This is a genomic window from Anabaena lutea FACHB-196, assembly GCF_014698305.1.
Lineage (GTDB): Bacteria > Cyanobacteriota > Cyanobacteriia > Cyanobacteriales > Nostocaceae > Anabaena > Anabaena lutea.
Genome location: NZ_JACJST010000002.1, coordinates 57,672 through 115,342, shown reverse-complemented (window position 1 = coordinate 115,342; position 57,671 = coordinate 57,672). Strand labels below are relative to the sequence as shown.

54 protein-coding genes, 1 tRNA gene, 2 pseudogenes and 1 riboswitch (2 of these 58 cut by a window edge) are annotated in these 57,671 nt (G+C 39.1%); of the genes and pseudogenes, 27 read left to right on the top strand and 30 right to left on the bottom strand.

Annotated features, from left to right (window positions below):
• The 3 genes from H6G59_RS02790 to H6G59_RS02780 all read right to left on the bottom strand — a co-directional run.
• Positions 1-250, bottom strand: the beginning of a protein-coding gene (locus H6G59_RS02790; RefSeq protein WP_190711651.1) for a retron system putative HNH endonuclease. The gene continues 410 nt to the left of window position 1, outside the view; 250 of the gene's 660 nt are visible here — the first part of the coding sequence; the start codon lies at positions 248-250; the stop codon falls past the left edge of the window.
• On the bottom strand, positions 247-1,506 hold the full coding sequence (locus H6G59_RS02785; protein ID WP_190711650.1) for an AAA family ATPase: 1,260 nt from the start codon (positions 1,504-1,506) through the stop codon (positions 247-249). Before H6G59_RS02785 ends, H6G59_RS02790 begins: the two co-directional genes overlap by 4 nt.
• A gap of 89 nt (positions 1,507-1,595) precedes the next feature.
• Positions 1,596-2,504 carry a metallophosphoesterase family protein gene (locus tag H6G59_RS02780; protein WP_190711649.1) on the bottom strand — a complete coding sequence of 303 codons (909 nt, stop codon included), beginning with the start codon at positions 2,502-2,504 and terminating at the stop codon, positions 1,596-1,598.
• A 90-nt stretch (positions 2,505-2,594) separates the two neighbouring features.
• Between H6G59_RS02780 and H6G59_RS02775 the strand changes: the two genes are divergently transcribed.
• Together H6G59_RS02775 and H6G59_RS02770 are read left to right on the top strand one after the other, a co-directional pair.
• Positions 2,595-3,476 (top strand): hypothetical protein, encoded by an 882-nt coding sequence (locus H6G59_RS02775; RefSeq protein ID WP_190711648.1) that lies wholly within the window; start codon positions 2,595-2,597, stop codon positions 3,474-3,476.
• Positions 3,477-3,583: 107 nt separating this feature from the next.
• A pseudogene (locus tag H6G59_RS02770) lies at positions 3,584-3,733 on the top strand (ATP-binding protein); the annotation flags it as partial.
• Here H6G59_RS02770 and H6G59_RS02765 read toward each other — a convergent pair.
• From H6G59_RS02765 to H6G59_RS02750, 4 genes are all read right to left on the bottom strand, one after another.
• Positions 3,693-4,994, bottom strand: coding sequence for a hypothetical protein (locus H6G59_RS02765; protein WP_190711647.1), 1,302 nt, complete (start codon positions 4,992-4,994; stop codon positions 3,693-3,695). The pseudogene H6G59_RS02770 and the gene H6G59_RS02765 sit on opposite strands and share 41 nt — an antisense overlap.
• Complete coding sequence (locus H6G59_RS27205) at positions 4,991-5,158, bottom strand: hypothetical protein (RefSeq protein ID WP_242038761.1); 168 nt, start codon at positions 5,156-5,158, stop codon at positions 4,991-4,993. The genes H6G59_RS02765 and H6G59_RS27205 overlap by 4 nt, the downstream gene beginning before the upstream one ends.
• Before the next feature lie 409 nt (positions 5,159-5,567).
• The gene (locus tag H6G59_RS02755; RefSeq protein ID WP_190711646.1) at positions 5,568-6,230 is read right to left on the bottom strand and encodes an N-acetylmannosamine-6-phosphate 2-epimerase; all 663 of its coding nucleotides are present in this window, start codon (positions 6,228-6,230) and stop codon (positions 5,568-5,570) included.
• A 96-nt stretch (positions 6,231-6,326) separates the two neighbouring features.
• A complete protein-coding gene (locus tag H6G59_RS02750) occupies positions 6,327-8,249 on the bottom strand; it encodes a GAF domain-containing sensor histidine kinase (protein ID WP_190711645.1) in 1,923 nt (640 codons plus the stop codon).
• A 93-nt stretch (positions 8,250-8,342) separates the two neighbouring features.
• Between H6G59_RS02750 and cobN the strand changes: the two genes are divergently transcribed.
• On the top strand, positions 8,343-12,338 hold the full coding sequence (gene cobN, locus H6G59_RS02745) for a cobaltochelatase subunit CobN (RefSeq protein ID WP_190711644.1): 3,996 nt from the start codon (positions 8,343-8,345) through the stop codon (positions 12,336-12,338).
• A 19-nt stretch (positions 12,339-12,357) separates the two neighbouring features.
• Complete coding sequence (locus tag H6G59_RS02740) at positions 12,358-13,467, top strand: peptidoglycan-binding domain-containing protein (protein WP_190711643.1); 1,110 nt, start codon at positions 12,358-12,360, stop codon at positions 13,465-13,467.
• A gap of 219 nt (positions 13,468-13,686) precedes the next feature.
• Here H6G59_RS02740 and H6G59_RS02735 read toward each other — a convergent pair whose 3' ends face one another.
• The 4 genes from H6G59_RS02735 to lipA form a co-directional block, all read right to left on the bottom strand.
• The gene (locus H6G59_RS02735; protein WP_127054657.1) at positions 13,687-14,142 is read right to left on the bottom strand and encodes a Fur family transcriptional regulator; all 456 of its coding nucleotides are present in this window, start codon (positions 14,140-14,142) and stop codon (positions 13,687-13,689) included.
• 326 nt (positions 14,143-14,468) lie between these two features.
• The gene (gene sigC / locus H6G59_RS02730; protein WP_190711642.1) at positions 14,469-15,716 is read right to left on the bottom strand and encodes an RNA polymerase sigma factor SigC; all 1,248 of its coding nucleotides are present in this window, start codon (positions 15,714-15,716) and stop codon (positions 14,469-14,471) included.
• A gap of 557 nt (positions 15,717-16,273) precedes the next feature.
• The gene (locus tag H6G59_RS02725; protein WP_190711641.1) at positions 16,274-17,224 is read right to left on the bottom strand and encodes an NAD(P)H-dependent glycerol-3-phosphate dehydrogenase; all 951 of its coding nucleotides are present in this window, start codon (positions 17,222-17,224) and stop codon (positions 16,274-16,276) included.
• Between the two features lie 72 nt (positions 17,225-17,296).
• Positions 17,297-18,166, bottom strand: a complete 870-nt coding sequence (gene lipA, locus H6G59_RS02720) for a lipoyl synthase (RefSeq protein ID WP_190711640.1) — start codon at positions 18,164-18,166, stop codon at positions 17,297-17,299.
• A gap of 125 nt (positions 18,167-18,291) precedes the next feature.
• On the opposite strand from lipA, the gene H6G59_RS02715 reads away from it, so the two are divergent.
• Positions 18,292-18,365 (top strand) — tRNA-Pro (locus H6G59_RS02715).
• A gap of 122 nt (positions 18,366-18,487) precedes the next feature.
• On the opposite strand, the gene H6G59_RS02710 is transcribed toward H6G59_RS02715, so the two are convergent.
• Together H6G59_RS02710 and ctpB are read right to left on the bottom strand one after the other, a co-directional pair.
• Complete coding sequence (locus H6G59_RS02710; protein ID WP_190711639.1) at positions 18,488-19,471, bottom strand: glycosyltransferase family 2 protein; 984 nt, start codon at positions 19,469-19,471, stop codon at positions 18,488-18,490.
• A 249-nt stretch (positions 19,472-19,720) separates the two neighbouring features.
• Entirely contained in the window at positions 19,721-21,058 is a 1,338-nt protein-coding gene (ctpB, locus tag H6G59_RS02705) for a carboxyl-terminal processing protease CtpB (RefSeq protein ID WP_190711638.1), read from the bottom strand.
• 313 nt (positions 21,059-21,371) lie between these two features.
• Here ctpB and H6G59_RS02700 point away from each other — a divergent pair, with 313 nt between their 5' ends.
• Together H6G59_RS02700 and H6G59_RS02695 are read left to right on the top strand one after the other, a co-directional pair.
• On the top strand, positions 21,372-22,082 hold the full coding sequence (locus H6G59_RS02700) for a YdcF family protein (protein ID WP_190711637.1): 711 nt from the start codon (positions 21,372-21,374) through the stop codon (positions 22,080-22,082).
• 210 nt (positions 22,083-22,292) lie between these two features.
• Positions 22,293-22,481: pseudogene (locus H6G59_RS02695) on the top strand (cytochrome ubiquinol oxidase subunit I); the annotation flags it as partial.
• A 295-nt stretch (positions 22,482-22,776) separates the two neighbouring features.
• Here the strand turns inward: H6G59_RS02695 and H6G59_RS02690 are convergent.
• The 7 genes from H6G59_RS02690 to H6G59_RS02660 form a co-directional block, all read right to left on the bottom strand.
• Complete coding sequence (locus tag H6G59_RS02690; protein ID WP_190711636.1) at positions 22,777-23,805, bottom strand: serine hydrolase; 1,029 nt, start codon at positions 23,803-23,805, stop codon at positions 22,777-22,779.
• A gap of 58 nt (positions 23,806-23,863) precedes the next feature.
• Entirely contained in the window at positions 23,864-24,046 is a 183-nt protein-coding gene (locus tag H6G59_RS02685) for a hypothetical protein (RefSeq protein WP_190711635.1), read from the bottom strand.
• 46 nt (positions 24,047-24,092) lie between these two features.
• A complete protein-coding gene (locus H6G59_RS02680; protein ID WP_190711634.1) occupies positions 24,093-24,503 on the bottom strand; it encodes a DUF1636 family protein in 411 nt (136 codons plus the stop codon).
• A gap of 495 nt (positions 24,504-24,998) precedes the next feature.
• A riboswitch (cobalamin riboswitch) is annotated at positions 24,999-25,141 on the bottom strand.
• A gap of 274 nt (positions 25,142-25,415) precedes the next feature.
• The gene (gene nth, locus H6G59_RS02675) at positions 25,416-26,063 is read right to left on the bottom strand and encodes an endonuclease III (RefSeq protein ID WP_190711633.1); all 648 of its coding nucleotides are present in this window, start codon (positions 26,061-26,063) and stop codon (positions 25,416-25,418) included.
• Between the two features lie 133 nt (positions 26,064-26,196).
• A complete protein-coding gene (gene rseP / locus H6G59_RS02670; RefSeq protein ID WP_190711632.1) occupies positions 26,197-27,297 on the bottom strand; it encodes an RIP metalloprotease RseP in 1,101 nt (366 codons plus the stop codon).
• Between the two features lie 348 nt (positions 27,298-27,645).
• The gene (locus H6G59_RS02665; RefSeq protein ID WP_190711631.1) at positions 27,646-27,921 is read right to left on the bottom strand and encodes a type II toxin-antitoxin system RelE family toxin; all 276 of its coding nucleotides are present in this window, start codon (positions 27,919-27,921) and stop codon (positions 27,646-27,648) included.
• Positions 27,914-28,165 carry a type II toxin-antitoxin system Phd/YefM family antitoxin gene (locus H6G59_RS02660; RefSeq protein ID WP_190711630.1) on the bottom strand — a complete coding sequence of 84 codons (252 nt, stop codon included), beginning with the start codon at positions 28,163-28,165 and terminating at the stop codon, positions 27,914-27,916. The genes H6G59_RS02665 and H6G59_RS02660 overlap by 8 nt, the downstream gene beginning before the upstream one ends.
• Positions 28,166-28,381: 216 nt before the next feature.
• On the opposite strand from H6G59_RS02660, the gene H6G59_RS02655 reads away from it, so the two are divergent.
• The 6 genes from H6G59_RS02655 (at position 28,382) to H6G59_RS02630 (ending at position 32,063) form a co-directional block, all read left to right on the top strand.
• Complete coding sequence (locus H6G59_RS02655; protein WP_190711629.1) at positions 28,382-28,582, top strand: type II toxin-antitoxin system HicB family antitoxin; 201 nt, start codon at positions 28,382-28,384, stop codon at positions 28,580-28,582.
• Positions 28,583-28,685: 103 nt separating this feature from the next.
• Entirely contained in the window at positions 28,686-28,928 is a 243-nt protein-coding gene (locus H6G59_RS02650) for a hypothetical protein (RefSeq protein ID WP_190711628.1), read from the top strand.
• Between the two features lie 17 nt (positions 28,929-28,945).
• On the top strand, positions 28,946-29,239 hold the full coding sequence (locus tag H6G59_RS02645) for a type II toxin-antitoxin system PemK/MazF family toxin (protein WP_190711627.1): 294 nt from the start codon (positions 28,946-28,948) through the stop codon (positions 29,237-29,239).
• A gap of 155 nt (positions 29,240-29,394) precedes the next feature.
• Positions 29,395-29,595, top strand: a complete 201-nt coding sequence (locus H6G59_RS02640) for a type II toxin-antitoxin system HicB family antitoxin (protein WP_190711626.1) — start codon at positions 29,395-29,397, stop codon at positions 29,593-29,595.
• Positions 29,592-29,801 carry a type II toxin-antitoxin system HicA family toxin gene (locus tag H6G59_RS02635; protein ID WP_190711625.1) on the top strand — a complete coding sequence of 70 codons (210 nt, stop codon included), beginning with the start codon at positions 29,592-29,594 and terminating at the stop codon, positions 29,799-29,801. Before H6G59_RS02640 ends, H6G59_RS02635 begins: the two co-directional genes overlap by 4 nt.
• A gap of 453 nt (positions 29,802-30,254) precedes the next feature.
• Positions 30,255-32,063, top strand: a complete 1,809-nt coding sequence (locus H6G59_RS02630) for an ATP-dependent nuclease (RefSeq protein WP_190711624.1) — start codon at positions 30,255-30,257, stop codon at positions 32,061-32,063.
• Positions 32,064-32,135: 72 nt separating this feature from the next.
• On the opposite strand, the gene H6G59_RS02625 is transcribed toward H6G59_RS02630, so the two are convergent.
• The 3 genes from H6G59_RS02625 to H6G59_RS02615 all read right to left on the bottom strand — a co-directional run bounded on the left by H6G59_RS02625 (position 32,136) and on the right by H6G59_RS02615 (position 35,119).
• On the bottom strand, positions 32,136-33,539 hold the full coding sequence (locus H6G59_RS02625; RefSeq protein ID WP_190711623.1) for an NAD(P)(+) transhydrogenase (Re/Si-specific) subunit beta: 1,404 nt from the start codon (positions 33,537-33,539) through the stop codon (positions 32,136-32,138).
• Positions 33,536-33,829: an NAD(P) transhydrogenase subunit alpha part 2 gene (locus H6G59_RS02620; protein ID WP_190711622.1), complete on the bottom strand. Its 294-nt coding sequence runs from the start codon at positions 33,827-33,829 to the stop codon at positions 33,536-33,538. Before H6G59_RS02620 ends, H6G59_RS02625 begins: the two co-directional genes overlap by 4 nt.
• A gap of 135 nt (positions 33,830-33,964) precedes the next feature.
• On the bottom strand, positions 33,965-35,119 hold the full coding sequence (locus H6G59_RS02615; protein ID WP_190711621.1) for a Re/Si-specific NAD(P)(+) transhydrogenase subunit alpha: 1,155 nt from the start codon (positions 35,117-35,119) through the stop codon (positions 33,965-33,967).
• Positions 35,120-35,989: 870 nt separating this feature from the next.
• Between H6G59_RS02615 and H6G59_RS02610 the strand changes: the two genes are divergently transcribed.
• From H6G59_RS02610 to H6G59_RS02580, 7 genes are all read left to right on the top strand, one after another.
• Complete coding sequence (locus tag H6G59_RS02610; protein WP_190711620.1) at positions 35,990-36,502, top strand: DUF2808 domain-containing protein; 513 nt, start codon at positions 35,990-35,992, stop codon at positions 36,500-36,502.
• A gap of 169 nt (positions 36,503-36,671) precedes the next feature.
• Positions 36,672-36,806 carry a 50S ribosomal protein L34 gene (gene rpmH / locus H6G59_RS02605; protein ID WP_015081067.1) on the top strand — a complete coding sequence of 45 codons (135 nt, stop codon included), beginning with the start codon at positions 36,672-36,674 and terminating at the stop codon, positions 36,804-36,806.
• 25 nt (positions 36,807-36,831) lie between these two features.
• Entirely contained in the window at positions 36,832-37,254 is a 423-nt protein-coding gene (rnpA, locus tag H6G59_RS02600) for a ribonuclease P protein component (RefSeq protein ID WP_127054625.1), read from the top strand.
• Entirely contained in the window at positions 37,241-37,627 is a 387-nt protein-coding gene (locus H6G59_RS02595; RefSeq protein WP_190711619.1) for a PH domain-containing protein, read from the top strand. Before rnpA ends, H6G59_RS02595 begins: the two co-directional genes overlap by 14 nt.
• A 226-nt stretch (positions 37,628-37,853) precedes the next feature.
• Positions 37,854-39,005 (top strand): membrane protein insertase YidC, encoded by a 1,152-nt coding sequence (gene yidC, locus H6G59_RS02590; protein WP_190711618.1) that lies wholly within the window; start codon positions 37,854-37,856, stop codon positions 39,003-39,005.
• Between the two features lie 2 nt (positions 39,006-39,007).
• Positions 39,008-39,547 carry a Jag family protein gene (locus H6G59_RS02585; RefSeq protein WP_190711617.1) on the top strand — a complete coding sequence of 180 codons (540 nt, stop codon included), beginning with the start codon at positions 39,008-39,010 and terminating at the stop codon, positions 39,545-39,547.
• A gap of 73 nt (positions 39,548-39,620) precedes the next feature.
• A complete protein-coding gene (locus tag H6G59_RS02580; protein WP_190711616.1) occupies positions 39,621-40,127 on the top strand; it encodes a YceD family protein in 507 nt (168 codons plus the stop codon).
• Between the two features lie 115 nt (positions 40,128-40,242).
• On the opposite strand, the gene H6G59_RS02575 is transcribed toward H6G59_RS02580, so the two are convergent.
• On the bottom strand, positions 40,243-40,455 hold the full coding sequence (locus H6G59_RS02575) for a glycosyl hydrolase family 31 (RefSeq protein WP_190711615.1): 213 nt from the start codon (positions 40,453-40,455) through the stop codon (positions 40,243-40,245).
• A 184-nt stretch (positions 40,456-40,639) separates the two neighbouring features.
• Between H6G59_RS02575 and H6G59_RS02570 the strand changes: the two genes are divergently transcribed.
• The gene (locus tag H6G59_RS02570; protein ID WP_190711614.1) at positions 40,640-42,625 is read left to right on the top strand and encodes an AAA family ATPase; all 1,986 of its coding nucleotides are present in this window, start codon (positions 40,640-40,642) and stop codon (positions 42,623-42,625) included.
• Positions 42,626-42,753: 128 nt separating this feature from the next.
• Here H6G59_RS02570 and H6G59_RS02565 read toward each other — a convergent pair whose 3' ends face one another.
• Entirely contained in the window at positions 42,754-42,891 is a 138-nt protein-coding gene (locus tag H6G59_RS02565) for a hypothetical protein (protein ID WP_190711613.1), read from the bottom strand.
• 44 nt (positions 42,892-42,935) lie between these two features.
• On the opposite strand from H6G59_RS02565, the gene H6G59_RS02560 reads away from it, so the two are divergent.
• Positions 42,936-44,447 carry an AAA family ATPase gene (locus tag H6G59_RS02560; protein WP_190711612.1) on the top strand — a complete coding sequence of 504 codons (1,512 nt, stop codon included), beginning with the start codon at positions 42,936-42,938 and terminating at the stop codon, positions 44,445-44,447.
• A gap of 395 nt (positions 44,448-44,842) precedes the next feature.
• A complete protein-coding gene (locus H6G59_RS02555) occupies positions 44,843-45,334 on the top strand; it encodes an SH3 domain-containing protein (RefSeq protein ID WP_190711611.1) in 492 nt (163 codons plus the stop codon).
• Positions 45,335-45,348: 14 nt separating this feature from the next.
• Here H6G59_RS02555 and H6G59_RS02550 read toward each other — a convergent pair whose 3' ends face one another.
• Complete coding sequence (locus H6G59_RS02550; protein WP_190711610.1) at positions 45,349-47,250, bottom strand: putative bifunctional diguanylate cyclase/phosphodiesterase; 1,902 nt, start codon at positions 47,248-47,250, stop codon at positions 45,349-45,351.
• A gap of 766 nt (positions 47,251-48,016) precedes the next feature.
• On the bottom strand, positions 48,017-51,040 hold the full coding sequence (gene sbcC, locus H6G59_RS02545; protein WP_190711609.1) for an exonuclease subunit SbcC: 3,024 nt from the start codon (positions 51,038-51,040) through the stop codon (positions 48,017-48,019).
• A gap of 782 nt (positions 51,041-51,822) precedes the next feature.
• On the opposite strand from sbcC, the gene H6G59_RS02540 reads away from it, so the two are divergent.
• Positions 51,823-52,512, top strand: coding sequence for a conjugal transfer protein TrbI (locus tag H6G59_RS02540; protein ID WP_190711608.1), 690 nt, complete (start codon positions 51,823-51,825; stop codon positions 52,510-52,512).
• Between the two features lie 350 nt (positions 52,513-52,862).
• Entirely contained in the window at positions 52,863-54,104 is a 1,242-nt protein-coding gene (locus H6G59_RS02535) for an S-layer homology domain-containing protein (protein ID WP_190711607.1), read from the top strand.
• A gap of 146 nt (positions 54,105-54,250) precedes the next feature.
• Here the strand turns inward: H6G59_RS02535 and H6G59_RS02530 are convergent, their stop codons facing one another.
• A complete protein-coding gene (locus H6G59_RS02530; protein ID WP_190711606.1) occupies positions 54,251-55,603 on the bottom strand; it encodes a GAF domain-containing sensor histidine kinase in 1,353 nt (450 codons plus the stop codon).
• Positions 55,604-55,903: 300 nt separating this feature from the next.
• On the bottom strand, positions 55,904-56,065 hold the full coding sequence (locus tag H6G59_RS02525) for a hypothetical protein (RefSeq protein ID WP_190711605.1): 162 nt from the start codon (positions 56,063-56,065) through the stop codon (positions 55,904-55,906).
• 121 nt (positions 56,066-56,186) lie between these two features.
• Here H6G59_RS02525 and H6G59_RS02520 point away from each other — a divergent pair, with 121 nt between their 5' ends.
• Entirely contained in the window at positions 56,187-56,504 is a 318-nt protein-coding gene (locus tag H6G59_RS02520) for a DUF3155 domain-containing protein (RefSeq protein ID WP_071188373.1), read from the top strand.
• A 456-nt stretch (positions 56,505-56,960) separates the two neighbouring features.
• Here the strand turns inward: H6G59_RS02520 and H6G59_RS02515 are convergent, their stop codons facing one another.
• Positions 56,961-57,491, bottom strand: coding sequence for a cofactor assembly of complex C subunit B (locus H6G59_RS02515; protein ID WP_190711604.1), 531 nt, complete (start codon positions 57,489-57,491; stop codon positions 56,961-56,963).
• 145 nt (positions 57,492-57,636) lie between these two features.
• On the opposite strand from H6G59_RS02515, the gene H6G59_RS02510 reads away from it, so the two are divergent.
• A protein-coding gene (locus H6G59_RS02510) for a DUF3611 family protein (protein ID WP_190711603.1) crosses the window boundary here: on the top strand, positions 57,637-57,671 show its 5' portion. Its footprint extends 538 nt past the window's final position; the window shows 35 of its 573 coding nt (coding positions 1-35); it begins with the start codon at positions 57,637-57,639; the stop codon falls past the right edge of the window.

Below are 57,671 nucleotides of genomic sequence, written 5' to 3'. Positions count from 1 at the left end.
CTAGTGCCAAATCTGGATACTTACTACGCGATTGTAGGTGTTCTATATGACTAGTTTCTTTAAAAATACGTATTCCACAATAACAACATATATAACCTTGTTCTTTTAGTAGAGCATCATGAACTACAGGTTTTTCTGGTGCTTGAAAATTAGTATATTTAGTATTCCAGTAAGGTTCCCAATCATCATTTTTTTGAGCCTTCCAAATGGTGAATATTTCTGGTTCCTTACCCTTTTCAATATATTTCATCGCTTAAGAATTTCCTTTCTACGGATAAGTACATCTGCTTTTACAAAATCTGGTTCGCTTTCACCAATTTTTTTAGCTAATTGTTGACGTAATTGTCTAGCACCTTCTATATTTCCAGCATCAATTAACCGAAAAAGTGCTAATAGCTCGTCCTTAATTTTCTGTGGACGTTCTGGAACATCCATTAAGTCTTCTAAAATTCGATTACTATCTCTTCCAAAGGAACTTTCTGGACGTTTAATACTAACACCTGAATTTGTTTTTTCTAAAATATAAATTCTCTCAGGTTTTACTTCACTAATTACTTGAGGTGAATGGGTAGTAAAAATAAATTGACAATTTGGAAATGTTTTTATTAAAGCGGGAATAATATCTCTTTGCCATTTTGGGTGTAAATGTAGTTCAATTTCATCAATTAAAACAACACCATAACCTTGAAGTGGATCTTCTAAACCTGGATTAGCAATTGCTAAACGTCTGGCTAAATCTCCTACCATTGCAAGTAGGCATTTTTCACCATCTGATAGTTGATTAACTATAAGTTCTTCACCATACTTTTGTAAAGTCATTCTTAGAGTTGGAGAACGACGCACACGCAAATTAGAAAAACTTGCTATTAATGAAGATATAGCTTGTCTTACTGCTTCTAATTGTCGATCTCGATAAGCAGTATTATTTTCTAGCCGTAATTCATTCTCCAAATCTTCTTGTTTTCTAAACCATTCAAAGAAAATTCTAAAGTCACTTCTTTCTCCCATCAGTGCATTTTCATATGTATCTATAGGTTCAAATGAATGCTTTGTGCGAATCTTTAAAGGAATATCCAGTACTGCACGATTAGTAGAATAATAAACTACAGTAGGTAGATTATATTCATCAGATGATGATAATTTATTTTTTATATTTTCACTAATCTTGATTAGTGCTGATAGATTACTACTTGTATCTTTAATCCGTCCTTTTTTTACCTTTGTTAAAGACCAAGTAACTTCTTCTGACTCGAAAGAAATAATTATCTGATTATGAGTTTCATTTTTTCCATTTTGAACTTCTTCTTCTTTAAATAACCTTCCAGAAGATGTAGAATGTTGAATAGCACTGGTAAAACGAGATAAAAGAATAGCAAGACAATCCAGAATACTCGATTTACCTACCCCATTAATACCAACAAGCACCGTTGGCTCTTTTTCATCAAAATCCAACGTCAAATCACCAATACCACGAAAAGATTGCATTTTAAGCTGCTTGACTCTCATAACTCCAACCCAATTAATTTCCTAAACACATCTCAATCATTCCTCCTCTCCGCGCCTCTGCGTCTCTGCGTGAGAAAAAACCTCTATATCTAAACACTCCTCAACTTAATCACACCCTGATCAAAAACACGATTATCAACACCAATACCACTCACCTCAATTCTATCTGCATACACATCATAAGCCGCAAAACTCAAATTACTAGTCGAATATTCAGTGAACTCAGAACGACCAACAGGACGATTACCCGCACCAGCACCACAAATTAAATAACTTGTCCCATTAATAGAACGAGTGCGTTCATAATTATGTTCATGACCATTGATATAAAGTTGAACATTGTATTTTTCAAACAGAGGAGTAAAAGTTTTAATGAAATTTGAATTACTCCCATACTGACCAGATGAATAAATCGGATGATGACCAAATACAACTTTCCAATCAGCTTTACTTAAACTTAATTCTTTCTCTAACCAAACCAGCTGATTTTTCCAATCAGCATTACCATTAGTATCTAAAGCAAAAAACTGAACTTTATCTTGACTAAATGTGTAATAACGTCCCTTCATATTAAAGCCAGCATATTTGACTTGAGGAACACCATTATCAGTGCGAATATCATGATTACCTAAACAAGCATGAAATTTCACACCTTTTTTCAGCAAAGATTGATAAGGACGTTCAAAAACTGCATTTATTTTCTCAATTTCGCCGTTGTTGTAAATGTTATCACCAGCTAAAACTACTACATTATATGGATGTTTCTGGTGATAATAATTCATGGCTTTAGCTACAGAATACTGTCCTCTAGCACCAGTACCAGTATCAGCTACAGATACAAAACGTAATAATAAATCTTTCTTATCTGGGGTAGCAGCAATTACTGATTCACCAAGAATATTTTCAGAATTTTGATTTCCTAACTTCCAGGTCAGAATTCCAGAAGCAATACCACTGATTCCACTTAAAAATAAAAATTGACGACGGTTGAGTTTCATAAATCAATAAATCCAATAAATGGCACAATAAATGTTTATACTCAAATGTACTTTCTGTGTTTTTGATTCGCTAATTTGAGGAAAATTTCCATGTCACCAGACAACCGACGAAAACAAAGGAATGAAGAAAAAACTCAGCCTTCCCAACAAGGATACCAGATAAATCAGCCAATTTGGAAGACGACAATTATCCAAATTTTGAGGGGAACGATAGGGGTTTTAGAAACCACTGTGGAAAATCTGGAGACTGAACAGACTCTTACTGCTGAGAAGAAGCCCAATTTTTTACAAAGGATACTGTCGGGGTGGGATGGATTTTTGAGGACATTTCGTTTATTTTTACCATCAAATATATCAAATAATTTGTCAGATACAGTTTTGACAGGAATTTTTGCGGTAATTGCTGTGGGAATAGTGGGAACAACTGCATTTTTATTTACTTCTAAACCTGTTGAAGTAGCAACTCTTCCCTCAGTTGAGGAAGTTCCCGCACCCATACCAACTGTAACTGCGTCCCCAGAACCCACACCCACGCAAGAACCAGAACCCACACCCACACCCACGCAAGAATCAGAACCAGAACCCACACCTACGGAAGAACCAGAACCAGAACCAATTCCCGAACCCACACCAACACCAGTTATAGAATTAACACCAGAGCAAGCTTTAATTGCGGCTATTGAAAATCAGTTTTCAGACATTAGTATTCCCTTAAAAAGTAGCGAAAATGAAAGCATTGATTCTAAACTGATAAAATCTATTCAAGCTAATTTCCGTACCAGTGATTTAACTATCAAAATTAGTGATGTTTGGTATGATCTGGAAAAATCCCAACAAGATAAATTAGCTGCGGAAATATTACAACGTTCTCAAGAACTAGATTTCAGCCATTTAGAAATTATTGATTTTCAAGATAAGCTAGTAGCACGTAGTCCAGTTGTGGGTAATCAAATGCTAATTTTTAAACGATGAAATTTGATATATTGAGAATTTGTTAACTAGTGACAATACTAAAAAATAATTTCTAATTATGCAGTTGTTATTAGTTGAATATGAAAATGATTAATGCAAATTGTTCTTCTCGCAATACTGGTGGTTCGGGGTTAGGTTTAGCTATTGCTTTGGCTATTGTGAAAACTCACAAAGGCAAATTAGAAGTCCAAAGTCATGTTGATCATGGCAGTACATTTACTGTGATTTTGCCGCTCGTTTCCAAAGTAAACAGGTAACTTCTACTAACATAGATGTAATCATGGCAATAGCGGCAGATATTGCCCCATTCATGCCTTTATTAATAGCAAAACTAGCAATTATTAATAAAGTTCCTGTTCCTAACCAAGTAGATAGATTTACATGACCTGTGCGATTTTCGCTGACTAAAAAACCCTGAGTTGCATTTTGCAAAGCTACAAATAATGGCACAATTGTACAGATTAAAAGAACAGGTTTAATGCTTTTAGCAAGGGTGAGATCATTACCGATAAAACTTTGAACTATGCGATCGCCTATCGGTGTTAAACTCATCAATAACAATAAGGTAGAACAAGCTCCACCAACACTGATAGCAAAAGTCAGCAGTTGTTGATCGCTTACTTGATGACGATATTTAATCACCATTTGCTGTACCATACGGGTAGAATTGGCAATTACCAGAACTAACCCCCAAGCCGCAGACCAAGCAGCAATGGCAATTGTAGCATCTTCAGCACGGGCGAGAATGCTAATTAATATCGCCCTTCCTCCCCACACCACCATCATAGAATTAGCTAGGGGTAAATAGAATTTCCACACCTGTGCTAAATTGCGGGGTAAATTAGGTTGTTCTATTTGTGGCGGTAAGGTTGCACCACTGCGACGAGCAAAAATTGTTACAGCTATAGCTTCAACGATCACCCCACTTATGAGGGCAAATCCGGCAAGTATACCCCCAGATATTTGCAATAAAAATCCGGCTGTGAGAACTATTGCTAATGTGAATAACCTGAAAATACTAGCTTTAGCAACAGCGCGGGACTGACCATGATAAATTAATAATCCTTGAAAATAACGCCGCCAAGCGATCGCAAACGGCCAACCACCCATTAGTAATAATACTTGACTAACTGTAACTAACATTGCTGATGGTATGCCCAACAGACTCACACCCACAGAGTTAAATATAATCGGTAGTCCCAACAAACTTAATAAAAAAGTTAGTCCTCCACCTACCAATAATGTAAACCGCCACAATGCTTTGCGTGAATCTTGAGAACCCGCTAAAGCGTTAGCAGCGTGCAGAATCATAATAATCGGACTTTCAAAAAATATCGCCAAAGATTTAGCAATACCTACAGCCGCAAGGTTAATTTGAGCATCAGGAAGATGAGCTAATGTAGTAGTCATCATCGGATCACCGCAGGCCATAGTCACATCACTGAGAGATAAAGGCAAAAACTCCCGCCATAAAGTTCCTAAGCTAACTGGTTGAGATTGAGGTTCTTGTAATTTCACTCTTGACTCCTACCGACAATATTCAATGGTACAGGTAGAAGATTCGCAATTGCTGTCGTCAAATTGGTGTTTTGGAGGATGTTAATTCCTTGCTCTGTTAACCAATCGGCATTGTAAACTGTTTCTAAGTACCTATCTCCTCGGTCAGGATTCAGCAGTAACATAGTTTGAGGCTAAGTAAATCTTTGAGTATCCGCTAAAGCTGCGGCGACAATTGCACCAGTGGAAGCACCTAAAAGCATACCTTCCTGTTTAGCCAAAGCATCATCCACGCTTCCTCCTTTGCGTCTAACGCACTTCGTGCTAAAGCCTACGGCTTCCGTTAGGGATACGCTTCGCTGGGGCGCGAAACTTTTATTAAAGTGTGGTTCATTTACCTGAAAATAGCTGTAATACTAATCCATAAAATAAGATTTTAAGAATAATTGAACGCAGATAAACGCAGATAAACGCAGATAAGGAGAGATGAATTAATGGATTTCATTATTCTGTGCAGTTTCACCTTACATAAAATTTGTATAAGTAGGTTGGTGTTATGTATGATTAGGCAAAAAGTTTTGGAAAATTTTATTTTTACAATACGGAATTATAAGCTTTAACTAACAAATCAATCCCCGTAATTGCTCCACCAACAACAACAGCATTAGCACCTAAATCTAAAGCTTTCCTTGCCATTTCTGGTGAAGAAATACCGCCTTCACAAATTATAAAAGTATCGAGATTTTCTACTATCTGCGTGAGTAATTCCCAACCAGGAGGAGCAAAAGTTTTTGTTTCCGCTGTGTAACCAAAAAGAGTAGTTCCCACTATATCAGCACCAGCATCAACTGCTAATTTTGCTGCTGCAAATGTATCCACATCTGCCATAACTGGTTTACCCAATTCTTGATGAATACGATTAATAATATCAATTAATTTTTCATCACCGGGACGATTTCTAGTAGTTGCATCTATAGCAATAATATCTGCTCCTGCTTTCGCTACAGCAACAGCATGGTGAAACTGTGGTGTAATGTAAACATCAGAACCAGTTATGACTTGTTTCCAAAGTCCAATAATTGGTACTTGTACCTTTTCTCTTACAGCTTTAATATGATTCGGCGTATCAATTCTCACCCCAACAGCACCATTATTAACAGCAGCTTGTGCCATTGCAGCAATTACATAAGCATCATGTAATGGAGAATCTACAGGTGCTTGACAGGAAACAATTAATCCTTTTTGTAAATTAGTCATTTTTGATTTTTATTTTTAATTTTTTAACAAATTCGGGGAGTTTAATTCAATTTACAAATTACGTATGCCTAGCGGCACCGGAGGCATTATTACGAATTATTTTAATTGATTTGGTATCCAAACCGTAAAAATTGAACCCATACCTACAGTAGATTCTACTTCAATTCGACCCCGATGAAGTTCTACAAGTTGTTTAGTTAAAGCTAAACCAACTCCCGTACCTTCGTAGCGACGACGATAGGGTGTATCCAGTTGCTGAAATTTCTCAAATAGTAGTGGTAATTGATCTTCTGGTATGCCAATACCAGTATCTTCTATTTGAAAAATAGCAGTGTCATCTTCAACCCACAAACGCAAAGTGACACTGCCACTTTCTGGGGTAAACTTGATGGCATTAGTTAATAAATTCCAAAGAATTTGTTCTACTCTTCCTGAATCGGCTGTAAAGCGATCGCGCGAAGGGTTAATTTGCAAATCGAGTTTGAGAGTGACTTTTTCGCTAGTTGCTTTTTCTAATAAGCATTCTATGGTATTCTCGGCTATCTTGACCAAAGAAAATTCAGAAATATTTAATACTGTTTTACCAGCCTCAATTTGCGATAAATCGAGGATGTCATTAATCATTTCTAATAAATGTTCGCCACTATCATGAATAGTTTGTAAATAATTCCGTTGTCGTTGGCTTAACTCACCCAAAGGCCAACGTAATAATGTCGAAGACATCCCAATCACATAAGTTAAAGGTGTCAGTAATTCATGGCTGATTGTAGCCAGAAATTCACTTCTGAGGCGACTTGCAGCTTCAGCAGCTAGTAATGCTTCCCGCAGTGCCATTGTTCGTTCAATAACTCGTTGTTCCAGAGTTTGTTTTTCTTGAGTGAGGGTTCGCGTAGCCTCTTGCAGAGAGTCCATTAGCTCAGTTTGATGAATAGCGATGGCTAATTGTTCTGCAATTGAGTTTAACAAGTTTTTCTCACTTTCCTGCCACTCACGGGGAACATGGCACTGATGAGCAATCAATAACCCCCAAAGTTTTTCTTCAAACATAATCGGGGCTGCCAATTTTGCCCGAATTTGGTTTGTCCTTAAAAAATTTAATAAACACTCTTCGAGTGCATAGGTTTTTTCGACATCATCAACAGCTAAGATAAAACCTTGACGATACTTTTCCCAACAGTGAGAAATGCGCGTCAAACAGTCTTTTTCTTGAGAATTTAATACAGAGGTAATATTATCTTTAGCCAGTGCTTCATAAACTATACAACCCCAGCTATTGTGGTTATCTGGTTCTAAAAATTGAGAATTAACTGAACTTGAGACTAAATCTTGTGTATGTTGAGTCTTGACTGTAAGCGGCTCAAATTTATAAACTACTAATCGGTCTAATTCTAGAAATTCACGTACTTGTGTAATTGCCGTAGCCATAATTAGTGGCAAGTTTAGGCTTTTGCGGATTTGCGTTGTTACTTGATTCAACAGACGTTCCTGAGCAATCTGTTTTATCAAGGCGTTTTCCACCGACTGACAACTAAAATCCTCTGGAGGAATTGAACTTGTCGGTGCTGTTAAATCTGGGTTGAGATCAGGGAGCAAATATTCTAACAATAACAGTGTGAATTTACTTTGGAGGGTGACATCATTAGGAGCAAGAAGTTGCCGATAGTGTTGAAGATTTTGGTATGTGTAGGAATTACAGCCAAACAAATCTCCCAATTTCGAGACAAAAGAAGCGATCGCTTCTTCATTAAATGTCAAACTAGTATTCAGGGCTGAGTCAAGTTCTTGCTTCCCCTGCTTTTGGGTTCCCACCAACAGTGCATTAAATCCCTGAGAAACCACCAGCTTAAACCTTTGCCCTTGCCACTCTACAGGCAGTTTCATCCGAACCAGTACAGCTTCTGTCAGCACTAAAGCATCACTTTCTACCGCTGGAACCATTTGCTGTAATAATTCTCCAAGCTGATTAAATACACTTAAAGGAAAGATTCGAGAAAAGCCCAAATCAGGAGAAATAAGCATTTTCAAAAATGTAGTGAGAGGGGCTGAATGCTAGATTGAGAAGTTGTTTTTGATTGTGTACTAACCAACAGTGTAAAACGGTAAAAGAGAATTATGCATCGTATAAGTGCCACACCAGGGGGATGGAATCAGTCGGAAGGCTTAATTTTCCTTGAACAAACCCCGTCACCATTCGTGTTAATCACGGCTGCTGATACTGACATTCAAACCCTAGCAGCTGTGGTTACAAAATTACCTGCCCAATTTCCACAAATTAGAGTAGCCAACCTATTACAACTACAGCAACAAATAAGTATAGATGCTTATGCTGAACAAGTATTAGAATCAGCCCAAGTGATTGTTCTCCGTTTAATTGGAGGCAGTTCCTACTGGGGTTATGGCTTAGAAGTCGTACAAGAAATTGTGCAACGTAATAGTACAACCCTTATTGTAATGCCAGGAGACGACGGACTTGATCTTGATTTAATCTCTAAATCTACGATTTCTTTAGAAATTGTTAACCAAATTTGGCAATACTTTCAGGAAGGTGGTATAGAAAATTTCCTGAATGCCCTCCAATTTATCGCTGATACAGCCCTGTCTACCTCGTTTAATCCCCCACCACCACAACCTGTTCCTCGTGTGGGAATGTATGGAGGCAGGGAGCAGGGGGCAGCCCTTCGACTTCGCTCAGGAACCAGGGGCAGGGAGCAGCCCTTCGACTTCGCTCAGGAACCAGGGGCAGGGGAAGAGTTTTCCCAATTACCAATTACCCATTACCAATTACCCATTACCAATTACCCATTACCCAAAGTTGGTATTTTGTTCTACCGCGCTCATTATTTGGCAGGAAATACCAAGGTGATTGATGCTTTATGTGCGGCTTTGGTGGAAAAAAATTTACATCCTGTGCCAGTGTTTGTATCGTCATTGCGTGAACCTGGTGTGAGCGAACAGTTGTATGAGTTGTTTCAGCCGAAAGATGGACAGCATATTGATTGTTTACTTAATACCACCAGTTTTTCCCTAGCGCGGTTAGAAACAGAAACACCGCAAATCGAACTTTGGGAAAAATTAGATGTACCCGTTTTACAGGTAATTCTCTGCGCTAGTTCCTTGGAACAATGGGAGTCTCAGTCACAAGGTTTGACTCCCCGCGATATAGCTATGAACGTGGCATTACCAGAGGTAGACGGACGAATTATTAGTCGGGCTGTGTCTTTTAAAACTTTGCAAACTCGCAATCATGACTTAGAAACCGATGTGGTAGTTTATGAACCAGTGAGCGATCGCATTGAGTTTGTTGTCCAGCTGGCAGCTAATTGGGTTCGATTACGCCAAAAACCACCCCAAGAACGCCGCCTAGCTCTAATTTTGGCAAATTATCCCAACACCAATGGTCGCCTTGCTAATGGCGTAGGACTCGACACTCCCGCCAGTTGTGTGGAAATTCTCAAAGCTTTACAGTTAGCTGGTTATGAAGTGGGAAATATCCCAGATACAGGAGATGAATTAATTCAACTGCTCACATCTGGCGTTACCAATGATCCAGAAGGAAGAGACTGGAAACCAATCCAGCAAAGTCTTGCAGCCGAAGAATATCAAGAGTATTTTGCAACTTTGCCAGAAACGGTACAACAAGAAATTATTCAACGTTGGGGAGAACCAATTTTAGATTCAATCCAAAATCCAAAATCCAAAATCCAAAATTGGGCAATTCCCGGTATGCAATTTGGTAACGTTTTCGTAGGAATTCAGCCTTCACGGGGTTATGATCTTGACCCTAGTTTGAATTATCATGCGCCGGATTTAGAACCAACTCACGCTTATTTAGGTTTTTACTATTGGGTGCGGGAAAAACATTCCAGTTGTTTTGGGGCAGATGCGATCGCTCATGTCGGCAAACATGGCAACTTAGAATGGCTACCTGGTAAAAGTGTGGCTTTATCTAAAACTTGTTATCCCGAAATTGCATTTGGGGCAATGCCGCACCTGTACCCGTTTATTGTCAATGATCCTGGTGAAGGTTCCCAAGCTAAACGACGCGCCCAAGCGGTAATTATTGACCATCTCACACCGCCGATGACTCGCGCCCAATTATATGGCCCCTTGCAACAGGTAGAAAATTTAATAGATGAATACTACGAAGCCGAAAGTTTAGATCCTACCCGTTTACCAACAATACGCGATCGCATTCAAGAACTAGTCATCAAAGAAAATCTCTATAAAGACTTAGGAATTACCGACGAAAAAGACATCGCAAACTTTGAAACCCTAATATTAAACTCCCTAGATGGCTACTTGTGCGAACTCAAAGAAGCCCAAATCCGCGACGGACTGCACATTTTCGGTCAATGTCCCCAAGGTACACAACTACGAGACTTAATTATAGCGATCGCTCGCCTCCCCAACCGCCATTCTATCGGCATTACCCGCGCCATAGCCCAAGAATGGGGCTTAGACATAGACCCCCTCACCGACCCCTTCTCCACCCCCTTTACCCCACCGATCACCCACTTTGCTCCTCTGCGCCTTTGCGCGAAACTTAACTCTTCCCACATCATCGGCGACGTAGTAGAACTCCTAGAAGAAGAAGCCGCCTTTTTAGTTGAAGAAATTATTGAGGAGTCAGGAGTCAGGAGGAGGCAGTGCGGTGGACGGGTTTCCCGGCATAAAGCAACTGCCGTTCAGGAGTCAGGAGAAAGAATAAAATTACCAATTACCCAAACTCTTAACTGGATAAAATCGAAACTCCTTCCCGCACTGCAAAAAACCGACGAAGAAATCACCAACTTCTTACGCGGACTTGATGGAAAATACATTCCTAGTGCCGCTGCCGGCGCACCCACACGCGGCCGCCCCGAAGTCCTCCCCACAGGGAAAAACTTTTACGCCGTTGACATTCGCGCCATTCCCACAGAAACAGCTTGGGATATCGGCAGAAACGCAGCCGAAACTCTTATTGAAACCTACACCCAAGAACATGGAGAATATCCCAAAACATTAGGTTTATCATTATGGGGAACTGCTACCATGCGAACTGGTGGCGATGATATGGCCGAAGCTTTGGCTTTAATCGGTGTTCAACCTGTTTGGGATGGTGCAGCCAGACGAGTAGTAGATTTTGAAATTCTGCCCTTATCTATTTTGGGTCGTCCCCGTGTGGATGTAACTTTAAGAATTTCGGGATTTTTCCGAGATGCTTTTCCCAACTTGATTGATTTATTTTCCCAAGCTGTAACAGCCGTAGCTGCATTAGATGAACCCGCAGCAGAAAACCCCTTAGCAGAAGCAGTTCGTCAAGATACTGACTTATGGACTCAAGAGGGTTTAAGTTTAGAAGCGGCACAAGAGCGATCGCAATATCGCGTCTTTGGTTCTAAACCAGGTGCTTACGGTGCAGGACTCCAAGGCTTAATCGCCTCCCAAAACTGGCAAGATGATCAAGATTTAGCCCGCGCCTACATGAATTGGAGTTCTTACGCCTATGGGGAACAGGGAACAGGGGAAGAAAATACAAATCGCCAATCCCCAGTCCCGAATTCCGCAGCATTTGAGCAACGCTTGAAGCAAATGCAAATTGTGTTGCACAATCAAGACAACCGGGAACACGATTTACTCGATTCCGATGATTATTACCAATTTCAGGGTGGCTTAACCGCAGCGGTACGTTCTCTCCAAGGAAAAAATCCTCAAACCTATTTTGGTGACAATTCCATTCCCAGCCAGCCAAAAGTCCGCCAACTCAAAGCAGAAATTGCCAGGGTGTATCGTTCCCGTGTAGTTAATCCTAAATGGATAGCCGGAGTTATGCGTCACGGTTATAAAGGTGCATTTGAAATGGCCGCGACTGTAGATTTCTTATTTGCCTACGATGCTACCGCTCAATGTGTAGAAGATCATATGTATCAGGGCATCGTCCAGGCATATTTACAAAATCCAATTGTCTGTGAATTCATCCAAGAAAAGAACCCGTGGGCGTTGCGTGATATTTCTGAAAGGCTACTAGAAGCAAATCAGCGCGGTTTATGGCAGGATGTCAGCACACAGACATTGGACGATTTACGAAACCTAGTACATCAAGCTGAAGCAGCAATTGAAGAAATATAAAGTGGTGTAGGAAACAAATATGGAAAATATAGCGTATTTGCACCTAGCTTTTGCCTATGAAGATAGTGAATTCGGTGAATTAGCTTCTCTATTTCACCCAGCAGCTGTACCAGACTGGAAACGTCTTTCTAGCAAAGCTTGGAAGTATATGCTTCCCCTTGTTTTAATTCTCTCTATTTTCAGTGCTGTTGGTAGCGTTGTGGCATTAGAAAAAGGCGATCAAGGTCCTTCTGTCAAAAAACTGCAACAAAAGTTAAACACAGTCGGTTTTTATCAAAATCCCATCACTGAAGTCTATGACTCTCCCACAGAAGATGCTGTCCGACAGTTTCAAAAAGCTGTGGGTTTACCGATGAATGGTGTTGTTGAAGTTAAAACTTGGCAAAAATTAGAAAGTTGGCAAAAAAAGCCTGGGAGTACAAAAACTAAAACTGCTACAGCACCGACGCAAAGAACTACAACCAGTACTCCTCGTTCAGCAACCAACAAGCGCCAAAATCAACTCCTCATTACTAAAGGTGATGAAGGTGAAAATGTGAAAGTTTTACAAGCACGCTTGCGAATTGCTGGTTTTTATTTTGGGAATCCTAGTGGCATATTTGGTCCGATTACCGAAGAAGCTGTCATGAGATTCCAAAAAGCTTATAAATTAAGCTCTGACGGTGTTGTTGGACCAACTACACTAGCTAAACTACCCCCAGTAGATGCAGAAAGTGGGGAAGATACTTCCAAAAAGGAAATTAATCGAGATCAACTCAGTTTAGGCGATCGCGGTGAAGCCGTCAGAATTCTCCAAGAACAATTAATCAAAGCCGGATATCTAGACGGACCGCCCAATGGTTACTATGGTTCCTACACAGCAAATGCTGTTAGTCGCTTTCAAAAAAATCATCACTTAGAAGCCAACAGCATTGCTGGAACTACTACTCGCTCTAAGTTACATAACTTAGTCAAAACTTCACCCAAAAGCGATTTTAGTGTCTTGCAAGTTCAAATACGACTACAGGAGAAAGGTATCTATAAAGGCCCAATCAACGGCATCATGACAGAAGACACCAAAAAAGCAATCAAACGCGCCCAAGAGTTCTATGGCGTTAGCCCCGGTGATATCATCAGTGGCAACTTCTAGCACAGTACGGCAGAAATAGCTGTTCCAGTTACAAAAAGTTAAAAAGCTGATGAAACAAACTTTATTTCCTCCAGTAAGACTGCCTCATTCCCATTCGATTCGCTTAAACTAACTAGCTGTTAACTCCCACTAACTGATTATATTGTGTCTGCTTGAATACTTATAATTAGGCGGACACGGAGATGGGGAGGTTTTTTGTCTAGTTATCCCACCTCAGTGCTAAAGCGGCATTAATGCCCTTTGGCATTTAGGACAGACTGCATGAATGGTCAGTTGACAGTCAAGTAGGTGAAACCCTTCTTTTTGGGCTGTTTTTGTGCCAATTTTTAAAATTGACTCGTTTTTGAACTCAATAGTAGCGTTGCACTTGACACAAATGAGGTGATGGTGATGATGGGGGTAGGGCTGGTTAAGTTCATAATGTTTATGCCCTTCACCCAGTTCTAGTTCCCGTAAAATCCCCATTCTCGCCATCAACTTCAAAGTCCGATAGATAGTTGATAGACTTATACCTTCACCGTCAGTTTCTAAGCGATGATAAAGATCCTCGGCGCTTAAATGTTCACCTTGCGGAAGTTCTTGGAAAATGTGTAGAATTGTTTCTCGCTGTGGAGTTAAACGCCAGCCTCGGTCGTTTAGTTCTGCCTTGAGTGAACCAGTTGTGTAGACAGTCATACTAAATTTTCTCAACAAAGCCTGTTAATTGAGAATATAGCAAATTTTAGGCTGGATTTGCAACAATCACAACTTATTGATAATATTTGCTATTTGCTCAGTTGTCCGGTGACAATCTCAAATCTCAAGGTTAAAATTTGATAATGATAGCCGTTGCTAGTTAGCTTATTGATATAAGCCGGCAATAAAAACCATATACCAAAAGACTTTCCAGCCTGTTCGTAGTTAAAAGTTGCCTGCTCTAGTAGGAAATTGCCAAAATTTACTTAAATCCAGAAAGGTAGCAAAAGCTGATGTCACCAGCTTTTCACCTTCTGTATTCGGTCTTAAGTTAGAGACTCTAAATAGTCGCGGATCAGGTTACGGCGTTTGGGTTGGCGTAACTTCTGCAAAGCCTTGGATTCAATTTGCCGTACACGTTCTCTGGATAAGTCAAGGGCGCGGCCAATTTCAGCTAATGAGTAAGAATGACCATCGGATAAACCAAAGCGCATGAGGATGACATCACGCTCACGACTAGTTAAATCTTCTAGTAGATTTTGCAAATCTTTTTGTAAAGACTCTCGCATCAACATCTCTTCTGGAGTAACACTATCCGTCTCCAGCAATTCACCCAACTCAGTATCTTTATCTTTGCCGACTTTGGTTTCTAAAGAAACAGAGCGAGGTACACGCAACAAAACTTCCCTGACTTGGGCAGGGGTCATATCTAATTCAATTGCTAAGTCTTCTAAGGTAGGAGTGCGACCTTTTTCTTGAGCAATTTTACGTTGGGCTTTTTTAATTTTGTTAAGTTTCTCTGTAATATGAACAGGTAAGCGGATTGTGCGGCTAGAAGTGGCGATCGCTCTGGTAATTCCCTGCCGAATCCACCAATAAGCATAGGTACTAAAACGATAACCCTTGGTGGGGTCAAATTTTTCTACGGCTCGCTCTAAACCTAGAGTGCCTTCTTGGACTAAATCCAACAATTCTAAGCCACGATTTTGATACTTCTTGGCCACAGAAACCACGAGGCGCAGATTGGCCTTAATCATATGTTCTTTGGCTTGGAGTCCTTGGGACTGAACTTTTTCTAGTTCTTCCACCGTCAACTTAGCAATTTCTGCCCAGCGGCGTTTACCTTCTGATAAAGTCGGCTTGAGATCTGCTAAGTTCACACCAGCAGTAGTAGCCCACCTTTCTAAAGACGGCCGATGTCCCAATTCAGATGCTAACCGCTCCTGAACTTCGATTAACCGAAGATAGGGGGCAATTACAGTATCACCTTCCTTAGCAGCGTTAGCAAGCACTATTCGTATCCGCAAATATCGCTGTACTTTTTGGGCTTCTGCAACTTCTTCATCTCGGCCTAATAACCGCACTTGACCAATTTCTTGAAGATATAGACGTACTAAGTCTGTACTCCGACGGTTGTTGTTAGCAGCATGATGAGAATCAACAGCAGCTATTTCCAGATCTTGTAGATCATCTAGCGACAAATTGCTGTCATCAATAGTTAGATCAGAGTCTAATGTGGGTCTAGACTTTTGGGAATCGTAGGCGGCATCTGTGTAAAAAGATGTTGCTGGCATAATGTCTTAATTGCTCCAGGTAACAATAGATTACGGTCAGCTAAAATTACGGTCAGCTAATCAACTGTTGCTATTGTTCCCGTAATTCACGATGAACTAACATTGTTGATTTTTACAGTACAATTTTTTGCTAATTTTTGTACTAGTTATTTTTGTTACATTTTACTTGATCGGCAACTATAGTTTTTTGATTTAACCAATAGCTATTTTGAGCTACAGCTATTACAGCGCCGCGTCAATCAGTCACTCATTTGAAATGTCTAAAGCCTTGGCAGAACAGTAATTAAGAATTACGAATTCCACAAAGCGGTACTAGGCTGTAAGTTATGAATTACTGAGTTAACATTATATTTCCAAGCCAAATAAACTGTTATTTTTATAACCCGGTATAAACATATTCCTAGTAATTTTGCTGTTTATAAAGTACATAGTTATATTTACACGACTAGGGAGGTAATTTCCTGACGATTTAACACTTTTTTTAGTGATTATTTGGTCATGGGTCGAGATGAGTTACGAAATAATGCTGATAGAGCAGCTAGGCACGAGCCATAACTCTATTGGTTATATTCTGGCTTGATATCTCGTAACATTAGTTCATCCAGTGCTTCTTGAGGTGTCACCTCAGCCTCAAGTAACCGATAAACTTGTTCAGTAATAGGGATAGGGATATTTTGCTGCTGGGATATTTGCATCAAAACCCGGCAAGTGTTCACTCCTTCAGCGGTTCCTGGTAAAGCGGCGAGAATTTCTATGAGCGTTTTGCCACTAGCTAGCTGGTATCCAACTTGGTAATTGCGACTTAAAGGGCTATTGCAGGTGGCTAACAAATCCCCTAGACCCGATAAACCGTAAAATGTTTCCGTCTTTGCACCAAAGATGTTACCAATGCGAACCATTTCTGTCAAGCCACGAGTGACTAAAGCCGCTTTAGCATTGGTTCCTAGGTGCAGTCCATCACATACCCCAGCCGCGATCGCTATGACATTCTTGATTGTACCCCCCAGTTCTACACCCACGGGGTCAGGATTCGTATACACTCGAAACCGATTGGAAGAAAATACTAGCTGCACCATTTGGGCAGCAGCCATATTTTTGCTGGCTACTACTGTTGCAGCTGGTAATTCCTGTTCGATCTCTTGAGATAAATTTGGACCAGACAGGACAACTATTGGATGATGAGGAAATTCTGTTTGCCAAATTTGCGACGGTGTGCTGGTAGTTTGCGGTTCTAGTCCCTTTGTGGCTGTGACAAAAATTGTCTCTGGAGATAAGGGGAAAGACTTGACTAAGGCAGCTACACTGCTAACTCCTTTCATGGAGATAGCAGATAGGATTATTTCGGCATCTGATAACACTGTTTCGAGAGTCTGGGAACCCTGACGCGACCACAAGCACACTTGATGACCGTTTATCTGTGCCAAATTTGCTAAGGCTGTACCCCAAGCACCAGCACCCAGAATAACAACAGATTTTGGATTTTCGATTTTCGATTTTCGATTAGTCATTACTCAAATCAAGTTGCTGTGATTGGGAATTGGGGATTTTTTCCGCGTCCCCATGTCCCCGCGTCCCATTTTCTATCGGGGATAGCGTTCTATTAATTCCCTAACCTGCTCTGCATGATATGAGCTTCTTGTCAATGGCGAAGAAACAATTTGTAAAAAACCTAGTTCTTCCCCGTATGCTTTCCAATCTGCAAATTTTTCTGGAGTAATAAAATCTGATATTTGCAAATGTTTTTGACTAGGTTGGAGATATTGCCCAATTGTCAAAATATCACAATTCACCGCTCGCAAATCTTGCATGACTTGGCGAATTTCAGCATCAGTTTCACCTAAGCCCACCATAATACCGGATTTGGTATAGGTGCTGGGAGAAATTTGGTGCGTTCGCTTTAATAATTCTATGGTTCGCTCATAATTACCTTGAGGACGTACCCGACGATACAAGCGTGGTATCGTTTCTGTGTTGTGGTTGAGTACCTCTGGTGCAGCTTTCAGAATGATTTCCAGTGCATCCCAATTTCCGCATAAATCAGGAATCAGCACCTCAATCGTAGTATTGGGCGAGACGCTACGAACTGCGGTAATACACTGTACAAACTGAGATGCACCACCATCCACCAAATCATCCCGATTGACAGAAGTAATCACCACATGATTAAGTTGCATTCGCCGTACAGCTTCGGCCAGTCGCGTCGGCTCGGTAGGATCTAATGGTTGAGGTTTTTTCTCAAAATCAATATCGCAATAAGGACAAGCCCTGGTACAAGCTGGCCCCATAATCAAAAATGTAGCAGTACCAGCCTTAAAGCACTCACCAATATTCGGACAGGACGCTTCCTCACAAACCGTATTGAGGGCTAAATCCCGCAAAATTTCTTTAACGTTACCAACGCGCTCCCACTGAGGCGCTTTTACCCGCAACCAGTCTGGTTTTACAGTCACAATCCACTCTTACCACTGAAGTTCTACACATCTAATCCTAGCAAGCAAAGACCTCTGTGAAAGATAGAAGATTTGTGATTTTTTGGTGATTGTGGTATACTGTTTTTACTCTGTCATATTTATAGCGGGATGTGGCGCAGCTTGGTAGCGCACTTCGTTCGGGACGAAGGGGCCGCTGGTTCGAATCCAGTCATCCCGATTTTTGATGTAGAACAATAAATTATTTGACCGCGTTTTTAAACTCTAAGAATTCACAATCACATTTAATGAATAATTATTCTGTGATGATTTGTAATCGCTTCAACATAAATTCAATAATTACTAAATATAGTCATTGAAGCCTGGAATTATTTTGGCATTTTCTGGTAATTTCGCATCTCGTTGTCCCTGAGAACGTGCATTAGCAGTAAATAAACCAATAGGAGTATCTAATAAGTCAACAACACCAGCTTTACCAATAACATTTTTAATAATTGCTGTTGGTAATTCTTTCACTAACCAACGTAAGACGCGATAACGATATTCTCCTGGTGTCATCTCTCGCATTAAATCTACACCATGCAATTCATGTAAATAACGATTAGAACGTCCATAACGTCGCCATTGACTGGCTAATTCTTTCATTGTCACTCGGTGACGGTGCTGAACAATAGCATTTGGCACAAATTCTAATTTCCCCAAATTACCTTTGAGAATGCGCCAACAAATATCTGCATCTCCCCCTGTGCTAAGATAGGGACGAAATAATCCTGTAGTCTGAAAGATGCTACGACGAATTGCTAAATTTGCAGTTTGTCCATAGGGGCAAAATTTATGAGCAAGGGTATGTTTTTGGGATAAAGTTTCCTGTTTATCTGCGAATTTTTCCAGGATGTTTTTTCCTGGCAATGCCTCAATTTCACCAACGACAATTACTACGTCTGTGTTAATAATAAAAGGCTGAATTAATGTGTTTAGCCATTGGGGTTGAGGACGACAATCAGCATCGGTAAAAGCGATAATTTCACCAGTGGCGGCTTTAATACCTGTATTGCGAGCAGCGTAGGAACTTTGAATATTATTTTCACTTAAGGGACGGATAGTAATGGGGGAATTTTCAGCGGTTGTGTTGAGAATGGAGAGAGTGCGATCGCTACTGTTATTATCTATAAGTAAATACTCTACCCTGTCTTGGGGATAAGTTTGCCCTAAAAGACAACTCATTAAATCTGGTAACTCTGCTTCACCATTATAAATAGGAATCACCACCGAAACTTTGGGGAGAAAGCTTTGAGAGGTATTTGCATCAACTGGCTGATTATTCATAATCTGAAATTATCTGACTGATACCATTTTAGATTTTGGATTTTGGATTTTGGATTGTAAAAAACTTAGTGCTATCTTTCTATCTTAGAATTTACGCGTATTAGATTTATAAATCTATATCAGTATGTATCTATAAAAATCTATATTTGGTTGTTTTCAAAATCTAGAATTCCTAATGAAATCCCACCCTTGATTCTAAGAGTGGGAGCAAATTAATCACAAAAATACATGAACACCTGGTCACAAAGCTTAAAATTTCAAGTCTTCAGCACGACTACTCAGAGGTTGTGAGTTAGGAACTGTCACAGGTTGAGCAAATTTGCTATTAGAGAGAGCAGCAATAGCACGGGCATACTGAGGATCACTCTGAGTCCCGATTAAATCTGGATTAGAAGCCAATTGACGCTCTTGTGCTTCTGTCAACTCTAGTTTGATATCGGGAGTAATTCCCTTATGGTTGATATCTGTGCCTTTGGGGGTGTAATAGTGGGCAATAGTGACGGCTAATCCTGAACCATCTGCTAGTTCATGCACTGATTGGACTAAGGCTTTACCAAAAGTTTGACTACCTACAACTACTGCGCGTTTGTTATCCTTGAGTGCGCCAGTCAAAATCTCACTCGCACTAGCGGAGTTACCATCAACTAAAACTGCCAAGGGACGATTCGTTAAAGCTGTGCGATTGGCTTTTGTTTCTTCACTACTGCCTACACGGTCTACAGTCTTGACAATTCCACCATTGTCATACCACATCCGCGCAATTTCTATGCTCGCTTGCAGTAAACCTCCTGGATTTCCTCGCAAATCTAAAACATAGGAATCAGCTTTTTGATTGTCCAAGTTGCGAATAGCCCGTCGCATTTGATCAGCTGCGTGGGCGCTAAATTCTCTTAAGCGAATATAGCCAATCCGACGACCACCTTCTTGCTTGAGGGTATAACGGACTGTGGGGACTTCAATTGTTGCCCTTGTCAGTTTCAAATCAAAGGCATTTTTTCCGGTTCTTCCCAGTTTCAAGGTGACGAGGCTACCGACTTTACCGCGAATAAGACTAGAGGCATCATCTACTTTCATTTTGAGAGTAGGTTTACCGTCAATTGCCAAAATCTCATCACCGGCTTGAATACCTGCTTTGAGGGCGGGGGAATTTTCGATAGCTTCGATGACAGTTAAACGCTTGGTTTTTTCATTTATTTCCATGCGAATGCCAATTCCGGAAACTTCCCCAGATGTTTGGCTGGTTAGGGTTTCAAACTGTTTAGGGTCCATAAACCTTGTGTATGGATCTCCCAATTTTTGTAGGGCTTCGCGGATAGCTACATAAGCTTGTTCGTTAGAAGTATAGTTTTTGCTTAACAGGCTCTGCCTGGTTGCTTGCCAATCTTGTTGATTAAATTTACCATCAACATATTCACGATTCACAAGTTGCCATACTTGGTCAACTAACGCTTTGGGACTATCTTGTAAAGCAGCGTGAACGGAGCGAGTCCAAGCTTGACCAAATACAGATAAAGTAGCAGTTGTAGCGATCGCTCCACCAATTAAGGCTGCTTGGAGCGGTGAGTGACGTTTCGCAGATTGGTTCATGTATGAGAATAGTTGTATTGTTGACAGTTTAACAATCAGGCTTTCCTGAGATTTTCAAGTTTTTATACCCTCAATTTCAGCTATGCTTAATTCATCATTTTTTCCTTTTTAAATGATGTGGATATCACTGTCTATGTTATTAGCAATAATCGCTTGTTATTTTCTGTTTTACAGTAAAAATAAACACAGCACTCTTGTGACACGTGTCACTGCTTCATCTTTACACCCTAAATTCTTTTACTAAGATAGCACTTTGTTGACTTGATGGCAGAATTTTTCAATATTAGATAATAAAGCTTTAATTTTCTATGTTATGAAGCATAAATTTAACATTAATTTATTAATTTCCTTAAGGCGTAGATTTAGGAAATTCTGGAGTTTGTCAAAATACATTGTTTTGGCTTTGTGTTTTATCCTCATTAGTTGGCTAACTTTCACCACTATAACCTTAATTTCGGCTTCCTCACAGCAGGTAGATGCCTTATTTGTGCTAGGAGGCAGCATTCGCAGGGAAATTTATGTAGCCCAACTAGCAAAACAATACCCACAAACCCCAATTTTAATTTCTCATGGTTCCCCAGAACCCTGTATTTGGCTAATTTTTCAGCGAGAAGCAGCCGATTTGCAACATATCTGGTTAGAGAATTGCGCTAATTCTACCTTTGAAAATTTTTGTTATGGAATACCAATTTTGCGGGGTTGGGGTGTGCGTAAGGTAAAATTAATTACTTCAGGAACTCATGTATTCCGAGCTAAGTTGATGGCACAAATCATCTTAAGCGCTCATGGTATCTGGGTAGAGCCTGATGTTGTTAAGGAAAAAGGTATTCCAGGTAATCATGAATCTTGGCTAAAAACTTTCTTAGACGTTATCCGCAGCTTATTGTGGGCGATTTTAAGTCAAATCATTCAGCCCCAATGTTCGCAAATTACAAAACTGGTTGATGTCGATATGCAAGCTTGGGAACAGAGAGGTTTTCAGTGTGAATATCAGGGGGGAATAATTAACAGGATTAAAAATTAAAAATTAAAAATATAGTCAATATGGTTGTGTCATGAGTTAGTTTTGACTTGCGTATCTTTGCGGTTAATGCCTTTGCATAGAAAAAGTATAAAACGACCTTTTGTCAAACCTTTCAAAACTTAAAACTTTTGGAAGCAATACCATGTAAACAAATATTACTGTATATCCTAAATAGGTATTTAGCTCTTTTGCGTAACTCCCTCAAAGAGTATGGAAATTTTATCTAATACCGTAGCGTTATCACGGTTGCAATTTGCATTTACGGCGTTTTTTCACATGATTTGGCCTGTATTAACTACAGGTATGTCTATCTACTTAATTGTAGTGGAAGGATTATGGTTAAAAACCAAAAATCCTACTTATTATCATCATGCTCGTTTTTGGTCAAAACTGTATTTATGTAGGAATTATAATCATTATTACATAAATGGTAAAAATTGCGATCGCATCTGGAGAAGGTTCCAAGCTATAGTTCGCATATATGCTAAATTAAGCGCATATAATAAAAATCTACTTTCAAGTCAAATAAAGACTTATAGCAATTTTATGTGAGGCTGCATAGAATCATGAAATCCATTAATTCATTCATATTTATCCGCGTTTGTCTGCGGTCAATTATTCTAGAAATCCTATTCTATGCAACTTCATCCTAATTTGGTATTACAGCAGTTCTTAGATGACTGGAATAGTGAGTCTATAACCTTCCTTGGGTACTCACTTTTGGATGCTCAAAATAGCCATATACTACCTGAGAAACTTGACGAATAAAATCTTTTGCTCTAGCATCATGATTCGGTCTTCGCACGAAAATTCCTGCCAAATAACGCTTACCTGATGGCGTTTCAATGATACCTGCATCTCCTAATATAAACCGAAGTGTCCCTGTTTTGTGAGCTATCTTAGCACCAGAACCTAAACCAGAAGGTAACAAACTTCTATTATGACAACTATTCATAATACCTATTACTTGTGATTCACTCGTATCGGAAAGTAACTGATTATTTTCCATTAAAGCTGATAGTTTTACCAAATCTTTAGCGCTGGTTTTATTCGTTCCTTTAAAATCTCCCAGTCGATTTCTCATGACAGTATTTTGCAATCCCCAACTGCGAAATTTTTGATTTAATTTATTAATACCGCCTAAACGATCTATGATCATATTTGTTGCAGTATTGTCGCTAATAGTCATCATCTTAGTTGCAGTTTCTAAGAGACTAAACTTACTTCCTACCCGCGCATACTGCATATTTCCAGAACCACCAACGATATGTTTCCTCCCCATTACCAAAGTTTCATCTAATTGAATTCTTCCAGCATCTACTTCCTGAAATAAAGCAATCAAAATAGGATATTTAATTGTACTAGCTGCTGCAAAAGATTTGTCTCCATTAACGTTTAAATAATCTCCTGTTTCCAAGTCCATAAAGAAGATTCCAGGAGAGAGAAATTTGTAGCGAGCCATTAATTTTTTAATGGGAGTTTGTAGTTCTAAAATTTCTCTTCCCAGAGGAACTATACCCGTGAATTTACTAGTATTTGTTGGCTGGACATTGCTGATGGTATCTGGGGGAATAAATTTAATTTCTGGTAATTGTACAGATAATTTATTTCGACTCCAACTAGTTGGGTTATCAACTTGATTGGTGTTGGTATTTGCCTTAACTGGTGAAGATAACAGAAGAGTACTTGTGATGCTAAATAGGAGTAATGAACGTAGTTTCATGGAGTTTTATGAGGAGAGTATTTAGAGATATTTTCCAAACAAGTAAATAAAATCAGGATTAATTGACACTTGTAATTGTAGAGTGACTAACTTGAGTATCGACATTACAAATCACAACTCCTCTCCCAAATAACATAAATCCCTTCCATGCTGTGTAACCTATTACCAGTAGATTAGTATGAATAAAGCTGTTTTGCCAGTAGCCAAAATTTCCTTGCCAAACACTATTTTCCGGTCGCATTTGCCTGCCCCTATAAAACTCTAATCTAGATAAATCCAGTGATTAATTAACAACAACTGACGTTTAAATTTGCCCACTTATTGAGTGGGGGAATTTTTGCTAAAATACCTTTTTTCAAGGCTTCTGGACGTTCTGACCAAGGTAATAAACCATCTGCTTTAGCATAGTAGAGATTTGCACCTTCTAATATTGCAGATGTACTTCCATCTACGGGTAAATCACCAAAGAGATAAGTTGATTTTCCCTCTGCGGTAAAAGCAATGACGCAAGAATGACTACAAGCACTCATACATTCAACCCCCTGAATGCAGAATTGATTGTGCAGTTCGCTATTTTGTGCAAGTTCTTGAAGCTGTTGTAGTAGTTGTTCACCTTTACTTTCACCAACCCGCTTCCCGTCTTGCCACTTACCACCACAAGTCGTGCAGACAAATAGAGTATGTTTTTGATTGGGCATTGATTTAGAAATGTGTAAGAATCAGTTATAAACGCAGACATGAGAGTTTTTTACAGTACGGCTAGTGCTATATGTCTAATAGCTGCATTCATGTAAAAAAAGAATAATTAACCACCATGCCATCTTTTCTATTCTTTTCACCAGATATAGCGGTTTGCAGTTGGGTAAAGTACACTTTTAACCTGTTTCCTACAAACAAATAGTGTTTGAAATCATCCCTTCCCAAGCCAAAAATAGGACTGATGTCAATTGAGATATTTTGATTCAATTGAGAACCGCTGTGTCTATTTGAAATTTGGAGAAATCTATTGAAGATAGCCGTAAGCGTCAGTTATATACGCTTCCCGTCTTCTTCGGTGCAAGGTTGCAAGAAATTCAATTGACTATTAACACTCCCAGAGTAATACACAATCTGTAGAGAATCTCTGGAGCGAAACTGATTAATTTTGATAGAAATATTCATGATTTTACTCATCTGTACCACGCAGATGGATGTGAGTTGTTTTACTTTCGGCGGGCATTCTGACTTAGAGACGTAAGTCTCATTACAGCTGCGGGACAGCGCTGGATTTACACCAGACTTTCCCCCTTGCGTTTAATGGTTGTTTTTCATTAAAACCGATATACACATGAAGCTACTATACTTTTTGTCTATTGTCAACAGGCATGGCAGGATAATATTTGTTTATCCTTTTTGTGAAGGGTTTTTTGGGAATAAATTAATCATGATGATGCGGTATTCTATAGAAGAATTGTAGTCAAATTGAGCAGTACTTTGGAGTAAAAAATTTTGGAAAGGACTTGTAAATTTAAATTTATTTGAATCCGTAGCTTGATAGTTGAATGTGAAGATAAATTTCCCAAACGAAATACTCTCCAATATTACACTCTATAACTCTGCACCACTGGGGGCTATGATAATTTCATCGCACACAAATCAGCCAATTCACAAACATTACAACCAGGAGAACGAGCTTTACACACAGCCCGTCCGTGATAAATTAGACGAATTGACCAATTCTCCCAATCTGGTTGGGGTAATAACTTCATTAAATCTTTCTCAATGCCTACAGGTTCAGTGTTTTTTGTTAACCCCAAACGCTGACTCAACCGCTTAACGTGAGTATCTACAGTCACTCCCGCATTGATACCATAAGCATGAGCTAACACCACATTTGCAGTTTTCCGCGCTACTCCTGGAAGTTTTAAAAGTTCTTCCATTTGATTAGGAACCACAGAATTAAAATCATTGACAATCATTCGACACGCGCTTTGAATATTCTTAGCTTTGTTGCGATAAAAACCAGTCGAACGTACCAATTCTTCTAACTCTGCTAAATCAGCATTTGCTAAACTTTCAGCATCAGGAAACTTACTAAATAATGCTGGTGTTACCTTATTCACGCGCTCATCTGTACATTGTGCAGAAAGAATAGTTGCTACTAGCAGTTGTACAGGTGTTGAATAGTCCAAAGAACAAGTCGCATCTGGATAAAGAGACTGGAGACGCGAAAGTATTTCTAAAGCACGTTGTTTTTTAGATAATGATTTAGGAGTCAATCAATTTTAGATTTTGGATTTACGATTTTGAATTTGTTTTCTAGTTTAAACTAGATGGCTATATTTTTTTTAGATTGGGGATTTTTAATGATTTAATCTCATCTCAAATCCTCAATCTAAAATTACGTTATGATTACTGTAACAGTTTTTGCACCCAATCTAACTGGAAGGTTAACTGAGTGGTTTCTTTAACTATCAGGAAAATTCCTAATCCTAAGAGTAACACCAAACCAGTTTGCATTACGCCTTCTTGAATCTTGGTCGGTAAAGGTTTACCAAATAAACCTTCAATGAGCAGGAAAGCCAATTGACCACCATCTAAAGCTGGTAAAGGCAAAATATTGATAACTGCCAAGTTAATGCTAATAATTGCGGCAAAAGAGAATAAATTAGCAATATTATCAGATGCTAATTTTGCCCCAATTTTGACAATATTAACTGGACCTGAAACTTGTCCAACGGTTTGTTGAAAGTTGGTAGCTAACTGTCCAAAACCTTTGACTGTGCCGACGATTAACTGTTCAAACCGATTAGCTGCAAGGGTGAAAATCTCACCAATATTTTGGGGACGACGATAAACTGCTTTACCATTAGGGCCAAGTTCAATCCCAACTAAACCTTTACCATCTGCACCCTGTTGAGGAGTTAATGTCAAGGTTCTTTGTTCGTTTTGATGTTGAACTTTTAGGTTGATTTGCTGATTGGGATGAGTTTGGATTTCTTTGGTTAGCAATAAGGTGGAATTGCTACCAGCAACTAGTTCTTGACCATTAACAGCCAGAATAATGTCTCCTTCTCTAATACCTGCTTGGTAGGAAACAGATTGTTCATTCACAGGTTTGACAATTACACCTGGTTGATATTGGAATTCCTGGGGGATACCGACGATACCAAGTTGCAACGCCAACATCAAATAGGCGAAAATTAAATTGGCGATGACTCCGGCACTAATGACAATGGCTCGATCTAAAACTGGACGGTTCCGCAGCAGATTTGGGTCATTGGGGGGAACTTCACTATCTGGGTCATCATCAGGAAAGCCGACGAAGCCACCCAAGGGGAAAGCGCGGATAGCATATTCCGTTTGTGATCCTTGGTACTTGAAAATCACGGGGCCAAAACCCAGGGAAAAGCGGTTAACGTAAATACCTTGAGAACGAGCGGCTATAAAGTGTCCAGCTTCGTGTACCAAAATCAAAATAGCCAAGACTGCGATCGCTGCTAAAACTGACATAGAGCAAATTAGTCAAAATATTGAAATATATATTCTTATTGTAGTTTGCTTGGCAACGGTCAGACAAACCCTGTTGGCGGTGTTGGTTCTGTTTCAACTTGATTTCAATGTTCTCATGTAGTTATGGTAATCGGATTTTCACGGGTGAGTGGACATTCTTTTTTTCGCGCATTAGCGAAGCGTATCCCTGACGGGAGCCGTAGGCTCTAGTAGGAAGTACGTTAGTTGCAGAGGAAGAGAAGATAGCTTTTTTACCTCACGCAGAGACGCAGAGAACACAGAGGAAGAAGCGATAGGGAAGATGACGGAAGGTAATGCATAACTTTCCAAACGTATCCTATGACAAAGTTACAGGTTTTGATAAACTTCACCATCATTGCGCTTACCAACCCGAAAAATATCAACTAATTTATTATCATCATCAATGGTGTACAAAATTCTGTACTCACCTTGATCCAGACGATAACCACCTTGATAACCTTTTAAAGCTGCATAGTCTTGAGGACGAGGATTACCCTGAAGTGATAGTATTTTAGAAACAACTTGTTTATATTGTTTTGGTTGTAAATCTAATAAGTCTTTTTCCGCAGTTTTCGCAATCCTCAATGTATATCGTTCAGTCATTGGGGCGTTTTGCTATTATTTCTTCTATGGTGGTAAATCCTGTGTTTTCTTCTATTGCAAGTCGCAATTTAGCAGAATCTATTGCATCTTCTATTGCTTCTAGTAGTTTTAAATCTTCAATACTAATTATTGCTACCGCAGGTTTACCATGACGTTGAATTAATATTCTTTCTCCACGATATTCTGCACGGTTCATAATATCTGGAAAGTTAGCACGCGCTTCACTTGCACTGATGACTGACATAGCGCCTCACAACATTTATAGGTTTACATAAGATTATAGACTATTTGTATGTTTTTTGCAATTTGTACAAAAATTAAGTTTTTGAGCGATCGCACTTCTTCAACTCCCAAACAGCGATACCTTTCCTGCGGAACGCTACGCGAACGGTAAGCTACGCATAAATTTCTTATGATTTTTGATGTGATATTTATGTTTATTTATTCCAAGAAATTGACTATGAAAATCAAAGCAATTATTTGGGAAGAAGATGGTGTATGGTGTGGTTCTGTACCAGCTTTACCAGGATGTCATACCTGGGGTGAAAGCTACGAACATTTATTAGAAATGTTGAAAGATGCTGTTCAAGGTTGGTTAGAAGTTGCTAGTCAGCAAGAAGAAATTGAACCACAAAAACAGTTGCTTGAGCTATCTTTATGAAATCGGTTTGGTGGTAAGTCAATCAAAAATATTACAACTAACTAATTTCTATGTTAAATTTAGAAAGGATTACATTTTATCCAAATTGAAAGGCTGAAGTAATATGGAAACGCAAGAAATCCTGCAAGCTTTGCCAAATCTAAGTATAAGCGATCGCTTAAAAATAGCTGAATTAGCTTTGCAATTGGTGACTCAACAAAAAGATTCTCTCACTCAAGATGAAAAAAAAAGTCAATTAGCATTAGCAGCTATGACAGCTATTGAAGATTACGCAAATGATAGTGAATTAATTGTTTTTTCTGATGTAGATGGAGAAGATTTTTATGACTATCCAGATGAAGATTAACAGAATTTGTAAAACTTATGTATAGAGGTGAAGTCTGGTTAGTAAATTTAGATCCCACTGTAGGAACGGAAATTAGTAAAAAACGTCCTTGTATTATAGTTAATGATAATGGAATTGGTATTTTACCTTTAAAGGTGATTGTTCCGGTTACAGATTGGAAAGAAGGATATTCTATCAGACCTTGGATGGTAAAATTAGAGCCAACTACAGAGAATAGTTTGGCAAAAGTTTCTGGTGTTGATACTTTTCAAATTCGTTCTGTTTCGGAAACAAGATTAATCAGGAAATTAGGTCAGCTTTCTGAGTCATAAATGCAGATGATTTCTCAAGCATTAGCTGTGGTGTTAAGTCTTTCTCTGTCAACTTGAGATCGCATTCCCTCCAATTTCCCCAAAAGCGATACCTTATTAAACTGGTACGTCTGACTCCCCCTGCGGTAAAATATGCTTAGTTTAAGGAATTGGCTATGAAAATAAAAGCAATTATTTGGGAAGAAGACGGTGTATGGTGTGGTTCTGTACCAGCTTTACCAGGATGTCATACCTGGGGTGAAAGTTACGAACATTTATTAGAAATGTTGAAAGATGCTGTTCAAGGTTGGTTAGAAGTTGCTAGTCAACAAGAAACTATTGAACCAGAAAAACAGTTAATTGAGTTATCTTTATGAAATCGGTTTCTGGTAAGTCTCTGTGTAGAATTGTTGAAAGCTATGGATGGAGTTTGAAAAGGATTACAGGTAGTCATCATATCTATGTTAAGGAAGATATGAGTGTGATTCTTTCTATCCCTGTTCATGGTAATCGTGATTTACCTACTGGTACACTCAGAAGTATTTTGAAAGATGCTGGTTTGACCGAGGAAGATTTAGATTAATTTCGCTGATCGCACCCCTTCAATTTCCCCAAACAGCGATTACACCCCTTTAACTTCCAAACAGCGATACCTTTCCTGCGGAACGCTACGCGAACGGTAAGCTTCGCTAACGCACCTCTTCAACTTCCCATCATCTCTTTTTAAACGAACCGCAGAGACGCAGAGAACGCAGAGGAAGGATCGCTCATTTTCCCCAACATCCTTTTTTAACGAACCACAAAGACGCGAAGAACACGAAGGAAGAAGAGAAGAGAGAGCGATCGCATACTTTCCCCCAAATATCCTTTTTACCGCACAAAAAAAAATTAGTAGTTTTAAACACTTGCTTTACTAATAGGGTGGTGTGTTAGACTGGATTAGTATTATATGAGAATAGTGATATCACTTATCATATAATAATTGCGGAGTCTTACTTAAATACACCCAAAATAAACAACGCAAAAATTAGTAAATATGAGATTTAGCTACATTGAAATCAAAAACTTTAAAGGTATTAATCATATTCGTCTAGATTTAAACTCTAAACCTCGCAGTAATATATATACTCTTGTTGGTTTAAATGAAAGTGGTAAAACCACTATTCTAGAGGCTATTAATTTTGTTAGTTATAAACTAGAAAATCTAGATCCTCTTAATTTACCAGGATATTCTATAAAAGATGTACATAACTTAATACCTATTGGTAAACTTGCTAACTTTAATGGAAATATTTCGATTGAGGCAGGTTATATCCTTGACCAAGATGATCAAAAAAAAATTAGAGACTTCTGCTCAGAAAATTTTGATTTTAAATTAACTAGAGAAATTGCTGATTTTTATATAAAACGCTCTTATGATTTTTATGATTCAACGCAAATTACACCAAAAAATGCTTGGAATATGGAATTATTTGGAAAGAAAAAATATGCTAAAATGGAAAAAAAATTGGAAGGACAAGAGTGGCAAAAAGCAGTAGAATATGTAAAAACACTAATGCCTAGTGTTCTATATTTTCCAAGTTTTTTATTTGATTTCCCTGATAAAATCTATCTTGAAGAGAAAGATAGTAATACAAAAAAGCATGAGTTTTATAGAACAATACTTCAAGATATCTTAGATGCATTAGGAGGACAATTTAAGCTTGAAGAACATATTCTGAAGAGGGCAAAAAGTAATGATCTTTATTCTCAGAGGTCTCTTGAAAGTGTACTTATACAGATGGGAAGCGATATAAGCTCTAAAGTTTTTAGCAAATGGAATACTATTTTTAAACGTACATCTGGAAATAAAGAGATTGTTATTAAATGTGATAAAGATGAGGCAGGATTATGGTTTTTACAACTTAGAATTAGAGATTCTAATGAACTTTACACAATAAGTGAGAGATCCCTTGGATTTCGTTGGTTTTTTGCTTTTTTACTCTTAACTCAATACCGAGTTTTTCGCAAAGATAGTCCTAATAATGTACTTTTTTTAATAGATGAACCTGCGTCTAACTTACATTCTTCTGCACAAAATCAGCTACTTGAGATTTTTAGCAATTTTCCAGAAGAATTTTCTATTATCTATACAACTCATAGTCACCATTTAATAAATCCAAAATGGCTGGAAAGTACGTTTGTTGTAAAAAATGAAGGTTTAGATTATGAAGCTGAAGATAAATATAAAGCTATAGATACTGATATTAAAGTCTATAAATATAGAGATTTTGTATCAAAGCACCCAGATCAGACCACATATTTTCAACCCATTTTAGATGTTTTAGATTACAGTCCTAGCAGACTGGAGAATATTCCTAATGTAGTTATGATTGAAGGTAAGAATGATTTTTATACACTAAAATACTTGTATGAAAAGATTCTTAGTTGTACAACTCAAATTAATTTTTTGCCTGGAGGTGGAGCAGGTAGCTTAGAAGATATTATTCGCCTTTACCTTGCTTGGGGACGTGAATTTATTATTTTGCTAGATGCAGATGAAGAAGGTTTAAAACAAAAGAAAAGATACGAAGAAATATTTGGAGTTATTGTAAATAATCGAATTTTTTCTCTTCAAGATATTGATAAGACATGGGAAAATAAAGGGACAGAGTTTTTGTTTGAAAAAGAGGAAATAACGAAAATTCAAGAAATTATTTATCCTTCAACACAAAAATTCAATAAAACACATTTTAACCGAGCTATACAAGAACTATACTTAACTAATAAGCAAGTTGAAATTTCAAGTAGTACAAAAGAAAAATTTCAGAAGATTTTCAATTTCTGTGTAGGCAAATTAGGATAATTTATCCTGATTAATTATAAAAATGTAAGAAAGGGTATGTTTTTCATACCCCTTGAAATTCAAATATTTAACTTAAAGTTGCTTCACCTCACTCACCAACTTAGCCACCATATCCTTAGCACTACCAAACAACATAGTCGTCTTATCCTTATAAAACAACTCATTATCCACACCAGCAAAACCCGCACTCATACCGCGCTTAATCACAATAGTTTGCTTTGCCTTATCAACTTCTAAAATCGGCATTCCATAAATAGGACTATTCGCATCACTACGCGCCGCAGGATTTACCACATCATTAGCACCAATCACCAACGCCACATCCGCTTGTTCAAACTGGGGATTAATATCCTCCATATCATACAACTGCGTATAGGCCACATTAGCTTCCGCCAATAATACATTCATGTGTCCCGGCATTCTCCCCGCAACCGGATGTATCGCATATTTCACATCCACACCCATGCGTTCAAGTTGATCTGCCAACTCGCGGACGCTATGCTGGGCTTGAGCAACCGCCATACCGTAACCTGGGACAATCACCACAGAACGGGCATAACCCAACATCATCGCCCCTTCTTCGGGGTCAATACTGCGGACTGTTTGATTACTTGCACCAGCAGCAGCGCCACCACTTGCAGTAGTAACAGAACCAAAAGCACTAAATAAGACACTGAATAACGACCGGTTCATAGCCTTACACATAATTTCGGTAAGGATTAAACCCGAAGCACCCACTAAAGCACCAGCGATGATTAACATATTGTTCATCACCACAAACCCAGCCGCAGCCGCAGCCACACCTGATAAAGAGTTTAACAGGGAGATGACTACGGGCATATCACCGCCACCAATAGGCAGTACAAACATTACACCCAATACCAAGGAAACAGCTACCACCGCTAAAAAGATGGGTAAGCTATCCGGTGAGATGATTAAATATGCACTTCCGGCTAAATATGAACCCAATAGCAAGAGGTTAAAAGGTTGTTGCAAAGGAAAGGTAATGGGTGTACCACTTACTAAACCTTGCAATTTCGCGAAAGCCAGAAAACTACCTGTTAAGGTGACACCACCGATTAACACATCCAACAACATGGAAATGTTGACATCGAGGGGGATAGGTTGAGAACTTCCTAACAACCGCCAAAATTCGGCAACTGCAATAAGTGCAGAAGAAGCACCACCCAAACCGTTGAGTAAACCCACCATTTGGGGCATTTCGGTCATTTGCACTTTGTAAGCTGCGATCGCACCAATAATAGAACCTATCGCCAAGCCTATCAATATCATCTCGTAATTTAAGACTTGCTGATCTAGCATTGTGGCTACAACTGCTAACAGCATCCCCACCGCAGCCACAAGATTACCGTTTCTAGCTGTAGCTGGAGAACCGAGTTTTTTCAAACCGAGAATAAATAATGATGCAGCGACTAAATACGTCAGCTGAATCCCAGTTGGTAAAAAGTCGCTCATGCTTTAACTTCCTTTTTCTTGAACATTTGCAACATTCTGTCTGTGACGAGAAAACCGCCGACAACGTTAACCATTGCCAAAATTACGGCAATTAAACCGAGAATTACAGATAAACTGGTGTTTTTCTCCCCCGCAGCTAATATTGCCCCAATTACGGAAATACCAGAAATGGCGTTGGAACCGGACATTAAGGGAGTGTGGAGTGTGGGAGGAACTTTGTTGATGACTTCAAAGCCTATGAAGGAGGCTAAGACGAGTACGAATAAGGCCGCAAGTAATGCTTCTGTCATTTCGATTTTGGATTTTGGATTTTGGATTTTGGATTTTTACCTCACGCAGAGGCGCAGAGACACAGAGAGTAAGAGCAATCTATGAGTCTGCGTAGGCGAACTTTACCTGTGTATCCGCGATTTCAATCGTTTGGGCTAAACTGCTACCGCTTGCAAAGCGTCTTTTACTCGTTGGTTTCTGATTTCTCCGGCGTGGGTAACACAAGCTGCGTCTACGATGTCGTCACTAAAGTTGATTTGCAAGGCTTTGTCTTTGATTAGCAGTTGCATTAACGATGTGACGTTTTTTGCATACAGTTGGCTGGCGTGTACTGGCATGGATGAGGGTAGGTTAATAGGGCCAATAATTGTTACGCCGTTCCAAACAATATCTTTACCTGCTTCTGTACAAGCGCAGTTTCCACCTTGTTCAGCAGCTAAGTCTACTATTACTGAACCTGGTTTCATCTGAGCTACCATTTCTTGGGTAACAAGTTGTGGCGCTTTTCTTCCTGGTACTTGGGCGGTGGTAATTACTACGTCGGAGTTTTTGACGTGTTCGGCGACTAGTTCTTGGGTGCGTTTTTTGCTGTCTTCGGAGATTTCTTTGGCGTAACCACCAGCAGCTACGGTTTCTTCTTCTAGTTTGACTTCGACAAATTTCGCCCCTAAGCTTTGTACTTCTTCTTTGACGGCTGGGCGAATGTCAAAGGCTTCTACGACTGCGCCTAGTCTTCTGGCTGTGGCGATCGCTTGCAATCCGGCTACACCTGCTCCCATAATAAATACTTTGGCGGGAGCAATTGTCCCCGCAGCGGTGGTTAACATGGGAAAATATTTTGGTAATGCCGCAGCCGCAATTAATACGGCTTTATAACCCGCTAGTGAGGCTTGGGATGATAAAGCATCCATGCTTTGCGCTCTGGTGGTACGGGGGATTAATTCCATACTCAAAGCTGTAATTTGGCGATTTGCCAATTTTTGGGCTACGACGGGATTACCTAAAGGGTTGAGAAAGCTAATTAATACAGATCCTGATTTGAGTAAATCAATTTCTGATCGTCCATCTTCTCTTTCTTGAGGAGGACTAACTTTGAGTAAAACATCTGCTTCTCCCCATAATTGGGCAGTATCGCTGATAATTTTTGCTCCTGCGGCTTCATAAGCAGCATCACTGAAAAATGCTTTTTCTCCCGCACCTGTTTCTACAAAAACCTCTAAACCTTGTTTGACTAATCTGGCTACGGTGTCGGGAATTAAGGCTACACGACGTTCACAAACTTCAATTTCTTTAGCAACTGCTATTTTCATGCAATCTCCTGAAGATAAATACCTAAATATCTACTAACTATGGAATTTCTCTGTTGATGAAGGATTTGCCGCACTTATAAAGCATAGGTGAGTAATCTCAACCCTCGTTTTTCTAGTAGATTTCACCTTTAACTTTGTCTTTCCCACTCTTATTTTCTCCAAGCAAAGCTTCACTCTGCCGCTTACATAAGTCAAAATTCCAAATATTTGCACACAAACTATTTTACTTACTGCACATCTTATGGTGATTTCCTGATGTTATATCTATGTCTTCAGATTATTTTCGGGATTGATAATTTTTGGTATTGGTTTCTGGCATCTTGCAGTATTCATCAAATTTTGCCAGATTAATATTTTTTCAATTAATTCTTAATTATTGAGACTTGCTTTCCTGTTGTTAAAAACTTTACAAAGTCCACAAACACTGACAATTTATATTTGGATCAAAGACAAGGGGAAGCTCTTAGGTGATTTACGTATAATAAACAAGGATGTTTATACTAAGGTTGCGTCCAAATTAGTTTTGGCAGGTAGGGGAAGCAGGAGGAGAGAGAGCCTACCGTTTAGAGCAACTTAGGATTACGGAATGACTTAAGACAGGATATCGTGAGTTTAGTGACACTTGGAGAGTTGGAATTTAACCAATCTATCGCCATTTAACTAGCGATCGCAATGCCCCTATCCACCAGCATAACTAAAGGTATAGTCCAATTTTTATGGAAAAAATAAATTTAAGTACACTTATTTCGGCACTTTTGGCTGCGATTTAACGTCTATTTTCACTCATACAGTAGTAAAGTTTATTTACGAATACTAAACTCTTTGTTACGTAAGCTGATAAATCTACTATCCACTAAAGGAAGCCCAACTATGAAACGCGTATTTTCTGCCTTAGCTGTAACTAGCTGTTTGTTGACTAGTTTTTCAGCTACGACTTGGGCGCAGAGCCTACCTGGTTTGACACTGTTTAGCGGTGTCAAAAGCGAAAATCAACTGCCGTTTCGGTTAGATTTTGGCGGACAAACCAATAGCACAGATCGTTATATACTCAGAGTCCCAGCCCAAAAAATGAAATTGGCAGTTGCCCAATTTGCCATTACCTACCCAAATTATTACAAAGGAACTTTTGATCCCAAAAAGGTTGAAGTCAGAGTTAGAGGTAAAAAAGTTCCCCTGTCGGAAGTGAAATGGGACAAGGAAGGCCGGGTGTTGGAGATATTTCCCGAAGAACCAGTCCCAGCCGGTAGCGCTGTTGAGTTAGTCTTATCCAACGTCCAAAATCCAGCCTTTGGGGGAATTTACTATTTCAACTGTCAAGTTCTTTCCCCTGGTGATGTACCACTATTGCGTCGCCTTGGAACTTGGATTATCAGCATTTCTTAAGAAGGGAATAGTGAATAGGGAATAGAAGGTAAGAGGAAAATAAATATTTTCCCCAATTCCCAATTCCCAATCCCCAGAAACTCCATCCAGAAATATGTTTATATTGCCTGTAAAGTGGTAATATTGCAGATTGTGACTTTTTATAAAAATCGTCTAAGAGGAGAAAGGTATGCAAAGAACCCTGGGCGGCACTTGCCGTAAGAGAAAGAGAACCTCTGGATTTCGCGCCAGAATGCGGACACCAGATGGCAGAAACGTGATCAGCGCTAGAAGAAAAAAAGGTCGTCATCGTCTGAGCGTTTAGGGTAAATTTAGCAAACAGAGCAACTGTGCCTTTACCCAAAGCACATAGATTAAAATCCCGCAAGGATTTCCAGGCAGTTTTCCGAGAAGGAATTCGGCGACATAGTTCTCATTTTACGTTGAGAGCCTTAAGTCCGTCGCGTTCAAAAGAGCCTTCTTTGGATACTGCCCCCAAAACTCCACAACCAACTGGCTGTGAAAGTTTAGCCAGCACGCAAATTGGAATTTCCATTAGCACCAAAGTTAGTAAACGAGCAGTAATTCGCAACCGAATTAAGCGGCAAATTACAGCAGCTTTGTATAAATTGTTGCCTAGATTATCCCCAGGATGGCGGTTAGTGCTAATTGTTAAGCCAACAACAGCAGAATCTGAGTGCGTAAGCCAACAATTTCTGCAAGAATTAGAGCAGTTGTTGGCAAAAGCTGAGGTCTTTCATGGGCATTCGTGAAGAAATTTATTATGAGGGTGGTCCCCATATAGGCGATTTAATTCTCAACCTGCTCATAGGGCTAACCCTCATTGGTATACCATTGACGGTTGGGGCTATCGTGAGGGCATTGTGGCTGCGCTTCCGCATCACCGATCGGCGAATTTCTGTGATTGGTGGTTGGATGGGAGGCGATCGCACTGACGTAATCTATTCAGAAATTGTCAAAGTGGTGAAAGTCCCTCGTGGCATTGGCCTGTGGGGAGATATGGTACTTACCCTCAAAAATGGAAGTCGGTTGGAAATGCGGGCTGTTCCCAAGTTTATGGAAGTCTATGACTACATTAACGAAAGAATCACTGCTAAAAATCCCGAATATAGCAGTGCCAATTAGTAAAAGTTCTGAGCTTTCAGTGATGAGTGATAAGTTAAAAGCTTTCTCTTATGCGGCTGTTTTACACTTTCACTACTTACTGAATCAGCACTCATTACTCTCATTTAGAATTCTTTTTTTCAAATCATGTGCGGCTATCCGTAGCTTGTGATAGTCGCGCCTAAATCACGATTTAGATAAATTAGATTCAGTTCAGTTTACAGTACCTCAGGTTGAATTCAGAATAATGGATTTTGGTATCGGGTTTCTCTCGAACAACGTGATGCTGCCAATCATAGACTTTTTCTATGGTTTTTTCCCCAGCTATGGATTAGCGATCGTTGCCTTGACATTGATAATCCGCTTTGCGCTCTATCCCCTGAGTGCTGGCTCCATTCGCAGTATGCGACGAATGCGGGTTGTCCAGCCTGTCATGCAAAAGCGGATGGCGGAAATCAAAGAGCGCTATAAGGATGATCCGCAAAAGCAGCAGGAGGAAATGGTTAATGTCCAAAAAGAATTTGGCAACCCATTAGCAGGCTGCTTGCCTCTGCTGCTACAGATGCCAGTACTACTAGCACTGTTTGCGACTTTACGGGGTTCGCCTTTTGCTGGTGTTAACTACTCAGTTAACCTAGAAGTCTTTCCCTCTGAACAAATTGAACGCATTCAACCCCAAGCCTTTGCCACTGCCCCACAAAACATCTACATTGCCGATGGGGAACACACAAAAATCACTGCGATTTTACCTGGTGGCAACAAGTTGGCGGTAGGAGAAAAGACCAAGATCCAATATCAGACAATGGAGGGCAAACCATTTGATTTGCTCTTAGCAGAACATCCAGAAACTAAATTGACCCCTGAATGGAAAATCATCAAAGGGGAAGATCGAGTTAAAATTGATGCAGAAGGTAATGTAGAAGCCTTACAGCCGGGAGAAGTGACAATTCAAGGCTCTATCCCTGGACTGGCCGCAGACAAAGGATTTCTGTTTATTGATGCTTTAGGTAGGGTAGGCGCACAAGATCCAGATGGAACAATCCACTGGGATATTGTGGCGATGATTGTCTTCTTTGGTATCAGTCTTTACGTTAGCCAATTGCTTTCTGGGCAGAATTCCAGCGGTGGCAACCCACAACAGGATACAGTGAATAAAATCACACCAGTTATTTTTTCTGGGATGTTTTTGTTCTTCCCCCTGCCAGCTGGTGTGCTTATGTATATGGTGATTGGTAACGTTTTCCAAACTCTGCAAACTTACATTCTTTCCCGCGAACCACTACCAGAAGAATTACAAAAGCTGGTGGAAATACAAGAGAAAGAAAAAGAAGCAGCCAGCGCCGAACCCAAGAAATTGCCGTTTGAACCAAAAAGTTCTAAGAAAAAAGCTACAGGCTGATCATGACTAATATTCCCATGCAGCGGGGTGAGCAGTGGTTAAAAACACTGCTGCATTTCACTAATATATCTACCGAAGTCAAGTGTAATTTAGAAACTGCTTCGTTGTTAGACGCAGAGTCTCCGCAAACTGATAGCTATTGGTTGACAATTGATCAAACCAGCTTGATGTCAGAACAAATTAGAATTTTAATTGGTGCTGATGGTTCTGTGTTAGATGCGATTCAGTATTTAGCAAATTCGGTTCTCAACTTGAACCAACCAGAGGAGCAGCAAGCATCTTATACCATAGAGTTGAATGGCTATCGTGTCAGACGAGAAGCGGAAATTCGCACTTTAGCTGAAGCGGCAGCCCAAGAGGTACGCTTGACTGGTAAAGAAGTGGAAATTAAATCGCTTAGTTCGGCTGAACGGCGACAAATTCACACGTTTTTCCAGGATTTTCCTGATTTAGAAACCTTTAGTCGGGGTAAAGAACCTCATCGGCTGTTGGTTGTTCGTCCGGCGACGGAATCACCAACAGATCCGGGCTATGAGAGCTAAAATCAGAGATGTAGTATCAGCACAATTGCTGATCATCAACCCTACTTTTTCGTGAGGATGTCTCACAAGTCCTATGGACGCTATTTTTATTCCGCAGCTAACTAAAGCCCCGGAGCGAACAGAGGAAATTCAAGTTAATGAGTCTCTGCCTGGTTTGGAAACTTTAACCCCGGTGCGTGGCACTATCCGTGTGCAACATCTAGGTACTTACTTAGAAGTTTCCGGTCAGGCAGAAGCAATTATTACTTGTACCTGTAACCGCTGCTTGCAGCAATATAATCAACGTTTGGCTGTTAATACTAAAGAAATAATTTGGTTAGAGAAAAATGCTAATCAAACGGAACACTTGCCTTTAGAGATGGAAGTAGCTGTAGAAGATTTAGTGGAAACTCTATCACCTGATGGTCATTTTTACCCCACAGAATGGCTGTATGAGCAGATGTGTTTAGCAATTCCTCAGCGTCAGTTGTGCGATCGCAATTGTCCAGGTATTGTAGATGCTGTGGCTGCTAGTTCTGAGGAGATTGTTGATAGTCGTTGGGCTTCTTTACAAAGCTTGAAAAAGCAACTTCCAGAATAGTCATTTGATAGAAAGTTGCGAGGCGAAAAGGGTTTGAAATGCTGGATTAATCCTCATTTCTAACCTGTATATTCGCTATTTTTATAGGTTATTATTGTCTGGATTAAAATATTTATTATTTAACTGATTCTAGAGTATATTCTGGTTCATTTTCTGCATAACATTGATTTAAGTTATTTAAAGAAAAATTTTTCCAATCTTCTCTTTCTTTTGTATCGGTTTCTAAAACAATAGGAATAATAAATACTTTTGTTCCTTCTGGAATAGATATGGGATCTACTAATTCTATTTTCCCATTTTTAACAATTGCTAAATGTCCTGATGTCATTATTTTATCTCCTTTTTAGCATCTTTAATATCAGCGATATCTACGGTAAGCTAGGCTAACTCTATTCGTCATTAACATCTGTTGAGTGTCTAACACACCACTATACTGACTTTATTTAATTTTACTTGGCAAATTAAGTGAAATCGCCAATAATATAATTAACTGAGTAAATAAACGACACAAGATGTATATCAAGAAGCTGCGAGTATTTAATTATAAATCTTATTTCGACTCTGGGGTAATGGAATTTTCACCAGGTGTCAATATTATTGTTGGACGAAATAATGCGGGTAAAACATCTTTACTTGAGGTGCTGACTCTGGATTTTGAAAATCAGCCGCATAGAATTCTGGATTTTGAAAATCATCCTCGTAGAATAAAGAGATTACCAAATAAGAGTTCTAGGATAAAAGACAAATCGAGGATAGAAATTACTTTATGTATAGAAAAAGAGGAATTGCAAAATTTTATTAAGGAGATTTATTCTAATACTCATATTGGTATTCCTCAACTATACTATGATGATTATGAATATCATTGTGCAACTTCGCCAGGAGAACCATTAACGCAAGTAGAATTTTTTAATGACAAAACAAAGGAAGCATTTAAAAAATTTCAAGATTTTCTAAAAAACTCAGATCCTTGTAAATTAAATTTAACTTTAAATAGCTCTAAACAATTAGAGACAACAAGTCTTATTAAATTACTTAATTTTGATTCTTATGAAACAACTTTTAATTTTGATAGCGGAACATTTTACAAACTTAATTATGATGATAATGGAAACTTGAAACTTGAAACTATTGAATATAATGAATATGATCATGGATTAGAAGGAGAATTTTCTAATTATAAAGGAACAATTGAGGACAGCATAGGCAAGAAATTATTTGACATTTTTGTAAGCCGTAGTTATAGATTTAAATCTGAACGTCTAAATATTGGTATTTGCAAGTCTGAAAATAATGATCAACTAAAATCAGATGCTTCTAATCTTGCTGAAGTATTATCTATATTGCCGGGTAAAAAACCAGGGACTTTCTCGCAGTTTAATAAAATAGTTTCAAGCATTTTAGAGGAAATAAAGTATATTTCTGTAGTAATGGGAGATAATTCAGAGGTTGAAATTAGAGTATGGATTACCGAAGAACTTAACAGAGATGATTTATCACTTCCTCTATCTTCATGTGGAAGTGGAGTTAGCCAAGTTTTAGCAATTGTATATATTCTAGTTTCTTCAGAAGAACCTAGAACATTAATTATTGATGAACCACAATCGTTTTTACATCCAGGTGCGGCTAAAAAGCTGATAGAGACTATTAAACAATTTCCACAGCATCAATATTTTATTGCAACTCATTCCTCAGAAATTATAACAACGGCTGATCCTTCTAATATTATCAAGCTGCAATATGAAAATTGTGAAACAACTGCATCAGTCATAGATGCAAAAAATATAGAGTTGCAAAAAGAAATTTTATATGAACTTGGGATTAGATTATCTGATGTTTTTGGTGCTGATAATATCCTTTGGGTAGAGGGAAAAACTGAACAGATATGTTTTCCACTAATACTTGAAAAGGTATTAAAAAAGCAGTTGAGAGGTACTAAAATACTCGGTGTGATTAATACTGCTGACTTTCAAGGTAAACGTGCTAGTCTTATATTTGATATTTATCAAAAATTGAGCGGGGGAACAGACTTATTTCCTCCTGCAATTGGCTTTCTGTTTGATAGTGAAAATAGAACAGAAGAAGAAAAGGATAAGTGGCAGAGGCAAAGTGGAAAACCTGTTGAATTTTTGTCTCGACGGATGTATGAAAATTATTTACTCGATTCAGAAGCAATTGCAGCAGTTTTCAATGAAGATAATCAATCTCGACCAGAACCATTGCCAATAAATCTTACAAGTGTTGAAGTTGAAGAATGGCTAGAGAAAAAAAAGCAGGAAAAAGGATATTCAGAAAAAGAGTGGTTATCTGAAGTTCATGGTTCTCAACTTCTTACAGACTTATTCAGAGAATTATCTGGGTCAAAATTAACGTTTCATAAAACAAGAGAACCTTATAACCATTCTTACAAACTTACAAAATGGCTAGTTGAAAAAAAACCTGATTTCTTGTCTGGACTTGCTAACGAAATTGCAAATATGCTTAATTATGAAGAGTGATCGCACCGACAACCATAATTATCGACTATCGCCCATATCCGCCTGAGATTGAAATCTCAGGCTAATAGCAAAAGTCGTCTAAAGACGACTGAGAAAATATTGAATTTTTGATAATTATTTAGTCGGTTTTAACCGACTTCCGCTATGAGACTGGGAATTAATTCCCAGGCGGATAAGACTAAACTCCTCCTTTGCGCCTTTGCACCTTTGCGTCTTTGCGTGAAACAAAACTCTTCCTTCGCTTCCTTCGCCCCTTCGTGGTTCATTACCTTAAAAATAGGAGAATAACAAATCACCAAACAACTACCTTATGAACTTCCGCGACGAATTTAAACTCCTCCTCCGCGCCCGCTACCCGCTGATTTACATCCCCACCTACGAAGAAGAACGGGTAGAAGCCGCTATCCGCGAAGAAGCCACAAACCAAGGAAATCGCCCCGTATATACCTGGGATTTTGTCGATGGTTATCAAGGAAATCCCAATGATGTGGGCTTTGGCAAGCGTAATCCCTTACAAGCTTTGGAATTTATCGAAAAATTACCCCCTTCCGCCCCAGCAGTCTTAATTCTCCGGGATTATCACCGTTTTTTAGAGGATGTGGCTATTTCTCGTAAACTCCGCAACTTAGCCAGACTCCTCAAATCCCAACCGAAAAATATTGTTTTATTATCGCCACGTATTGCTATTCCTGACGATTTAATGGAAGTGTTGACGGTGGTTGAGTTTCCCTTACCCGCAGCACCAGAAATTAAAACCGAGGTAGAACGATTATTACAAGCTACTGGTAACTCACCTTCTGGTAAATTTCTTGATGACTTGGTGCGTTCTTGTCAAGGATTATCTATGGAACGGATACGCCGAGTTTTAGCCAGGGCTTTAGCATCCCACGGAGAATTACAACCAGAGGACGTGGATTTAGTTTTGGAGGAAAAACGCCAAACTATCCGCCAAACCCAAATCCTGGACTTTTACCCCGCCACTGAGCAGATTTCTGATATAGGGGGACTTGATAATCTCAAAGACTGGCTGATTCGTCGGGGTGGTTCATTTACAGAACGAGCGCGACAGTACGGATTACCGCACCCCCGTGGGTTAATGTTAGTGGGAATTCAGGGAACTGGTAAATCTTTAACAGCCAAAGCGATCGCACATAATTGGCATTTACCTCTGTTACGCTTAGATGTAGGGCGTTTATTTGGTGGTTTAGTCGGTGAATCAGAATCCCGCACTCGCCAAATGATTCAAGTAGCAGAAGCCCTCGCACCTTGTATTTTGTGGATTGATGAAATTGACAAAGCCTTTTCCGGTTTGGGTAGTAAAGGTGACGCAGGAACAACTAGCCGGGTATTTGGAACATTTATCACCTGGTTAGCCGAAAAAACATCCCCCGTGTTTGTCGTCTGTACCGCTAACGATATCCAAGCCTTACCTCCAGAAATGTTGCGGAAAGGGCGATTTGATGAAATTTTCTTTGTCGGTTTACCCAGCCAAGAAGAGAGAAAAGCCATTTTTAACGTCCATTTATCCCGATTGCGTCCTCATAACTTGAAAGGCTATGACATTGATAGGTTAGCTTACGAAACCCCTGATTTTTCGGGCGCAGAGATTGAGCAAACCTTAATTGAAGCGATGCATATCGGATTTAGCCAAAATCGTGACTTTACCACCGATGATGTTTTAGAATCTGCTAGTCAAATTATACCTTTGGCAAGAACTGCGGTGGAGCAAATTCAAAAACTGCAAGAATGGGCTGCTGCTGGGAGAGCGCGTCTGGCTTCCAAGCATAATCCTTTTAATGATACCTTCTCTTCGAGACGTTAATTTTTTCTTCAGCGCCTTCAAAGCATTCAATCCCAAATGTCATCATGCAAAAAGGCAGTCTGGATGGAGGCTGAAGACAGCCAAGTAGTAGGGAAGAAGGCTTGTTCATATCAATTCACTTAATTAAAGCTACAAATGAATCTCCGCGTCTCCTTCCGCGTCTGTTCATTTGTATCAACCTGAAAGTGAAACGGTATTACTCATCTGAGTAAACCTTTTTTAAGTGGATAGTGATTTTCGCCCTGCTGCAATAATAATTTAGTCAATCCTACTTAATCAATAGTTCGTAGTTAATCATGAATTAATATGGACTATTGATTAAAAAAGGCAACAGGGAACAGGAGACAACTGATAACTGTTAACTAATAACTAATAAATGACTAGAGGTTATAACTATGCTTTCTGGCTTACTTAAATTTATACTTGGTGTTGTGCTAGCGATCGCAGTCTTATTGGGTAGCGGACTGACAGTAGCCCTCTATTTTGTCAATCGCACCTCTGTACCCCCAGCAAGACCCAAATTTGCTAACGATAATCCCAAACCCAAACCTGACAAACCGAAAGTAACTCCGGTAAAAACTACATCCACTCCCAAGCCTACACCTAAGACAGAAGCTACTCCCAGTCCCACTCCTACCCCCACAGAATCACCTGATTCATTACCACCAGGGGCTTACCAAGGTATTGTTACTTGGTCTCAAGGTTTACGTTTGCGAACCGAACCGAAACAAGATGCTGAACGTAATGGTAGTGTTGGTTTTAATCAAAAAATCATCGTTTTAGAAGAAAGTTCGGATAAAGTTTGGCAAAAAATTCGCGTTGAAGGTACTAATCAAGAAGGTTGGGTAAAAGCAGCTAATATTAAACGATCTGAAGAACAACAATAAATCAGAACCTAATTTTATCCAACTAGAAAAGAGTTCCTAACTCTTTTTGGTTGATATTCTTTTAGCATAATTGTAGCATCATCTGCTGATAAGGGATAACTAAAGAGATACCCTTGCATAACTTCACAATCGAGAAGTCGTAATAAATCAAATTGTTCTTGAGTTTCTACTCCTTCGGCAACAACTGCTAAATTCAGTTCATTAGCTAAGGCAATTATCGCTGTTATAATTGCTGTATCGCTATTGCTATTTGCTAGATTGCAGACAAAAGAACGGTCAATTTTTAATGCATGAATCGGAAAATCTTTCAAATAACTTAACGAAGAATATCCTGTACCGAAGTCATCTATCGAGATAGTAATTCCTATATCCCCTAATTCACTTAAAATTTTTTTAGTTAATTCAACGTCCTGCATGGCAGCAGTTTCAGTAAGTTCTAGCTCCAAATATTTTGTTTTTAATTTAGTTTCCGATAATATTTCTTTAATCATACCAACTAAGTTTGGTTGCTGGAACTGTCGGGTTGATAGATTGACGGCAATTGATAGAGATGGCAAATTCAAATCATTTTGCCATACTTTAGTTTGTAAACAAGCAGTTTTTAAAACCCATTCAGAAATTGGTAAAATTAATCCAGTTTCTTCAGCAATAGGTATAAAATTTGCTGGTGAAATTAAACCTATTTCTGGATGTTGCCAACGCAATAGAGCTTCCATTTTTATAATTTCACCCGTAGAACTATTGATCTGCGGTTGGTAATAAACTTCAAGTTCTTGTCGCTCTAAGGCATTATGCAAGCTATTTTCTAACATGAACAATTCAGAAGCTTGTGAATTAATACCTGTGTGATATAGTCCGTAGTTATTGCGTCCCTGTAATTGCACACAATATAAAGCTGCATCAGCATTTTTTATCAATGTTTCTGCATCTTTTCCATGCAGAGGATAGATAGCAATCCCAATACTGACGCTGATATTTAAGTGGTGATTTTCAATCTGAAATCCTTGTTTAAAAGCTGCAAATATCTGATCTTGAATTAAATGTACATCCTTGATATCACTAATTCCTGGCAACAAAATAGTAAACTCATCACCTCCCCAACGGGCAACAATGTCACCCTCACGTAAACATTCAGTTAAGCGTTGGGCAACCATTTGTAATAATTGATCACCAATAGCATAGCCTAAAGTTTCATTGATTTTTTTAAAGCGATCTAAGTCCAAAAAACACACAGCTAATTTACCATTTTTACGGACTTTTTCTAAAGAAGTAATGAGCGTATTTTTGAATAATTCCCGGTTTGGTAAATTCGTCAAAAAATCATATAAATTTTGATAATTCACTGTGTCTGATACTAATTTTTCGACTGTGATATTGCGAAAACTCCAAACTCTTCCAATTTTTTTTTCACTAATATAAGTCCACTGGGAATAAGGTTCAAATACTTTTCCATCTTGAAAAAAAATGGACTCAGTGATTTGTGTATCCGGATCTTGACTGATTTTTTTTAATATCTCCAAATAATGTCTGGGGTTTTTGAGTTGTTTGATGGCTAATCTTAGTACTTGGCTGTAATTTTCAGACTTAATTAATAATTCGGGAATCTGCCACATTTGCAGAAAAGTTGGGTTATAGGCTATAATTTTACCTAGATTATCTACTATTAAAATACCGTCCGCAGTTGAGTTGAGTGTCGCTTGTTGTAAAGCTAATATTTTTTCTAATTCTAGTTGAATGCGCTGGCGTTCAGCAATTTCTAATTGCATCTTCTTTAATAAATAATCTTCAGGTTTATTAAATAAATTATTGTTTAATAATATTTGATTACGCAAGTTAGATAATACAAAATTTAAGATGCCTAAAACAATTAACTGAATTCCCAAGCAGATTAACACCCCGAATATTACAATCATCATATTAGCCTTTGCTCTAGTAGAATGCTTATGTTTTTTTATTATTTATTTTTGATTCTGCATGAATAACCCTGATTTATAACCTAGTACAGCATCCTAAAAGTTAAAATAATCTACTGTATGTCTACACAATTCAATATGCAAAAAGCTGATAAAATTGGCTTTTTGTCTCTTTGGTGGGTGGCTTTCCCATAGTAATATGTATTTTAATTGCAGCTTTTATCTCCTAGCAGAGATGAGTTCAATTACACACTCTGTAAACAGATTAATATGTTTTTTGTAATTTAAACTTATTGTATTAAATGCAACAACATTATTTGACCCTATTCAAATGCTTCAGGTGATTTATTGATAAGCTAGATTGCATATACAATCAGTTTCTCAAACAGTTGTTTTTTAAGGAACACTATCATAAATAGGGAAGAGCATCACAGGCTTGCAGTAATCTACAGTCTGTACAATATTATTGCAGGGTAATCTGCAATATTGAATGCTTGTTATATCAATTCACTTAATTAAAGCTACAAATGAATCTCCCCGTCACCGCGTCAGTCCATTTGTATCAACCTTAAAGTGAAACGGTATTAGTGGACGTTTAACTCTAGCACCCGTATTATTACTAATAAACTTACACAATGTCAAGTTATATCAAATCTGACTAAATTGTTGATCAAACACACTCACTGTATCAGAGTGTCACCGCGTCAGAGTGTCAGCCCTAATTATAAGTCTTTAAACGAACACCAAAGCCGAGTTATGATTTAGTAAATTAAACGAGTAAAGATAGCTGTGAACCTTGCTGAGTCTTATTTACTTCAATCCGGGCTTGAAAAGCTTCTTTGAGGTGGGGCATATGGGTTACAGTGAGGATACAGGCGAAATCAGTAGCGATCGCATTAATCGCCGCAATCAAGCGATCGCATCCTTCCCCATCCTGAGTTCCAAACCCTTCATCAATAATCAACAACTGTAACGCCGCACCCGCACGCTGCGCCAATAATTTCGCCAACGCTAACCGAATCGCAAAGTTAATTCTAAAAGCTTCCCCACCAGAATAAGTTTCATAAGCTCGCGTTCCCCTAGCATCAGCAATTAAAATATCTAATGTATCAATTAACTTGGCATTTTTCTTACTAGACTTCCCACTCCTTCCCGCCTTCTGCGTCACAAATTGTACGTGCAACTGATTTGCACTCAACCGCGAAAGCAGTTGATTTGTCTCAGCTTCAAGTTGAGGTAACACATTTTCAATCATCAAAGCTTGGATACCATTTTTACCAAAAGCCTGCGCTAATTCCTGATAAACACGCTGCTGCTGCTTACAAGCTTGCAGTTGTTCCTGCTCTTGCTCATACTGACTTTGCAGCATTTCCAATTGGTGCGCCATTTGTTCTAAACGCCCCAACTTAGCGATTTTTTCATCAAGTTCGCGCCTACGAATTGCTAATTGCTGCTCTAAAACCTGAATTTGGGCGATGGGATTAGCTGTTGCTTTTAACTGCTCCACAATAGCGTCAATTTGTGCGGCAAAATTTTGCCGTTCTGCTAATCTGCTCTGTTGAGAAGTTGCCAAATCCTGCAATTTCGTTTGCAATTGAGGATATTGCTCCTGAGCAGATAATAATTGTTGATAACGCAAATGCCAAGATTGAAGCTCACGAACAGCTTGACGCAGGCGATTATGTTCCTCAGCACTGTAGTTAAGTTCTGCAATTTCCTCAGTTAAAGCTTCTATCTGTTTAGCAATATCAGAATCTGTTTGTTCTTCTTGAATTCTACTTTTCAGTTGGGCAATATTAGTTTGCAGTTCCGGCTTTCTAGCAGCTAATTTAGTTTGACGCTTAATTGCTTCTTTAATTTGCCCTTGTTTAATTTCTGCCCACCGCCAACGCTCAACTTCACTTCGAGCTAAAGCATGATCTTGTTCACTATAATTAAGTTGTTGCAAATATTGGTCTAACTGTTGAAGTTCTGCTTGTTTCTCAGGGGCGTAATTACCTTGTAAAGAACGCTCTAAATGTTCTTTTTCCAACGAAATTTGTTGTAGTTGTGTTTGGATATCCGTTGTCGCTTGCAACTGTGCCGCTAATTGTCCTCGTTTTTCTCTTAAAGCATCATAAGCTGATAATTGCTGAGATATATCTCGATATTCTTGTCTTAATACCTGAATTTCCTTATCTGAAACCGCCATTTGTTCTCGCACTACCCAAAATTGTCCTTGGGTATCGTCGTATTCAAGTTGAGTTTTTTCAATGACTCGATTCCAGTGATGTTCATCTAAAGGACGTTCGCATAATGGACACAGTGCATTGGGATTTTGGAGCATTTGCAATTTTTGCTCTAGTTCTGAAAGTAATTTTTCGTAGTCCCGTTGGTGAGCTTGCAAACGTTCGATAAAGTGTCTGCGTTCCTGTCCTTTTTCTTGCACTCTCTGTAAATAAACCCGTTTTTTCTCTAATGCTTCAATTTGCACACCCACATCCATTACAGCTTGTTGTAGCTGGGGTTGACGACGATGTTGATTTTGGAGTTGGTTTTCTGTATTTTGCAGTTGTTCTAGTCGCGCTAATAATCCAGCATGAGTGCGATCTAATTGACTTTGTAAAGTGGCTCGTTGTTGTAACAAAGGATTCACTTGCATTTGCAATTGATCCAAATTAGTCAAATGATTGCGTGCGGTAGCTAATTGCGCTAAAGCTGCTTCTACTTCTGAGGATTTGGTGAGAGTTTGCTGAATTTCTCGCTCTTGTTGTTCTAAAGCTTCTAATTGAGCTTCGGCTTGTTGCAGTTGACGTTCAATTTCTTGAATTTGTTTATTCAGCTGTTTTTGCTGTTGTTGTTGTAAACCTGTAGCGCGGGTATGTTGTTCAAATTTGGCAGCAAAAACTTCTTCTTGAGAGCGCAGACTTTGATATTGACTGTATCCAGCTTTAATTTCGGCTGTTTGACTAAGAATTGCTTGTAAATCTGCAAGTTGGGATTTTGCAGCTAATTGGTCTTGATGCAAGCGATCGCAATCTTGGCTAAGATTCTGATATTGTTGCCGCACAAAACTCAGTTGTTGTTCCCAGTTTTGGTGTTGGTGTTGGACAACTTGTAAACTTTGTAATTGAATATTGTCCAAAGCTTGCATCTGTTGTAGGTTATTCAGTTGGGTTTCTAACTCTGCTCTTTGCGTCTTTGTGATCTCCCGTTGTTGGAGTTGGGTTTTAATTCCCTCCAAAGAACGCTCCAAATCCTCTATTCTAAATTTGTACTTTTTAAAACTATCCTTTGCTCGTTCTTCTAATTCATCATATTGATTGAGTTTTAATAACTCCGCTAAAATTTCCTTGCGCTCATTGGGACGTTTGAGCATGAATTCATCGGCTCGTCCTTGACGTAAGTAAGCCGAATTAATAAAAGTATCGTAATCGAGCTTGATATGTTGTATGATCACATCCTGGGTTGCTCTGACTCCTTTACCAGTTAGGGGACGAAAGCCCGCAGGTGTTTCAATTTGAAATTCTAGGATGCTATTTCCACCTCGCAGACGGGTACGAATCACCCGATATTTTTGTTGGTTATTATGGAAAGTAAAATCAACTCTGACTTCTTTTGCTCCAGAATAAATCACATCATCTTCCACCGTGGCACGGCTTTCACCCCAAATTGCCCAAGTGATAGCCTCCAGAAGAGAAGATTTACCCGCACCATTGGAACCGCAAATACAAGCCGTATGCAAACCGCCAAAATCTAAAGTTGCATCACGGTAACTAAGAAAGTTTTTGAGGATAAGTTGTACTGGGATCATTCAGGCTATAGCGCCACATTTACAATTTTAATAATTAACAGTACAGATGCACTTCTTTGTTAGTTTAGCGATTCAAACAACAGGTTTCTAGTCTTGAAGACATCTATTTTACAAAAATTTACAATACAGAGACTGATTTTTTCCTATTTGATGGTTCGATGAGAAATTAATCAAGAAAATTGTCGGTTAGGTTAAGGGACAATGGACAGACACGGGGACGCGGAGAAGGGGAGAATGATTTGCAGCTTTAATTAAGTGAATTGATATAACAACAGCTTTGATGATTTTGGGTTTCTGTGCGTCAACTTAACCTACGTAGACTAAAAACGGCTAATATCTGGACTTGACAGTATTGCATAAATCAGAGAGCGAAAACTTGAACAAAAACTCTGCGTACCTTTGCGTTTACCTCAGCGAGCCTCTGCGTTTAAAAGTAAAGTTCCCAGCCGTCTTTAGTATAATTTTGATACAAATGGACAGACACGGAGACGCAGACAGTTTTTTTGAGCAGAGACGGACTTGATAATATATGCATAAATAAGCCATAGAAAAAACTTCAGGAACAATCTCTGCAAACTTACGTCATAGAATACTCTAATCAGCCATTACTGCACCCACATTAGTAAGCTCAAAATTTAGTGTCACGATCATACATTAACCACATCATTCAGACTGATCCACTGGGGAAAAAGTGGAATCTAAAGTTGAAAAAATATCAGAAACTATCCCCATAAATCCACGTCACAACAGATATCAATCAGACATTATTTGGAACCCACTTTATGAGTCGTCTTCATCGTTGGAAATCTAGCACCGCTGCACTCATGGCAATAGCAATTACAACTGGTGCAGCTACGCCCTTATTTACCTTTGAGCCTGTTCAAGCACAAGGATTCAATCTGAATCAATCCAGAACAACAACTATTCCTGCAAGAGTCACCTTTCCTGTCACTTACGAAAAAGAGAAAGTAATTGTCACTCCAGGGGAAACTTCCCCCCTAACATTGAGAATACGCAACGACATTATCGACAGTAACAGAAATGTTTTAATTCCCGCTAATACAGAAGTTGTTGGACAGCTAGAACCTGTTAACCTGTACAATAATTATCCGAACGGCAGCAATAATAATAAAGGTGTGCGTTTTGTAGCCAGAGAATTGGTATTCTCCTCAGGGCGGCGGTTACAAATTAATGCTAATTCTCAAACAATCTCCCAAACTGAAAGAATCTCCAAAGGTAGCGATACTGGACAAATATTAACTGATGCAGCTATTGGTGCAGGTGCTGCTAGCGTCATTTCATTGTTGACAGGTAACAAAAGGATTGAAGTGTTAGAACCTATTGCTGGTGGTGCTGCTGGTGCTTTAGCCAGTGTACTGTTGCGGAAAAAATCTGTTGATGTCTTTGTTCTTCAGCCAGAAGATGATTTATCTATCACACTTCAGTCAAATTTGGTGATACCTCGTAACTAGACTTAACTGAAGTCGTGACTCTAATAACTCTTAAATAGCGATCGCTACTGTAAATATTGTGTGCGATCGCTTGATTTTGTATACTCAGTCATGTCTACTTACCTTATCGCTAAAGACCAACAGCCCAAAACTTATACCATAATATCCGCCTTTTCTTGCAAGTTTCTGTATCAATTTCAATGATTAAGTATTCAACCAAACATGATACTATAACCAATGGTACAGAAGCTATAAGTAAAAGTAGTTACCAAATATATAAACTGGTGGGAACCGTTTATTGTCAAAATGGTCTAAGTAGTTAACAGATGCAGTTAACAGAAAGAAAAAATAATTTTAGAGGAGTAATACCAATGTTTACTTTAAATCAATGGCAATCAAAAACAGCCCTCATCATGGCTTTGAGTGTGACAGCAGGTTCAGTAGCACCCTTATTTACAGCTACACCCACATACGCTCAAACTAGTTTTTCTGATGTTTCCTCTAACTACTGGGCATCACAGTTTATTCAGCAATTATCCCAGCGAGGTGTAATTGCCGGATTTCCTGATGGTACATTCCGTCCAGAAGAGCCGGTCACACGCGCTCAATTTGCCGCGATGATCAATAAAGCTTTTAACAGATCAGCACAACGACCAGCAATTAATTTTAATGACGTACCCAGCAACTACTGGGCATACAACGCCATTCGTCAAGCCTACACCATCGGTTTCTTATCTGGATATCCTGGCAACCAATTCAGACCTAACCAAGCTATTCCCCGTGAACAAGTTCTAGTTTCCCTTGCCAATGGTTTGGAATATGTTAGCACCGGCAATGTGGAAGCAACTCTGCAATATTTCAACGATGCCTCTAATATCTCCGGCTATGCTCGTAGTCCCATAGCTGCGGCTACTCAAAAGCAAATTGTCGTCAACTATCCTAATGTCAAGTTCCTTAATCCCACTACTACAGCTTCTAGGGCGCAAGTAGCCGCGTTTATTTACCAAGCCTTGGTTAGTTCTAATCAAGCCTCAGTAATTAACTCACCTTATGTTGTCTCTCTTCAAGTTACCCCACCCCCACTCACATCTGTCACCATTCCGCAAGGAACTACTATCCCTGTGAAGTATGAACAGGCAGAAAAAATTCTCGTCACTAAAGACGAAACTGCACCTTTAACTCTGATAACATCACAAAACGTAATTACCCAAGATGGAACAGTGGTGATACCCGCTGGTAGTCAAGTTATTGGTAAACTCAAACCGGCTCAAGGTGGTTCTCAATTTGTTGCTGAAAAATTAATTTTGACCACAGGTAAAGAATATAACATTAGTGCTTCTTCTGATGTAATTACCAAAACTGAAACTGTCAAAAAAGGCAGTAATATTAGTTCAATTCTCCAAAATACCGTATTGGGAGCAGCCGCTGCCGCAGGTGTATCTGCGGTTACAGGCGATCGCGCTATTGCCACTGAAGAAGTTTTAGGTGGTGCTGGTATTGGGGCATTAATTGGTCTGTTCTTTGGTAAAACTAGTATTGATTTAATCGCCATTGAACCTAACACCGATTTAGATATGAGAGTCGATCAAAACCTCGTAATCTCTCTTCAATAGTGATTGGTTATTTGCTCATGTCCCATAATTCATGACCAATAGCGAATATACAGAAGAGTGAGAAATACCAAAAAAAGAATAATTAACCGCAGATAAATGCAGAGAAAATGCGCTTTTTCTGGGTTTCTCTTCTTGATTAGAAATATCTAATTAATAACTTCAAGTAACCAAATAATAACTGTGGTTCCTGGGGTTGAGAATGTAGTCAAATCTGATGGGAGTGCAGGGCTAAAAACCTCAATTTTGCCCTGCATTTGCTCTATTAATTGTTTAGCGATCGCTATCCCTAAACCCGTACCAGGAATTTCTGTTTGCGCCTGAACACCTCGGTAATGTCTTTCCCCCAAATGCTCTAAATCTTCTGGGGGAATCCCAGGCCCATTATCACTAATAGCTATACCTTGAAAATTTCCTCTTTTTTGTCCGGCTTGAATCCCAATCTTGCCGCCAGCCGGAGTATATTTTAAAGCATTATCAATAATATTACTCAAAACTTCTCGTAATGCTTTGATATTAGCTTGTACAAATGGTAAGTTGTTAGGAATATCTGTGATCAATTGCAGATTTCGCTCTTGGGCAATGGCTTGAGCCGATACTAATAATGGTGTTAACAACTCTGCTAATGAACAATAAGTCATCTTTTCTCCCGTACCAGGCAATAGTAGTACCTGCTGGGGAGATTTTTGCACAGATGCCTCAACAACAAACTCAGATTCTGGCAGAGAAATTGCAGTTAAATCTGCTTCTGTTAAATCAATGACTTGATCAAACTGTTGCAGCAACTCTTGGAGGCGATCGCTCTCTCGCACTATACTAGTCGCTACATCTCGGTTAGGATCTACCTGTCGCAGTCGCTTAAATAGCAGTTTACCAAAAGTTCTGATAGCTGTTAAAGGGTTACGAAACTGGTGCAAAAGGTTATCTAATAAATCCCGTTGCTGTTCTTGCAGAATCTGTTGTTGATGCAGCTGCTGCTGTAACCAAGCTCGACGTTGATCTAAAATACAAGCGATCGCCATAGTCTGAGCTATCCGCTGGATTTGACTTTCCTCCCGTTCATTCCAGGCTCTGTCTTCCCTACCAGTCACCAATAAACCCATCATTACACCTTCATAAATCAAAGGTAAAACAATTTGATTGCCAGTGAGTAGATATTCCTCCTGGAAATTGCTTTCATCTGTATTTCTCGTACCAGATTCCTGTGATGGATGAGGAGAAAATCCTCCTGCTGTCAGTAATTTTCGGCGATTCGGTAATGCCAAAACATTACCAGTTTGTATGTGCTTGTTTACAGTCCCCTCAGCCGATTCATCCCCCTGCCTTAATACTCCCGTCTCTGGATAGACAACCACAGGAATCAATTGCGCCTCACCTGTTGACGTTTCTACCAATTCTTGAGTTAAATAGACAACACTCAAAGAAGCTCCCAGCCCTTGAGTTAGTAACGATATTTGCTCTCGACACAGAGCCATAAAATCCGAACTGGCAGACATTAACATTTTTTCGCTCTTGCTCAGGGTTACAGAATTGCCGGGAAAATTAAAAAAGATGCTATGTTTTTTCCGACCTCACTTAATACAGCTTAACTAAATCTTCTCTCTCATGGTTGATTCTGGGGAATGATATTACCACTGCAATTTATTAGCAAAATGGAAAAAAGCTGGTTTTTTTCAGAGGAACTATGCTGATTATCATTTACACTACATCAGAGCCTAAGAGCGTCTTTCCCAGGCTGGGATTTGGCAACTTCAAGGCACATTATCCTATGCCCACGACACCCTAAGTTAACGCTAAGGCTCTTAGCTTGCCGGAGCTTGCCGGATGATATATTCTATTCGCCCAATTGTTTCCAACTTTCTCGCGTTTGGGTAGCGTGCCTGAAAAGCAGATGATTGAGGATTGCCATAGTTTTTCTTTGAGCAGGTGTAATAGGTACTGAGAATTACTCTAAATTCAACCATATTACATTCCTTGTATCAAAACATTAAAAACCATTGATTTTTTAAACTATAACTTATATAATTACGACGGGTTTTGTAGCTATCACTACAATCTTATAGCTTGAAAGAGGAGGACAATAGGTTGGCAAGGAGACGTAAAAGGAAGAGTCGTCGTCGCCAGGAAGGACGACGAATTCTGGAGCATGTGCCTCAATATAGCATCGAAAGCGGCGAAGATAAACCTGTGACAGCAGCAAGAAAGTTCATTCAAGCTGAAGGTATTTTGCCACCGGCCTTGCTACTTGTAAAACGCAACGAACACACAACAGACCGTTATTTCTGGGCAGAAAAAGGACTGTTTGGCGCTCAATACGTAGAAGAGAATCATTTCTTGTTTCCCAGCTTGCGAGTTCTAGAACCTCCGACTGGACAAGAACTAGTTGCTGTAGCTAGTCGATAACCTGTAAATGGTTATTTACCGTCTTGAATGTGACTTCTGACTTCTAACTTCTGACTCTGACAATAATTAACTGGCCAAATTGATCAGTTTATGCAAAAATTCCATTTTTTTTAAGTTTGTAGCTGAAAAACCGCCAGTCGAGCTTCTCCACATTAGATGATCAACTCCTTTTCAGCCTGCTTAGTTGGGGGAGTTGATATCTATCTAGTATGCTGATGCAGCGGGGAGTAGCGACAGAGTCAAAGGCATTGAAAAGCGAAGCGTAGAGTGGTACTCTCAGAGCTTCAATCGCCCACACACTCTACCAACGAATCTCAATTTTCCTTACGAAACTACTCGTCAGGCAAACTGGCAATCCCCGATTTGTTTTGCCTCCTCCCTACTATTTCATGTCCTCAAAAGTCAGTCAGAAGTCTCTCTCATCATTAATTGAGTGATGATCTGAAAACCCAACCTTCAGTCATCCGTCTTTAACTGTAAAGCCCTTTGTAACTCAGCAAGTTCATCTCGATGGGCAGTAACAGTGATTTTGGTTGAGGAGTGTTGTTCCTCCTGGATTGTTTCCAATTTGAGTGACACTTTCTCAATTCTTCCAGCTTTTTGCCAATAGAATAACCCGCTCAAAGGTGAAAGCAGGACTAGTAACAACAGAAATTTACTTTGGCTAGAAAAAAGAAACGACAAAACCAGTGATAAGCAAACAAGACCCACCGCTGCCAGTAATGTCAAAAATATAGCTAAAAACCAGCTAGGTCTGACAAAACCTTCAAAAATCACTTGGTTCTTTTCTCTGTCTACGGATGTGACTTGGTAAGAACGGGAGCGAAAATACTCCTTTAATTGGTTCATCAAAGTCGTTTCATCTTGCTCAGAAACTAATTGCGCTCTTTCGGTCCGGTCTTTGGTAGCAGCACGAATAAAGAAAAACAATCCAATCGATAATAATAAAGTTAGCAGCAGGGTAGATTGCACAATAGCAGTATCCATAAATAATTCTTAATTTTTGACTGTTCAGATTTATCTATTATCAATTATTCTGGAATTTACGGACAACAGAAAAAAATCCGCAAATAGAAATTTTCGGGAACTTTTAATTTTTAATTTTTAATTTTTAATTTATCCCCAGTCCCTTATGTCACAAAATTCCGAAGCTCCATCCTCTAATCT

Coding starts and splice junctions, on each gene's coding strand:
- H6G59_RS02785 (WP_190711650.1), bottom strand. CDS start 1,506: ATGAGAGTCAAGCAGCTTAAAATGCAATCTTTTCGTGGTATTGGTGAT.
- yidC (WP_190711618.1), top strand. CDS start 37,854: ATGGATTTTGGTATCGGGTTTCTCTCGAACAACGTGATGCTGCCAATC.
- H6G59_RS02560 (WP_190711612.1), top strand. CDS start 42,936: ATGAACTTCCGCGACGAATTTAAACTCCTCCTCCGCGCCCGCTACCCG.
- H6G59_RS02575 (WP_190711615.1), bottom strand. CDS start 40,455: ATGACATCAGGACATTTAGCAATTGTTAAAAATGGGAAAATAGAATTA.
- H6G59_RS02515 (WP_190711604.1), bottom strand. CDS start 57,491: ATGGATACTGCTATTGTGCAATCTACCCTGCTGCTAACTTTATTATTA.
- H6G59_RS02595 (WP_190711619.1), top strand. CDS start 37,241: ATGGGCATTCGTGAAGAAATTTATTATGAGGGTGGTCCCCATATAGGC.
- H6G59_RS02530 (WP_190711606.1), bottom strand. CDS start 55,603: ATGTTAATGTCTGCCAGTTCGGATTTTATGGCTCTGTGTCGAGAGCAA.
- H6G59_RS02615 (WP_190711621.1), bottom strand. CDS start 35,119: ATGAAAATAGCAGTTGCTAAAGAAATTGAAGTTTGTGAACGTCGTGTA.
- H6G59_RS02555 (WP_190711611.1), top strand. CDS start 44,843: ATGCTTTCTGGCTTACTTAAATTTATACTTGGTGTTGTGCTAGCGATC.
- rseP (WP_190711632.1), bottom strand. CDS start 27,297: ATGTCAGTTTTAGCAGCGATCGCAGTCTTGGCTATTTTGATTTTGGTA.
- H6G59_RS02635 (WP_190711625.1), top strand. CDS start 29,592: ATGAAATCGGTTTCTGGTAAGTCTCTGTGTAGAATTGTTGAAAGCTAT.
- H6G59_RS02685 (WP_190711635.1), bottom strand. CDS start 24,046: ATGCGACCGGAAAATAGTGTTTGGCAAGGAAATTTTGGCTACTGGCAA.
- H6G59_RS02630 (WP_190711624.1), top strand. CDS start 30,255: ATGAGATTTAGCTACATTGAAATCAAAAACTTTAAAGGTATTAATCAT.
- H6G59_RS02540 (WP_190711608.1), top strand. CDS start 51,823: ATGAGTCGTCTTCATCGTTGGAAATCTAGCACCGCTGCACTCATGGCA.
- H6G59_RS02665 (WP_190711631.1), bottom strand. CDS start 27,921: ATGACTGAACGATATACATTGAGGATTGCGAAAACTGCGGAAAAAGAC.
- H6G59_RS02710 (WP_190711639.1), bottom strand. CDS start 19,471: ATGAATAATCAGCCAGTTGATGCAAATACCTCTCAAAGCTTTCTCCCC.
- H6G59_RS02750 (WP_190711645.1), bottom strand. CDS start 8,249: ATGCTTATTTCTCCTGATTTGGGCTTTTCTCGAATCTTTCCTTTAAGT.
- H6G59_RS02660 (WP_190711630.1), bottom strand. CDS start 28,165: ATGTCAGTCATCAGTGCAAGTGAAGCGCGTGCTAACTTTCCAGATATT.
- H6G59_RS02535 (WP_190711607.1), top strand. CDS start 52,863: ATGTTTACTTTAAATCAATGGCAATCAAAAACAGCCCTCATCATGGCT.
- H6G59_RS02525 (WP_190711605.1), bottom strand. CDS start 56,065: ATGGTTGAATTTAGAGTAATTCTCAGTACCTATTACACCTGCTCAAAG.
- H6G59_RS02690 (WP_190711636.1), bottom strand. CDS start 23,805: ATGAAACTACGTTCATTACTCCTATTTAGCATCACAAGTACTCTTCTG.
- cobN (WP_190711644.1), top strand. CDS start 8,343: ATGCATCGTATAAGTGCCACACCAGGGGGATGGAATCAGTCGGAAGGC.
- sigC (WP_190711642.1), bottom strand. CDS start 15,716: ATGCCAGCAACATCTTTTTACACAGATGCCGCCTACGATTCCCAAAAG.
- H6G59_RS02700 (WP_190711637.1), top strand. CDS start 21,372: ATGAAGCATAAATTTAACATTAATTTATTAATTTCCTTAAGGCGTAGA.
- H6G59_RS02565 (WP_190711613.1), bottom strand. CDS start 42,891: ATGAACCACGAAGGGGCGAAGGAAGCGAAGGAAGAGTTTTGTTTCACG.
- ctpB (WP_190711638.1), bottom strand. CDS start 21,058: ATGAACCAATCTGCGAAACGTCACTCACCGCTCCAAGCAGCCTTAATT.
- H6G59_RS02655 (WP_190711629.1), top strand. CDS start 28,382: ATGAAAATCAAAGCAATTATTTGGGAAGAAGATGGTGTATGGTGTGGT.
- H6G59_RS02550 (WP_190711610.1), bottom strand. CDS start 47,250: ATGATGATTGTAATATTCGGGGTGTTAATCTGCTTGGGAATTCAGTTA.
- H6G59_RS02640 (WP_190711626.1), top strand. CDS start 29,395: ATGAAAATAAAAGCAATTATTTGGGAAGAAGACGGTGTATGGTGTGGT.
- H6G59_RS02620 (WP_190711622.1), bottom strand. CDS start 33,829: ATGACAGAAGCATTACTTGCGGCCTTATTCGTACTCGTCTTAGCCTCC.
- H6G59_RS02735 (WP_127054657.1), bottom strand. CDS start 14,142: ATGACTGTCTACACAACTGGTTCACTCAAGGCAGAACTAAACGACCGA.
- H6G59_RS02650 (WP_190711628.1), top strand. CDS start 28,686: ATGGAAACGCAAGAAATCCTGCAAGCTTTGCCAAATCTAAGTATAAGC.
- H6G59_RS02680 (WP_190711634.1), bottom strand. CDS start 24,503: ATGCCCAATCAAAAACATACTCTATTTGTCTGCACGACTTGTGGTGGT.
- sbcC (WP_190711609.1), bottom strand. CDS start 51,040: ATGATCCCAGTACAACTTATCCTCAAAAACTTTCTTAGTTACCGTGAT.
- H6G59_RS02645 (WP_190711627.1), top strand. CDS start 28,946: ATGTATAGAGGTGAAGTCTGGTTAGTAAATTTAGATCCCACTGTAGGA.
- H6G59_RS02725 (WP_190711641.1), bottom strand. CDS start 17,224: ATGACTAATCGAAAATCGAAAATCGAAAATCCAAAATCTGTTGTTATT.
- H6G59_RS02570 (WP_190711614.1), top strand. CDS start 40,640: ATGTATATCAAGAAGCTGCGAGTATTTAATTATAAATCTTATTTCGAC.
- H6G59_RS02740 (WP_190711643.1), top strand. CDS start 12,358: ATGGAAAATATAGCGTATTTGCACCTAGCTTTTGCCTATGAAGATAGT.
- H6G59_RS02775 (WP_190711648.1), top strand. CDS start 2,595: ATGTCACCAGACAACCGACGAAAACAAAGGAATGAAGAAAAAACTCAG.
- H6G59_RS02580 (WP_190711616.1), top strand. CDS start 39,621: ATGGACGCTATTTTTATTCCGCAGCTAACTAAAGCCCCGGAGCGAACA.
- rpmH (WP_015081067.1), top strand. CDS start 36,672: ATGCAAAGAACCCTGGGCGGCACTTGCCGTAAGAGAAAGAGAACCTCT.
- H6G59_RS02755 (WP_190711646.1), bottom strand. CDS start 6,230: ATGACTAATTTACAAAAAGGATTAATTGTTTCCTGTCAAGCACCTGTA.
- H6G59_RS02780 (WP_190711649.1), bottom strand. CDS start 2,504: ATGAAACTCAACCGTCGTCAATTTTTATTTTTAAGTGGAATCAGTGGT.
- H6G59_RS02625 (WP_190711623.1), bottom strand. CDS start 33,539: ATGAGCGACTTTTTACCAACTGGGATTCAGCTGACGTATTTAGTCGCT.
- H6G59_RS02585 (WP_190711617.1), top strand. CDS start 39,008: ATGACTAATATTCCCATGCAGCGGGGTGAGCAGTGGTTAAAAACACTG.
- H6G59_RS02610 (WP_190711620.1), top strand. CDS start 35,990: ATGAAACGCGTATTTTCTGCCTTAGCTGTAACTAGCTGTTTGTTGACT.
- H6G59_RS27205 (WP_242038761.1), bottom strand. CDS start 5,158: ATGTTACTGCTGAATCCTGACCGAGGAGATAGGTACTTAGAAACAGTT.